This is a genomic window from Allorhizobium paknamense (assembly GCF_030815125.1).
GTDB lineage: Bacteria > Pseudomonadota > Alphaproteobacteria > Rhizobiales > Rhizobiaceae > Allorhizobium > Allorhizobium paknamense.
On sequence record NZ_JAUSWH010000006.1, the window covers coordinates 57672 to 115342 of the forward strand.

51 protein-coding genes (2 of these 51 cut by a window edge) are annotated in these 57671 nt (G+C 60.0%); 22 read left to right on the forward strand and 29 right to left on the reverse strand.

Translation table 11 applies throughout. The features are described from left to right. The 4 genes from trpD to gltA all read right to left on the reverse strand — a co-directional run. A protein-coding gene (trpD, locus tag QO005_RS11255) for an anthranilate phosphoribosyltransferase (RefSeq protein WP_307158132.1) crosses the window boundary here: on the reverse strand, positions 1-514 show its 5' portion. It extends 509 nt beyond the left edge of the window; the window shows 514 of its 1023 coding nt (coding positions 1-514); its start codon is at positions 512-514; its stop codon lies beyond the left edge, outside the window. A 112-nt stretch (positions 515-626) separates the two neighbouring features. Then, positions 627-2519, reverse strand: a complete 1893-nt coding sequence (locus QO005_RS11260; RefSeq protein ID WP_307158133.1) for a peptidylprolyl isomerase — start codon at positions 2517-2519, stop codon at positions 627-629. A 167-nt stretch (positions 2520-2686) separates the two neighbouring features. Continuing rightward, entirely contained in the window at positions 2687-3055 is a 369-nt protein-coding gene (locus QO005_RS11265) for a cupin domain-containing protein (protein WP_307158134.1), read from the reverse strand. A gap of 304 nt (positions 3056-3359) precedes the next feature. After that, positions 3360-4649, reverse strand: a complete 1290-nt coding sequence (gene gltA / locus QO005_RS11270; protein ID WP_307158135.1) for a citrate synthase — start codon at positions 4647-4649, stop codon at positions 3360-3362. 260 nt (positions 4650-4909) lie between these two features. Between gltA and QO005_RS11275 the strand changes: the two genes are divergently transcribed. After that, entirely contained in the window at positions 4910-7381 is a 2472-nt protein-coding gene (locus QO005_RS11275; RefSeq protein WP_307158136.1) for a ComEC/Rec2 family competence protein, read from the forward strand. A 219-nt stretch (positions 7382-7600) separates the two neighbouring features. Beyond that, a complete protein-coding gene (locus QO005_RS11280) occupies positions 7601-9202 on the forward strand; it encodes a glycoside hydrolase family 43 protein (protein WP_307158137.1) in 1602 nt (533 codons plus the stop codon). A 106-nt stretch (positions 9203-9308) separates the two neighbouring features. Here the strand turns inward: QO005_RS11280 and QO005_RS11285 are convergent, their stop codons facing one another. From QO005_RS11285 to bcp, 5 genes are all read right to left on the reverse strand, one after another. Continuing rightward, entirely contained in the window at positions 9309-9725 is a 417-nt protein-coding gene (locus QO005_RS11285) for an NUDIX domain-containing protein (RefSeq protein WP_307158138.1), read from the reverse strand. 6 nt (positions 9726-9731) lie between these two features. After that, complete coding sequence (locus tag QO005_RS11290) at positions 9732-11231, reverse strand: DEAD/DEAH box helicase (protein ID WP_307158139.1); 1500 nt, start codon at positions 11229-11231, stop codon at positions 9732-9734. Positions 11232-11463: 232 nt separating this feature from the next. Then, entirely contained in the window at positions 11464-12693 is a 1230-nt protein-coding gene (locus QO005_RS11295) for a M23 family metallopeptidase (RefSeq protein ID WP_307158140.1), read from the reverse strand. 183 nt (positions 12694-12876) lie between these two features. After that, a complete protein-coding gene (locus QO005_RS11300) occupies positions 12877-13701 on the reverse strand; it encodes a ferritin-like domain-containing protein (protein ID WP_307158141.1) in 825 nt (274 codons plus the stop codon). Between the two features lie 272 nt (positions 13702-13973). After that, on the reverse strand, positions 13974-14444 hold the full coding sequence (gene bcp, locus QO005_RS11305; RefSeq protein WP_307158142.1) for a thioredoxin-dependent thiol peroxidase: 471 nt from the start codon (positions 14442-14444) through the stop codon (positions 13974-13976). A 255-nt stretch (positions 14445-14699) separates the two neighbouring features. Here bcp and QO005_RS11310 point away from each other — a divergent pair, with 255 nt between their 5' ends. Then, positions 14700-18107: a YhdP family protein gene (locus QO005_RS11310; protein WP_307158144.1), complete on the forward strand. Its 3408-nt coding sequence runs from the start codon at positions 14700-14702 to the stop codon at positions 18105-18107. A 41-nt stretch (positions 18108-18148) separates the two neighbouring features. Here the strand turns inward: QO005_RS11310 and QO005_RS11315 are convergent, their stop codons facing one another. From QO005_RS11315 to QO005_RS11330, 4 genes are all read right to left on the reverse strand, one after another. After that, a complete protein-coding gene (locus QO005_RS11315; protein WP_307158145.1) occupies positions 18149-19210 on the reverse strand; it encodes a DUF2865 domain-containing protein in 1062 nt (353 codons plus the stop codon). Between the two features lie 306 nt (positions 19211-19516). Next, positions 19517-20161, reverse strand: a complete 645-nt coding sequence (locus QO005_RS11320) for an acyl-homoserine-lactone synthase (protein WP_307158146.1) — start codon at positions 20159-20161, stop codon at positions 19517-19519. Between the two features lie 124 nt (positions 20162-20285). Continuing rightward, the gene (locus QO005_RS11325; RefSeq protein WP_307158147.1) at positions 20286-21026 is read right to left on the reverse strand and encodes a helix-turn-helix transcriptional regulator; all 741 of its coding nucleotides are present in this window, start codon (positions 21024-21026) and stop codon (positions 20286-20288) included. Between the two features lie 361 nt (positions 21027-21387). Further along, the gene (locus tag QO005_RS11330) at positions 21388-22374 is read right to left on the reverse strand and encodes an RgsD C-terminal domain-containing protein (protein ID WP_307158148.1); all 987 of its coding nucleotides are present in this window, start codon (positions 22372-22374) and stop codon (positions 21388-21390) included. A gap of 179 nt (positions 22375-22553) precedes the next feature. Between QO005_RS11330 and QO005_RS11335 the strand changes: the two genes are divergently transcribed. From QO005_RS11335 to QO005_RS11380, 10 genes are all read left to right on the forward strand, one after another. Continuing rightward, positions 22554-23138, forward strand: a complete 585-nt coding sequence (locus QO005_RS11335; RefSeq protein WP_307158149.1) for a nitroreductase family protein — start codon at positions 22554-22556, stop codon at positions 23136-23138. Then, positions 23138-23743, forward strand: coding sequence for a flavin reductase family protein (locus QO005_RS11340; protein ID WP_307158150.1), 606 nt, complete (start codon positions 23138-23140; stop codon positions 23741-23743). Before QO005_RS11335 ends, QO005_RS11340 begins: the two co-directional genes overlap by 1 nt. Positions 23744-23902: 159 nt before the next feature. Continuing rightward, a complete protein-coding gene (locus QO005_RS11345; RefSeq protein WP_307158151.1) occupies positions 23903-25042 on the forward strand; it encodes a DUF2336 domain-containing protein in 1140 nt (379 codons plus the stop codon). Between the two features lie 277 nt (positions 25043-25319). Further along, entirely contained in the window at positions 25320-26165 is an 846-nt protein-coding gene (cobA, locus tag QO005_RS11350) for a uroporphyrinogen-III C-methyltransferase (protein ID WP_307158152.1), read from the forward strand. After that, positions 26162-27472 carry a cobyrinic acid a,c-diamide synthase CobB gene (locus QO005_RS11355; RefSeq protein WP_307158153.1) on the forward strand — a complete coding sequence of 437 codons (1311 nt, stop codon included), beginning with the start codon at positions 26162-26164 and terminating at the stop codon, positions 27470-27472. The genes cobA and QO005_RS11355 overlap by 4 nt, the downstream gene beginning before the upstream one ends. Beyond that, positions 27469-28503, forward strand: a complete 1035-nt coding sequence (gene cobD, locus QO005_RS11360) for a threonine-phosphate decarboxylase CobD (RefSeq protein WP_307158154.1) — start codon at positions 27469-27471, stop codon at positions 28501-28503. Before QO005_RS11355 ends, cobD begins: the two co-directional genes overlap by 4 nt. Then, positions 28500-29471 carry an adenosylcobinamide-phosphate synthase CbiB gene (cbiB, locus tag QO005_RS11365; protein ID WP_307158155.1) on the forward strand — a complete coding sequence of 324 codons (972 nt, stop codon included), beginning with the start codon at positions 28500-28502 and terminating at the stop codon, positions 29469-29471. The genes cobD and cbiB overlap by 4 nt, the downstream gene beginning before the upstream one ends. Positions 29472-29732: 261 nt before the next feature. Beyond that, the gene (locus QO005_RS11370) at positions 29733-30290 is read left to right on the forward strand and encodes a flavodoxin family protein (RefSeq protein ID WP_307158156.1); all 558 of its coding nucleotides are present in this window, start codon (positions 29733-29735) and stop codon (positions 30288-30290) included. A gap of 291 nt (positions 30291-30581) precedes the next feature. Next, positions 30582-32003, forward strand: coding sequence for a magnesium transporter (mgtE, locus tag QO005_RS11375; RefSeq protein WP_307158157.1), 1422 nt, complete (start codon positions 30582-30584; stop codon positions 32001-32003). Positions 32004-32090: 87 nt separating this feature from the next. Beyond that, positions 32091-32477, forward strand: coding sequence for a MerR family transcriptional regulator (locus tag QO005_RS11380; RefSeq protein WP_307158158.1), 387 nt, complete (start codon positions 32091-32093; stop codon positions 32475-32477). 108 nt (positions 32478-32585) lie between these two features. Here QO005_RS11380 and QO005_RS11385 read toward each other — a convergent pair whose 3' ends face one another. The 3 genes from QO005_RS11385 to QO005_RS11395 all read right to left on the reverse strand — a co-directional run bounded on the left by QO005_RS11385 (position 32586) and on the right by QO005_RS11395 (position 34848). Next, entirely contained in the window at positions 32586-33062 is a 477-nt protein-coding gene (locus tag QO005_RS11385; protein WP_307158159.1) for a methyltransferase family protein, read from the reverse strand. 110 nt (positions 33063-33172) lie between these two features. Further along, positions 33173-34141: a heparan-alpha-glucosaminide N-acetyltransferase gene (locus QO005_RS11390; RefSeq protein ID WP_370878052.1), complete on the reverse strand. Its 969-nt coding sequence runs from the start codon at positions 34139-34141 to the stop codon at positions 33173-33175. Positions 34142-34149: 8 nt separating this feature from the next. Further along, positions 34150-34848 carry a DUF599 domain-containing protein gene (locus QO005_RS11395; protein ID WP_307158303.1) on the reverse strand — a complete coding sequence of 233 codons (699 nt, stop codon included), beginning with the start codon at positions 34846-34848 and terminating at the stop codon, positions 34150-34152. 434 nt (positions 34849-35282) lie between these two features. Between QO005_RS11395 and QO005_RS11400 the strand changes: the two genes are divergently transcribed. Together QO005_RS11400 and QO005_RS11405 are read left to right on the forward strand one after the other, a co-directional pair. After that, positions 35283-36683, forward strand: coding sequence for an L-serine ammonia-lyase (locus QO005_RS11400; protein ID WP_307158161.1), 1401 nt, complete (start codon positions 35283-35285; stop codon positions 36681-36683). Positions 36684-36751: 68 nt separating this feature from the next. Continuing rightward, positions 36752-37189, forward strand: coding sequence for a DUF1489 family protein (locus tag QO005_RS11405; RefSeq protein ID WP_307158162.1), 438 nt, complete (start codon positions 36752-36754; stop codon positions 37187-37189). A 21-nt stretch (positions 37190-37210) separates the two neighbouring features. Here the strand turns inward: QO005_RS11405 and QO005_RS11410 are convergent, their stop codons facing one another. From QO005_RS11410 to QO005_RS11420, 3 genes are read right to left on the reverse strand one after another with little or no spacing between them, the layout of a single operon-like run. Next, positions 37211-38296 (reverse strand): ABC transporter substrate-binding protein, encoded by a 1086-nt coding sequence (locus QO005_RS11410; protein ID WP_307158163.1) that lies wholly within the window; start codon positions 38294-38296, stop codon positions 37211-37213. Continuing rightward, positions 38293-39648, reverse strand: coding sequence for a sensor histidine kinase (locus tag QO005_RS11415; protein ID WP_307158164.1), 1356 nt, complete (start codon positions 39646-39648; stop codon positions 38293-38295). Before QO005_RS11415 ends, QO005_RS11410 begins: the two co-directional genes overlap by 4 nt. Before the next feature lie 22 nt (positions 39649-39670). Beyond that, positions 39671-40348: a response regulator transcription factor gene (locus tag QO005_RS11420; RefSeq protein WP_307158165.1), complete on the reverse strand. Its 678-nt coding sequence runs from the start codon at positions 40346-40348 to the stop codon at positions 39671-39673. A 269-nt stretch (positions 40349-40617) separates the two neighbouring features. On the opposite strand from QO005_RS11420, the gene QO005_RS11425 reads away from it, so the two are divergent. The 4 genes from QO005_RS11425 to QO005_RS11440 all read left to right on the forward strand — a co-directional run bounded on the left by QO005_RS11425 (position 40618) and on the right by QO005_RS11440 (position 45113). After that, a complete protein-coding gene (locus tag QO005_RS11425; RefSeq protein WP_307158166.1) occupies positions 40618-41589 on the forward strand; it encodes a Bug family tripartite tricarboxylate transporter substrate binding protein in 972 nt (323 codons plus the stop codon). Positions 41590-41655: 66 nt separating this feature from the next. Further along, a complete protein-coding gene (locus QO005_RS11430; protein ID WP_307158167.1) occupies positions 41656-42126 on the forward strand; it encodes a tripartite tricarboxylate transporter TctB family protein in 471 nt (156 codons plus the stop codon). Positions 42127-42215: 89 nt separating this feature from the next. Then, entirely contained in the window at positions 42216-43727 is a 1512-nt protein-coding gene (locus QO005_RS11435) for a tripartite tricarboxylate transporter permease (RefSeq protein ID WP_307158168.1), read from the forward strand. 285 nt (positions 43728-44012) lie between these two features. Next, positions 44013-45113 carry an acyltransferase family protein gene (locus QO005_RS11440; RefSeq protein ID WP_307158169.1) on the forward strand — a complete coding sequence of 367 codons (1101 nt, stop codon included), beginning with the start codon at positions 44013-44015 and terminating at the stop codon, positions 45111-45113. Positions 45114-45196: 83 nt separating this feature from the next. Here QO005_RS11440 and zigA read toward each other — a convergent pair whose 3' ends face one another. After that, on the reverse strand, positions 45197-46411 hold the full coding sequence (gene zigA / locus QO005_RS11445; protein WP_307158170.1) for a zinc metallochaperone GTPase ZigA: 1215 nt from the start codon (positions 46409-46411) through the stop codon (positions 45197-45199). 133 nt (positions 46412-46544) lie between these two features. After that, positions 46545-47546, reverse strand: coding sequence for a zinc ABC transporter substrate-binding protein ZnuA (znuA, locus tag QO005_RS11450; RefSeq protein WP_370878056.1), 1002 nt, complete (start codon positions 47544-47546; stop codon positions 46545-46547). 114 nt (positions 47547-47660) lie between these two features. Between znuA and QO005_RS11455 the strand changes: the two genes are divergently transcribed. The 3 genes from QO005_RS11455 to QO005_RS11465 are packed head-to-tail and all read left to right on the forward strand — an operon-like array spanning position 47661 to position 49781. Then, positions 47661-48581 (forward strand): ATP-binding cassette domain-containing protein, encoded by a 921-nt coding sequence (locus tag QO005_RS11455; protein WP_307158172.1) that lies wholly within the window; start codon positions 47661-47663, stop codon positions 48579-48581. Then, positions 48574-49377, forward strand: coding sequence for a zinc ABC transporter permease subunit ZnuB (znuB, locus tag QO005_RS11460; protein ID WP_307158304.1), 804 nt, complete (start codon positions 48574-48576; stop codon positions 49375-49377). The genes QO005_RS11455 and znuB overlap by 8 nt, the downstream gene beginning before the upstream one ends. 5 nt (positions 49378-49382) lie before the next feature. Next, positions 49383-49781: a Fur family transcriptional regulator gene (locus QO005_RS11465; RefSeq protein WP_307158173.1), complete on the forward strand. Its 399-nt coding sequence runs from the start codon at positions 49383-49385 to the stop codon at positions 49779-49781. A 6-nt stretch (positions 49782-49787) separates the two neighbouring features. Here QO005_RS11465 and QO005_RS11470 read toward each other — a convergent pair whose 3' ends face one another. The 8 genes from QO005_RS11470 to QO005_RS11505 all read right to left on the reverse strand — a co-directional run. After that, positions 49788-50315, reverse strand: a complete 528-nt coding sequence (locus QO005_RS11470) for a gamma carbonic anhydrase family protein (RefSeq protein ID WP_307158174.1) — start codon at positions 50313-50315, stop codon at positions 49788-49790. A 142-nt stretch (positions 50316-50457) separates the two neighbouring features. Next, positions 50458-50796, reverse strand: a complete 339-nt coding sequence (locus QO005_RS11475) for a hypothetical protein (protein ID WP_307158175.1) — start codon at positions 50794-50796, stop codon at positions 50458-50460. A 133-nt stretch (positions 50797-50929) separates the two neighbouring features. Then, entirely contained in the window at positions 50930-51199 is a 270-nt protein-coding gene (locus QO005_RS11480) for a hypothetical protein (RefSeq protein ID WP_307158176.1), read from the reverse strand. Between the two features lie 70 nt (positions 51200-51269). Continuing rightward, the gene (locus tag QO005_RS11485; RefSeq protein WP_307158305.1) at positions 51270-52697 is read right to left on the reverse strand and encodes a D-alanyl-D-alanine carboxypeptidase; all 1428 of its coding nucleotides are present in this window, start codon (positions 52695-52697) and stop codon (positions 51270-51272) included. Positions 52698-52877: 180 nt separating this feature from the next. Further along, positions 52878-53609 (reverse strand): hypothetical protein, encoded by a 732-nt coding sequence (locus QO005_RS11490; RefSeq protein ID WP_307158177.1) that lies wholly within the window; start codon positions 53607-53609, stop codon positions 52878-52880. 282 nt (positions 53610-53891) lie between these two features. Continuing rightward, entirely contained in the window at positions 53892-54512 is a 621-nt protein-coding gene (locus QO005_RS11495; protein WP_307158178.1) for a transglutaminase-like cysteine peptidase, read from the reverse strand. A gap of 570 nt (positions 54513-55082) precedes the next feature. Further along, positions 55083-55694, reverse strand: a complete 612-nt coding sequence (locus QO005_RS11500; protein WP_307158179.1) for a PilZ domain-containing protein — start codon at positions 55692-55694, stop codon at positions 55083-55085. Between the two features lie 147 nt (positions 55695-55841). Beyond that, positions 55842-57671, reverse strand: partial view of an acid phosphatase gene (locus QO005_RS11505; RefSeq protein WP_307158180.1) — the 3' portion only. It continues 108 nt past the right edge of the window; 1830 of the gene's 1938 nt are visible here — the last part of the coding sequence; its start codon lies beyond the right edge, outside the window — the gene reads right to left on this strand; the stop codon is at positions 55842-55844.

A 57671-nucleotide genomic window follows, 5' to 3' on the forward strand; every position in this document is an offset into this window, starting at 1 on the left:
TGCCAAGCTCAACCCGGGCCGGGCCGACATGGCGCATGGCCGAATGGTGCAGTTGCGCGAACATGAAGCCGACGCCTGCCTCGCGAATACAGCGGGCAATGGTGGCCGGGTCGATATCGAGCTTGACGCCAAGCGCCGTCAGGCTGTCTGCCGCGCCGGATTTCGAGCTGAGCGCCTTGTTGCCATGCTTGGCGACGGGCACACCTGCGCCTGCGACGATCAGCGCGGCAAGCGTCGAGATATTATAGGTTCCGGTACCGTCGCCGCCGGTGCCCACGATGTCGATCGCATCCGAGGGCGCATCCACCGGCAGCATTTTCGCACGCATGACGCTGACAGCGCCCGCGATTTCCGGAACGATTTCACCGCGCATGCGCAGCGCCATCAGGAAACCGCCGATCTGCGCGGGCGTTGCTTCGCCCGACATCAGAATTTCAAAGGCGGCGCTTGCCTCTTCGCGGCTCAACGCCTCGCGATTGGCAACCTTGGCGATGAAGGGTTTCAAGCCATTCATGTCTCTTCCCCGAGTGAGCATATCTGCACGGGAAAGCGTGAGAATGCCCTGTCTGTTTTTGTCGAGCATGTCCGCGCCGCCAGCCGTTGCGGCGGCGCGACGCCGGCACGTATCAGCGGACCATTGCCTGCTGCGCCATGGCCTGATTGATCGTTACGCCGTAATTGGACTGCAACTGGTTGACCATCTGGTCAAGAATGTCGTCGCCCGCTGCATTGGCAAGCGCGGTGACCTGCTGGTCGCTCTGGTCCAGCGCATCCGTGGAGGTCGGCTCCGTCTGTACATCCGTCACCTTCATCAGGATCTGCGTCAGAGGGTCCGCACCGGCCGCAGCCGCCAGCGTGCCGACGGGGCCACGGAAGGCGGCAACCACGGCGGCGGGGCCGAGAACCGGATCATCGGTATCGCGCTTCAGGCCGGACTTGGTTTCCACCGTAATGCCAAGCTGGGTGGCGATGTCCTGCAGGCTCTTGCCGTTTTCGGCATCCTTGCGCAGCGATTCGGCCTTGGCGCCCAGCGCCTGCTTCTGCTGTTCAGCGGTCCAGTCCTTAACCGCCTTGTCCTTGACTTCATCAAGGCTGCGATCGCGGGCAGGCTCGACATTGGTCACGTCCAGCCAGAGATAGCCGGTGGTGCCCAGATTGAGCGGCAGCGCTTCGCCGCCCACTTCCGTCTCGAACACGCTCTTCAGCAGTTCCGCCTTCTGCGGCAGCGACGAGAGGTCATTGCCTGCCTTGTCCGCGCCCTGACGATCCACGCCATCGACCTTCACCGCCTTGAGGTTCAGCTTGCTCGCGGCTTCCTCCAGGCTGGAGCCTGAGGCGCGCAGATCTTCGAACTGGTCATGAACGTTGTTGATGTCCTGCACGGCGGCGGAAGCGGCGAGATCCTGACGGATCTGGTCCTTGACCTCATCGAGGCTCTTCAGACGGCTCGGCTTGATATTGGTGACACGCAGGATAACGGGGCCGAAGGCGCCTTCCACCACGGGCGTGGTATCGCCATCCTTGGCGACGGCAAAGGCGGCGTCTGCGATCTTCTGATCCGGCAACTCATCTTTCTTGAACTCACCGAGCAGCACATCCGTGGCGCTCTTGCCCTGGTCGGCCACCAGCTGGTCGAAGGTCTTGCCATTCTTCAGGCTCGCGGCTGCGGCATCGGCCAGTTCGCGGGTCTGGAAGGTCAGCTGTTCCAGCGTCCGGGTGCCGGGCACCTCATAACGTGCCTTCTTCGCCTCGTATTCCTTGGCAATCTGGTCGTCGGTGATCGCTGCCGTATTGGCGATGTCGGCAGGCTCCAGCTTGACGTAGGAGAAGCTGCGATATTCCGGAGCGCGGTAGCGTGCCTTCACGCCGTCGAACCACTTTTGAAGCGTCGCATCGTCCGGTGCCTTGATGGGGTCGATGCTGGCAGCGGTCAGGATCAGGTAATCGACGCTGCGGCTTTCCTGACGGTAGAGCTTCAAGGCATCCACCAGAACCTTCGGGGCCTTGAAGCCTTCGGCGGTGGCGTCAACGATCTGGCTGCGCACGGCGACCTTGGAGCGTTCGGTAATGTAATCCTGCTCGCGAATGCCGGAATTGCGCAGGCGCGAGGAGAAAAGCTGCCGGTCGAACTGGCCATTGGTGTTCTTGAAGGCCGGATCGTCCGCGATCAATTGTGCCAGCCGGTCCTGCGAGAGACCGAGATTCATGTCGGAGGCAAGCTGGTCGAGGGCGGCACCAGCCACGAGCTGTGCATAGACCTGACTTTCAATGCCCAGCGAGCGCGCCTGTTCGGTGGACAGCTGCGTTCCGAATCGGCGGCTCAGATCGGAAATCTGGCGGCGATAGGCTAGCCGGAATTCATTGCTGTTGATGCTCTGGCTGCCGACCTTGATGACCGTGTCCGACGTGTCCTGCAGGACTGTATGGGAAATGCCCCATATGCCGAAGGACGCGACAAGGAGAAGAAGAAGCCCTTTGACGATCCAGGTATGGGCAGCTTTTCTCATGTGAACAAGCATCGGAGCGAAAACCTCTAGCAACAGGCATGACATGGCCTCACAAGCGGGCGCTTGCGAAGCGGATGCCGTTCCTTAAAGCAAAGTCTTGCGGAAATGAAGGCTCATGCACAGCAAAAGCCATCAGCTTTTTTGCCGATATCCCGCAAATTCAGGTAGTAAGGACTTACTCACTCTATGGGCGGGCCAAGAAGCTCGATACCATGACGGGCACAGGATGCGTTGAGAGCCTCCAGATCAATCGGGATCAAGGCATCCTCCGGGGGCAGGCCCGGCGCTTGCGCCTGGACCGAAAACTCCATCACCATGTCTTCGAAACTGCCATTGGTTACCGTCAGCAGGCGGGCAAAGGGCGAAAGGACGCGAAAGCCATGCGGCGTTCCGATCGGTACATGGACCGATTCTCCTTCCACGGCCTCCATGACGAGATCGCCGATCTTCCAGCGAATTCTGCCTTCCAGCACATAATGGGTTTCGTCTTCGTGTGTGTGGATATGCAGCGGCGGCGCAAAACCTTCCCGCATCTGATGTTCGATCATCGAAATGCCGGCGATGGTTTTCTTTTTTGACAGAAGGATTCTCAGATAAGCGTTCAAGAACCAACGATCATTTTCTGTCATGAGGCCCCCGCGCCCGATCTCCACTGAAAGCATGCCGTGCAGAAGTTACAGCGGCTTTGCGACCATGGCATGCATAAAATAGACATTTAAAGCGTCAAACGCGAATCCGGAAGGTCGCGGTACACCTCACATCGGCTTAAAACAATCCGAGCTTACCGCTGCCTGACCATATAAAAAACCGGCGAAATCACTTTCGCCGGTTTGTGCAATGGAATTGCGGCAATCAGCGCTTGCTGACCGGCAGATAGTCGCGCTTCGGTGCGCCGGTGTAAAGCTGGCGCGGGCGGCCGATGCGCTGCTGCGGATCTTCGATCATCTCGTTCCACTGGGCGATCCAGCCGACGGTGCGGGCAAGCGCGAACAGAACGGTGAACATTTCCGTCGGGAAGCCCAGCGCACGCAGGGTGATGCCGGAATAGAAGTCCACGTTCGGGTAGAGCTTCTTTTCAATGAAATATTCGTCGCTGAGGGCGATCTTTTCCAGCTCCAGCGCGACCTGCATCAGCGGATTGTCGCCATTGCCGGTGGCTTCCAGCACTTCATACATGGTCTTCTGCATGATCTTGGCGCGCGGGTCGTAGTTCTTGTAGACCCGGTGACCGAAGCCCATCAGGCGGAAGGGATCGTTCTTGTCCTTGGCCTTGGCGATATATTCCGGAATCCGGTCAACCGTGCCGATTTCCTGCAGCATGTTGAGTGCGGCTTCGTTGGCGCCGCCATGAGCCGGGCCCCAGAGGCAGGCAATGCCAGCGGCGATGCAGGCAAAGGGATTGGCGCCGGAGGAGCCTGCCAGACGCACCGTGGAGGTGGAGGCGTTCTGCTCGTGATCGGCATGCAGGATGAAGATACGGTCCATGGCGCGCGACAGCACCGGATCCACCTTGTACTCCTCGCAAGGCACGGCAAAGCACATGCGCAGGAAGTTCGAAGCGTAATCGAGATCGTTCTTCGGATACACGAAGGGCTGGCCGATGTGGTACTTGTAGGCCATGGCGGCAATCGTCGGCATCTTGGCGATCATGCGCAGGCTGGCCACCATGCGCTGATGCGGATCGGTGATGTCGGTCGAGTCGTGATAGAAGGCCGAGAGCGCACCGACCGTGCCGACCATGACGGCCATGGGGTGGGCGTCGCGGCGGTAGCCGGAGAAGAACTTCGTCATCTGCTCGTGCACCATGGTGTGATGCGTCACGCGATAGTCAAAATCCTTCTTCTGCGCAGCCGTCGGCAGTTCGCCGTAAAGAAGCAGGTAGCAGACTTCCAGGAAATCGCCCTTTTCGGCCAGCTGCTCGATCGGGTAGCCGCGATGCAGCAGCACGCCTTCGTCACCGTCGATATAGGTGATCTTCGATTCGCAGGACGCCGTGGACGTGAAACCCGGGTCATAGGTAAACTTGCCGGTGTTCTTGTAGAGCGCGGCGATGTCGATGACGTCCGGACCGATGGTACCGGAACGGACCGGCAGGTCCGCCGCCTTCTCTCCAATCTTCAGGTTTGCGCTTTGGTCCGTCATGCTGATCCTCCGGTATTGTGCGGGAAGGTGCAGTTTGCGCCGCACCTCAGGTTTCGCGTCTGGAATTAGCTATATGATGCGGAGGTTAATGCCAAGCTATTCCGGGGGCAAAGTGTGCATTGCAATAAAGCGCTCTTGCACATCTGCTATGCAATAAAGTTTTGGATCGCCCAAATCGACACTTGCGGGTTCTGCATCCTTGGATTGTTATCGGGGGTAGCGACGGGGTTCTGTCTCACTGTCGCACCTCTTGAGGAATCATGCCGGAAAACGGGGAATGGGCATTGCTGGAGCCGGATGAGGCGCCGCAGAAGCGGCGGCGTCTTCGTGCCATGGCTTTTCGCGTTCCGGTGGCGACAGAGGAGGATGGCGAATGGCAGGCCGAGGATCTGGCGGCGGCCCGCGCCGAGGCCCTTGGAGAAAAGTCGTATATCCGCCGCGTGCACCGCAATGTGGGCGATCTGCTTCGCGAAGAGCGCGACCACGGACGCGCCTTTCTGGCGGCTCCGGTCCTGATCGGCACGGGCGCGGCGCTCTGGTTTTCGCTGCACGACGATCCATCCTTTTGGGGGCTTTTCGCCGCATTTTCAGGCGCTTTCGCGCTCTGGCTCGCCTTGCGGCACCGGGCAGAACTCCTCTCGGCGCTTGCGGCGGCCGGTGCCTTGATTCTGGCGGGCATGATACTCGCCGAGGCTGAAACGGCCAGACAGGCCACGGTGTTGCTCGATACGCCCGTGACCACGATGATCCGGGGCAGGGTGGTCTCGGTGGAGCCCAACAAGGATGGCCATCAAAGATATGTGATTGCCCTTCAGGACACGCGCGAACCACGCCTTACCCGCATGCCGCAGCAGGTGGCGCTTTTGGCGCGCAGCCGTCACGAGCCGTTCCGGCCCGGAGATGGGCTGGAGGGCAGGGCGCGGTTGAGTCCCCCCTCCGGCCCCGCACTTCCCGGGCTCAACGATTTTGCCTTTGCCTCCTATTACGCCGGAACCGGGGCCATCGGCTATTTCTATTCGGCCCCGCGTCCGGTCGATCTGGCACCGGGGGAAGCGGGCTGGATGGAGCGGCTTTCCCTGGCCATGGATCTCTTCACGGAAGATCTGCGCGATACCATTTCCAACCGCATCCGCTCGCTGATTGCCGGTGATGCAGGCGCGTTTGCGGTGGCAATCGTGACCGGTGAGCGGCGCGGATTATCCGATGCGGCAAGCGATGCGCTTCGGGTCTCCGGCCTTGCCCATATCATTTCCATTTCCGGCCTGCACATGGCGCTGGCGGGGGGGCTGTGCTTCGTGGGCTTGCGCCGCGGCTTCAGCCTTGTTCCGGGGTTGGCGGAAAGCCTGCCGATCAAGAAGATTGCTGCCGGGGGGGCGCTGCTCACCACCACGGCCTATTTTCTGATCTCCGGCTATGATGTTGCCGCGCAGCGGTCCTATCTGATGATGGTGATCCTGCTTTCGGCAGCGTTGTTCGACAGGCCCGTCCTCAGCCTGCGCAATACGGCGCTTGCGGCCCTGATTGTCATCACACTCTCGCCCTCGCAGGTGCTGGGGCCCAGCCTGCAAATGTCCTTTGCCGCCACCTTCGCGCTGATTGCCGGTTTCGATCTCTGGCGGCGGCGTCCGCACATGCCGGAATGGCTGGAGGGATTGCCACTTTTTTCGCTGGTGAAGCCGTTGGCCAAGGCGGTGGCCGCCAGTTTGATGACCTCGGCCCTTGGCGGGTTCTCAACGGCCATTTTCTCCGCCGCGCATTTTCATCGATTCGGGCTGCACGGGCTGGAAGCCAATCTTCTCGCCGCACCGATCATCTCCATGCTGGTCATGCCGGCAGGGCTGATTGGTATGTTGCTCATGCCTTTCGGGCTTGATGTCTGGCCGATTCGGCTGATGGGCTTCGGCCTGGATCTGGTTCTGTCCGTGGCGCATCTGGTTTCGGGCTGGGGCAAGGGCTTGAGTTTCGGCCTGTTCGACTGGTGGTTTCTGCCGGTTTCAACGGCAGGGCTATTGCTGCTCATGCTTTTGAAGACACGGTTGCGCCTCTGGGGGCTGGTGCTGATTGCGGCTGCGATCTCCCACGAAGCTTTCCGGCCGCAACAGCCAGTACCGGACCTGCTGGTGGCGGAAGATGGCCGTCTGGTCGCCTGGCTGGATCCGCAGGTCACGGGGGAATTGCTGGCCGTTTCCAATCGGCGCACGCCGCCGAGTTTCGTTTTCAATCAATGGAGCACGGCTTTCGATATTTCCCATGTGGGCAGGCCGGTCATGGTGGGAAAGGCGCCGAAGCCCGATGACAAGACCGCTCTTGCGCCCGAGGAGACGCGCCGTGCCATGCAGGAGGTGGTGGACGCAGCCCGCGCCAATCCGGTGGTGTTTTATTGCCGTCCTTCCGCCTTCTGCGCGCTGGCTGCCAAGGGGTGGACCGTCGTTACGGTGGAGCGGCGCGATTATCTGGAGAGCGCCTGTCAAGCCGCCGATCTGGTGATTGCCAGTGTTTCAAAACGCCGGACAGGGTGTGAGGCAGGAAAGCCAGCCATCGACCTCGACGGGTTGCGTGCGGCAGGCGCCATGGAAATCACGCTCGGCGATGCCGCCGCCCAGACCTACACGGCGCGCACCGCCTTTTCCGGCGAAAACCGCCCCTGGACCCGCCATCGCTATTATGACTGGCGCAGTCGCAGCTTCAATCTTCCCGTCGATGATGATGAGGAGGGGGATGAGCAGCCTTGAAGTCTTGACCCTGTGTGAATCCTTATTTGCGAAAACTGCATCGTTGCAGTACATCGTAGGGCGGCGAGGGAGACGCCTTTATACGAAGAGTCATTGAAAATGACTCTTCGTATTCCCTTTTCGAATATCTCAAGCCCCTGACGCAATTGAGATATTCGAAATCCTTGCAAGGCGAGGATGCTTTAGCATCTTCGAGCCTTTGTATTATTGGGAGGAGACATGATCCGAAATCCGATTTTGCCGGGCTTCAACCCGGACCCATCCATTTGCCGGGTAGGCGAGGATTATTATATCGCGACCTCCACCTTCGAGTGGTATCCCGGCGTTCAAATTCATCATTCCCGCGATCTGGTAAACTGGCGGCTGATTCGCAGGCCGCTGGAGCGGAAAAGCCAGCTGGACATGCGAGGAGACCCCGATAGCTGCGGCATCTGGGCGCCGTGCCTGTCTTATGCCGATGGCCGCTTCTGGCTCGTCTATACGGATGTCAAACGCTATGACGGCAGCTTCAAGGATGCGCCGAACTACATCGTCACCGCTGATAGCATTGAAGGCGAGTGGTCCGATCCCGTCTATGTGAATTCCTCTGGCTTTGATCCCTCGCTGTTTCATGATGAGGACGGGCGCAAGTGGTTTGTTAACATGCAGTGGAATCATCGTCCCGAAGCGTTCAGCACCATCGGCGGCCATCCGGCCTTTGACGGCATTCTGCTGCAGGAATGGGATGCCGGTGCTGAGAAGCTGATCGGTCTGATCCATAACATCTATGCCGGAACGGAACTGGGCCTCGTCGAAGGGCCGCATCTCTTCAAGCGCAATGGCTGGTATTATCTGACGGTGGCCGAGGGCGGCACCGGCTATGATCACGCCGTGACCATGGCGCGCTCCCGTTCGATCACCGGCCCTTATGAGACCCATCCGGATAAGTATCTGATCACCTCCAAGGATCATCCGGAGGCGGTGCTGCAACGGGCAGGCCATGGCCAATATGTGGAAACGCCAGACGGGCAGGCCTATCATACACATCTATGTGGACGCCCGCTTCAACCCGAACGACGCTGTACGCTGGGCCGTGAAACCGCCATCCAGAAATGCATCTGGCGGGACGATTGGCTTTACCTTGCAACAGGCGGCCCGGTCCCGTCCGTCGAGGTTGAGCCGCCGCGGCCAGCGGCGCGTCAGGCAGAAGATAAACGCATCACCTATGCCTTCGACGGACCGGAACTGCCGCTCGATTTCCAATGGCTGCGAACGCCTGAGCCGCACCGCATTTTCAGCCTCACCGCCAAGCCCGGCGTGTTGCGGCTTTATGGCCGCCAAAGCATCGGCTCCTGGTTCGAGCAGGCCTTGGTCGCACGGCGGCAGCAGCATCATCGTTTCCGGGCGGAAACGCGCATCGAGTTTCAGCCGGATACCTATCAACAGGTGGCTGGGCTCACGCACTACTATAACCGCTTCAAGCTGCACGCGCTGGCCGTGACCTGGCATGAAAAGCTGGGCCGCTGCCTGACCATTCTGTCCTGCCCCGGCGATTATCCGGATGGCAAGCTGACCTTTCCTGCCGGTGCAGGGGTCTCTGTTGCCGAAGGGCCGGTGGACCTTGCCGTCGAAGTCATCGACAACGATCTGCAATTTTTCTGGCGGCAGCAGGGAGACTGGGTGGCCTTCGGGCCAAAGCTGGATGGCGGGGTGATTTCCGACGAGGGAGGGCGCGGCGAGCATGGCTCGTTCACGGGCGCCTTTGTCGGTGCTTTTGCCTTCGATCTGAGCGGCAGAGCACAGCCTGCGGATTTCGAGCACTTTGTTTACGAGGTGCTTTGACGCTTTTCTCATGCCAAGGCGAGGAGGCAAACGAATCCTCGCCTTTAAGATTATGCTTCAAAAAGAAAATGTTAGAGCTCCGATCTGATTCAATCAGATCCGCGCTTTAAAGGTAAGGTAGAAGAAAGCGTGTAAAGGAGGAAAGCGGCTCCGGCAGGTCATCCAGGGCAAACCAGCCGAAATCCGAAAGCTTGTCCGGTTCGGTCAGGTGCGGTTCGCCGGAAAAGTCTTCCGTTTTGTAAAGCAGTGAAACCCAATGCTGGCGATCGGCTGCAATGATTTGTTCGCAGAGGGTCACGAAGGTAAGCTGGCCGATGGTGAGGCCGGTTTCTTCCTCGACCTCGCGGCGGGCAGCCTGCTCGGCAGGCTCCAGCACGTCCACCTTGCCGCCGACAATGTTCCAGTAACCCGCTTCCGGGGCTTTGCGGCGCTTGTAGAGCAAAAGCTTGCCGTCGCGCAGGATGGCAAGGCCGACGCCAACGCCGGGAAAATCAATTCCCGGCTGGCCGGTAACGCCTGTCATGAGGTTTTACGCCTTGGCGTTGGCAACGATCAGCATGAAGGCCGGGATGTCGTCGCCGAAGCCCAGCGGAGTGGGGCCGTCATCGTGATCGCGATAATGGCGGCGGCGTTCGCGGTTATCGTCATTCGCCGCCTGACCGGAACGCTGGTCGCGATTGTTCTGGTTCTGGCGTCTGTTGTCGCTGCGGCGATCCTGTTTCACGCTGTCCACCTTGCTTGCGGCGTTTTCGGAAGCAGCTTCCACGGCGACTTCCACTGGCTTCGTCTCTTCCCGCTCGGCCTTGCCCCGGCCACGGTCGCGTCCGCGCTCACGGCCACGGTCCTTGCCTCGGCCACGGCGCTCTTCCTTGTCGTCTTCCGACGGTTCCGGCAGCGCGGAAAGGTCACCGTTCAGCCATTCGATCTTCTGATCGATCAGCTTTTCAATGGCATCCAGGAATTTGGTGTCGCGCCGTGTGACCAGCGTGAACGCTGCGCCGGAACGGCCAGCCCGACCGGTACGGCCGATGCGGTGTACGTAGTCTTCGGCGTGGATCGGAATGTCGAAGTTGAAGACGTGGCTGACATCGGGAATATCGAGGCCGCGTGCGGCTACATCGGATGCCACCAGCAGCGTGATATTATTGTCCTTGAAGTTCGCCAGCATGGTCGTGCGCGAGCGCTGGTCCATGTCCCCATGCAGAGCGCCAACGGAGAAGCCGTGGCGGTCGAGCGAACGGAACAGGTCTGCCACATCTTTCTTGCGGTTGCAGAAGATAATGGCGTTCTTCAAATCGTCCTGGGCGCGGATCAGATCGCGCAACACAGCGCGTTTTTCCCAATCCTTCGACTGCGAGGCCACCAGCCGTTGCGTTACGGTCTTGGCGGTGGAGGAGGGTGGCGCCACCTCGATCCGTTCCGGATTTTGCAGGAAGCGGTCTGCCAGCTTCTGGATTTCCGGCGGCATGGTGGCCGAGAAGAACAGGGTCTGGCGGGTGAAGGGAATGAGCTTGGCGATGCGCTCGATATCCGGAATGAAGCCCATGTCCAACATGCGGTCGGCTTCATCGATGACGAGAATTTCCACGCCGGTCATCAGCAATTTGCCCCGCTCGCAATGATCGAGCAGGCGGCCCGGCGTGCAGATCAGCACGTCCGCGCCGCGCTCCAGCTTGCGATCCTGCTCGTCGAAGGAGACGCCGCCGATCAGAAGGGCGATATTGAGCTTGTGGTTCTTGCCGTATTTCTCGAAATTCTCCGCCACCTGGGCGGCAAGCTCGCGCGTCGGCTCAAGGATCAGCGTGCGCGGCATGCGGGCGCGGGCGCGGCCTTTTTCTAGCAGTGTGAGCATGGGCAGCACGAAGGATGCCGTTTTCCCGGTTCCCGTCTGCGCGATGCCGCAGATGTCACGCCGCTGCAAGGCCGGCGGAATGGCGCCTGCCTGGATCGGGGTGGGCGTGGTGTAGCCGGCGTCCGTGACGGCGGAAAGGACTTTTTGGCTCAGGCCAAGATCAGCAAAGGTCGTCAAAGGGAAATATTTTCCGTTCCGTTCTTGCGAACACGAGGTGGCAAACCCGTTTATCGGGTGATTGTGCAAGCGCGGAATAGTCCGAAACCCGGCCAAAGTCAAGGAAAGAGACATTGTTGTGGCAGTAAAGCTTAACGGGGACGGGCTTTTGCGATTTTCTTGGCCTAAACCCTGTCATCTCCAAGTCACAGAGCGGGTCGACTCGCTTTATTTGCCCTGAAAAGCCGCCGTTTCACTCGATCAACGTGCCGAGTTTCAGCCCCGCCGTCAGATAGCGCATCGGGTCCACCGGGACCCCGTTGCGCCGCACCTCGTAATGGAGATGAGAGCCGGTGGAGCGGCCCGTGGAACCGGCAAGCCCGACCACGTCGCCCCCTTGCAGCTTTTGTCCCACCCGGACCAGGATTTTCGACATGTGGCCGTAGCGGGTGGTGACGCCCTGGCCGTGGTCGATCTCCACCATATTGCCATAGCCGCCGGTATATCCCGCCGAAATCACGGTTCCGGCTCCGGCTGCCTTGATCTCGTTGCCGCTCGGGGCGCGTAAATCCACGCCTGTGTGCATGGCAAGCCTCCCCAGCAGAGGATCTGTCCGGTTGCCGAAGGGGCTCGTGATTTCCCGGGTGGGCGCCGGGTTGGCGAAGGGCATGTCCCGGGCGGTTTCGCGGGCGGCCTCCAGCCGGGTCAGGGCACCGTCCAGCCCGTCCAGCGAGGTGTCGAAACCGAGTTTCGGATCGGCCTCCACCAGCGGTCCGCCCATGGCGTCCGCACCCTCGCGCGGCGTATCCACCTTGATGTCTGTTCGCTTCAGCACGTCCTCGATGCGCTCGGCCATGCCATCGGCATTGGCCGTCAACTCATGGATCTTGTCCATCTGCTGCTGTTCGATGGTCTTGAGCGACAGCGTCACATTTTGAAAGGTCCGGTCGGCACGCTCGGCCATGCTTTCCTGGCCGCTTGCCGGTATCGAAGGCTCAGGCGCTTCGGCCTTCTGCTGAAGGGCCGGATTTTGCTTGAGGTTGCGGCCAGGATTGCCGGTGATGATCGGGTCGATGCCGTTTTCCTCGGCCCGGTCGAGCAGCGTTCCCAGCTTGCCGCTGCGCGAGGAAAGCGCCATCTGCTGCTCCAGCAGTTTCTCGATCTTGTCTTCCACCACCTGCTGATCGAGCAATTGCCGTGAGGTGACGCGATCCACCTGGGCGCGCAGCGCCGAAATGCGGTCTTCATACTCATATTGTAATTGCGCCTGCCGGGCCATGGAAGCGCCGATCAGATTATCGCGCATCACCAGATAGGCTGTGGCGCCAAGATAGGCCGTTGCGCCGCCGATGGCGCAGGCAAGCGCAAGACCCGCCATCCACGGGCGGATGGTGATGTGACGGATCGTTTCGCCGGAGGCCAGAATGAGCACATGTGGCTCCCTGGCCTTTCTGCCGAAACGGTTCTGTCTGGCCTTGCCCATCGCATCCCCCGGTCAGCGGCAGCGGATGACGAGACATCCGCGAGAAAACGAACCTGTGGCGGCGTCCTCGTCGGGTGGACCCGACGATCCGAGAGGTGGAGCGAGCCCCAGGATTCGTGATGGGTTTATTACACTTCGTTAGGGTTAACGATTTCTTACTTTTCGCGCGATCATGCGGGAATTTCAGGCGTGACTGATGGAAGAGAGGGTGCGGTAGAAGGATGGCGTCAACCCCGCTTCCGCCCTTGCCACGTCGTTGAACGGCGCTTTGAGGGCGCCGCGAAAATTGGCGCGGACAAGCTCCTGAAAGGTGCGGGCAGCGTCGCGTTTTTCCCGCGCGCAGAGAAAGCGAAACCATTTGGCGCCCACGGCCACATGGCCTTTTTCATCGTCATAGATGATTTTCAGCACCTCGGCGCTTTCCAGATCGCCGGTCTCTCGCATTTTTTCCTGGAGAGAGGGCGTTACATCCAGTCCGCGCGCTTCCAGAATGAGGGGCACGACGGCAAGCCGCGCCGTCAGGTCCGTGCGCGTGGCGTGCGCCGCCTGCCAAAGACCGTCATGGGCGGGCATGTCGCCATAATCGGCGCCGAGCGCCCTCAACCGGTCACGCACGAGCCCGAAATGTTTGGCTTCCTCGAAGGCCACCTGCATCCAGCCATCGAAAAAGGAGTTCGGCACCGGCTCGGTAGCGAAGCGGGCGACGATATCCAAAGCCAGATCCACGGCATTCAACTCGATATGCGCCAGCGCATGCAGCATGGCGATGCGCCCGGGCAGCGTGTGCAGCGAGCGTTTTCCCACCGCCTTGGGCGGCACCAGAACCGGTTTTTCCGGCCTTCCAGGCCTATCCGGCAGCGGCGGATCGAGCGGCGAGCGCAAGGAGAGCCGCCGCGCATGCCAGCGGCGGGCCGTTTCCTGGGCAAGGCCGGTTTTCACATCGAGATCGGTCGCGGCAATGGCAAGTGTCGCCCCGGCACGCAGGGTGGGAATATCGAATTCGGTCATGGGGTGGGTTTAAAGCATTTGCAGCAAAAGTGCGAAGCGGTTTTGCGTCCGCAAATGCGTAAAAAGGAACTATTTGCAGCAAAAGTGCGAAGCGGTTTTGCGTCCGCAAATGCGTGAAAGGAGCTATTTGCAGCAAAAGTGCGAAGCGGTTTTGCGTTCGCAAATGCGTGAAAGGAACTATTTGCAGCAAAAGTGCCTGGCGGTTTTGAAGGGAACTTGTGTTGGCAATGCCTTCTCCCGCAGGGGAGAAGGCGCTCTTGTCACTGATGCGCTCAGGCCAGTTCCTGCACCGCCTTCAGCACGGCTTCGGCATGGCCGGGCACTTTCACCTTCGGCCAGATCGCGGCAATCTTGCCGTTGGCGTCGATCAGATAGGTGGTGCGCTCCACGCCCATGTAGGTCTTGCCGTACATGCTCTTTTCCTTCCAGACGCCATAGGCTTCCAGCGTCTTCTTTTCCTCGTCGGAGCCGAGGATGATGGAGAGGCCGTGCTTCGCCACGAATTTGTCATGGCTCTTTACCGAATCCGGCGAGACGCCGATGACAGCAGCGCTAGCCTTGGCAAAGTCTGCGGCAAGGCCGGTAAAGGAGGTTGCTTCCGTGGTGCAGCCGCTGGTGTCGTCTTTGGGATAGAAATAAAGAACGACGGGCTTTCCTTTGAAATCACTGAGAGAAATGGTTTTTCCGCCATCGCGGGGTAGGGTGAAATCGGGTGCCGTGTCGCCAATCTGCAATTCAGCCATTGCATGACCTTTCTTTTGCCGGTTTTGTGGCCCTATAAGGCCGACGGCTATATAGCGTTCGCCTGGCAGACTCCAAGTCCGTTTCCGGAATGGAATGAGCTTCACGGCGGCGGCTGCCGCATTCAAAAATAATCCTGAGCATTTGCGCGGTGTGGGCCGGGGATTGTATTGTGCGGCTTAAGACGAATCGCGCTGATGGCTTCACGTGCCGCATGGGCAAGAAACACATCCACGACCAGGAGAGATGGCCGGGACATGGGAGAAATCCGGGGCGAGAAAGTCCGTTTTCGCAAGAAAGATCTGATCGCCCTTGAAAGCCTGCCGAGTGCGCAGGTGGATGATCCGATGATCGTGCACTGTCCGCCGCGTCGTGGCATGCTGACCCGGCTGTGGCGCGGGCTTGCGTTTTTATGCGGGCTGGCTGCCGTCCTGCTGGCCGTGTTCGTGGCGGCGGTGGAAACGGGGACGCTGGACAGGCTTCTTTCGACCGGGGCCCAGGCGGCTTTCCAGTCGGCTGTCGGACCCGGATTGAAAGCGGAAATCGGCGGCACGTCCATTCGCTTTTCCAAGCATTACCGGCTGGCTGTTGCCGCTGAGAACGTGACGATCACCGATGGCGAGACCGGCAAGCAGGTCTCGCGGACGGATACGGTGAAACTGGTGATCGATCCGCTTGCCCTGCTGACAGGGCGTGTGGCGGTCAATGAGATCGAGGCGGAGGGCACGACCTTCGACAGCAGCCTCTTTCCCGCGGGCGGCCAGACGGATTTCTCCAAGGTCAGGGTCGATGCCGTGCCGTCCTTCCTGGAAAAGCTGTTCATCAATCTCGATCAGGTGCGCGGCTTCATCGCGCGCGGCAGTCTGGACCGGCTGCGGCTTGGCGGCATCACCTTCAATGCGCAGGACAATCTGGGGCATCCGGTAGCGATTTCCGTGGATGATCTGGCGCTGATCCGCCGCAAGGATGGGGCGCTTGCCATTCACGGGCAGATCGGCGTCAATGGCAAGGATAGCATCCTGTCCGCTGAAGCCACGGTCGAGGGGGATCGCACCACCTCGCTTGCGGCGACGATGACGGATCTGGAACCGGGCGCGCTGCTTTTGAAGCGCCTGCCGGATGGCACGCTGCGCGAGGGAGCCGATGCCCGCTTCAATCTGGATTTCGTTGCCCGCCGAGGCACGATAGACCGCGCGCCGGTGCTGTCGGCCCGGGTGCGGGCTGACAAGGGGACGATCTATCTGGACGGTGATGCCCAGGAACTGACCCGCGCCGATCTCAACCTGTTTTATGATTTTGACAAGCTGACGGTAGAGCTGAAGCCCTCGGTGCTGGACTTTGGCCGCATGCATGTACCTTTCAGCGGCGGCGTGATCGATCTCGACCGCCTGCCGCAGGGCCAGGGGCAGCCCGCCGGCTACGGCCTGGATCTCGTGGTGCAGAATGGCACGGCCTTCGTGGAATCGGCGGGGGAGGAAGCTTTCCCCTTCTCTATCAAAGCCTTCGGGACATTTATTCATCAAACGAAAGAGCTGAATGTCAGCGAATTTTCGGTACTGACGCCTTACGGTAATATGAGTTCGCAGGTGCGGGTGTTGTTCGGTGATCAATCGCCGGAAATTCATTTCCATGGTGAGATTGGCACTATGCGCACGCTGGCGGTAAAGCAGCTCTGGCCTTTCTGGATGGCCTCCAAGCCACGCGCCTGGGTACTGGCCAATCTGTTCGGCGGTACGATCAGCAATGCATCGATCGATGTCTTCATTCCGGCGGGGCGGATGAAATTCATTCCCACCCCGCTCAATCTCGGCCCGGATGAATTGCAGATCCGCTTCGACATTGCCGACTCACGGATGAATGTGACCGGAGAGATACCGCCAATCCGGGATATGACCGGCCACTTCGACTTGAAGGGGCCGCATATGGAGGTGAAGGTCAAGGAGGGCACCAGCTACTTTGCGTCTGGACGCAAGGTTCAGATCGATGACGGCCTTTTCACGATCGCCAATACCTATCAGAAGCCGCTGATGGGCAATATTGCCCTTTCGCTGAGCGGTTCGGCGGATGCGATGGCCGAACTGGCGACCTTCAAGCCAATGGCGGCTCTTCAGAAGACGGAGTTCGTGCCGGAAGATTTCGCCGGTGATGTGAAAGCGGATGTGACGCTGACCACCGGTCTGATCAATGACCAGAACCCGCCGCCGCCGGAATGGAAGGCTGATCTGGAATTGTCCAACGTGGATTTGAAGCGTCCCTTCATGGATCGCAAGATTGCCGATTTCGATGGCACGCTGTCTCTCGATCAAAAGGCTGCCTTGCTGGCGGGCAAGGCGAAGATCGATGACGTGCCGATGGAGATTTCCCTTCGCGAGCCGGTGGACAAGAAATATGGTGTGACGCCGGACTGGAAGGTGAAGGGCCGGTTAAGCGATGACGATCGCAACAAGCTGACGCCGGGGCTTGGCGCGCTGGTCAGCGGGCCGGTGGATATCGAGATTTCCCGTCTGGATGACAAGCGGCAACTGGTCAAATCCGACCTGACGGCAGCGACGCTGTCGGTTCCGTGGGTGGGCTGGAGCAAGGGCAGTGGTATCGCGGCCAAAGCCAGCGTAGAACTGACACCGCAGGGCCAGTTGCAATCGCTCGACAAATTCGAGCTGGATGGTGAAGGCTTTGGCGCCAGCGGCAAACTGGTCGTTTCCAAAAACGGCCTGGTCTCGGCGGATCTGGACAAGGTTCGTCTTGCGAGTGCCGATGATTTTGGCGTGTCCGTGCAGATGAACAAGGGCGTCACCTCCATCAAAGTGGTGGGCAAGGCCATGGACGGCAGGCCGCTGTTCAAGAAGCTGAAATCCAGCGGCACCAATGGCGCGCCCGGCTCCGGCAAATCGGACGACGTCGACGTGCGCGTCGATCTGGACAAGATCCTCGGCTTCAATGACGAGGTTCTGACCGGCGTCAAGCTGAACTACGCGACGCGCGGCGGCAACATGACCGCGCTCAAACTGTCCGGTGTCACCGATAGCGGGCAGGCTGTTGTGGCGCAGAGCGATCTTTCCAAGGGTGAGCCGCTGATCTCCGTGATTGCCGGTGATGCGGGCGATGTGGCACGGCTTGCCGATGTCTACAGCCACATGCGCGGCGGTTTGCTGGATCTGAAGATCAGGGGGGCATTGGGCGAAAACTGGTCCGGCAATCTCGATATCCGCAATTTCCGGGTCGAGAATGAGGATCGGCTCCAGAAGATCGTCTCTACCCCGGCTGATGATGAGGGCCGGAGTCTCAACAGCGCCGTCAAGAAGGACATCGATGTGCGCTCGGAAAAATTCCAGCGGGCCTTTTCGCGCATCATCTATCGTGACGGTGTTTTGCGCACGGAAAACGGCATTGTGCGGGGCGAGCAGGTGGGCGCCACCTTCCAGGGCGTGCTGAAAGATGCGGCTGGCCGCATGGATATGACCGGAACCTTCATGCCTGCCTATGGGCTGAACCGGCTGTTTGCGGAAGTGCCGGTGATCGGCTTCATCCTCGGCAATGGCCGGGATCGCGGCTTGCTGGGGATTACCTTCAAGCTGACCGGGCCGATCGAATCGCCACGCCTCACCGTCAATCCGCTGTCATTGATCGCGCCCGGCGTGTTCCGGCAGATTTTCGAGTTTCAATAGGGTGTGTGGACGTTCGGTGAACTTCCGAACGCTGTGCCCCGTCACGGCTGCACGGGTTGCGGTCCCGGCAGGGCAGGATGTTGCAAGTCCAGCGCGCCTTCTTCGGCAGGCAGGAATTTCGGCCCGACCTGACGCACTTTGTCGGTGGTGGGATCATAGGGGCGTTCCGGCGCATCCTTCGCGGGCTTTTCTTCCGCCGGCACTGCGGGTGCGGCAGCCTCTACCGGTTTTTCGATCTTCGGCGCAGTCTTGATCTCCAGAACGGAAGGGCTTTGCGGCGTGCTGATGCCATTTGCCGCCGTGCAACTGCAGCGGTTTTCGCTGCCGGGCTGACGGTTTCGATAGGCAAAGGCAAAGGGCATGTCACGGTAGGACCGGCCGGTGGAGGTAGATACCATCTCTTCCGCTTCCTGGGTCAGCAGCGAGTGATAGTAAAGCTCGGTTTCCGCCCCTGGGCATTGGCGCTGGCACTGGGCGGCATCGGCTGCGAAATTGGCAGGCGTTGAAAAGGCGGAAATCGGGAAGAAGGACCCATCGCAGGTGCGTACACACATGGTGCGGAACCCCTGGCCGGGCGTGATGGCGCCCTGATGCCCGGGCGGCATTTCGTGCACAGCCTGATCCTCGGGATAGGTCGGGGTCGCGTAGGGGCGAGGCGCGTCTTCGGTGGTGGGTTTCGTCTGATCGGCGCTGTCGCAGCGGTTTTGCTCGAGGGCGGCCATCAACTGCTGCCGGCGGGGGTTGAGGCCTCCGGCAGCGCCAGCCTGCTGGCGCTTGTCCATCAGATCCCGCTTGTTCGCTTCCATCCCCGCAAGCGCGGTCTCCATCTGGGCGCAGACATCCTTGCCGGATTGATCGATCACGCTGATGCTTTGCGAGCAGCCGAGCCGCAGCATGTTCTGCCGGGTCTTGCGGATTTCGAAATCCTGCCGGGTGATGGCCGAGGCGTAGAGCCGGGTTTCCGACGGATTGCCGATCACGATGGGCGTGCGTTGCAGTTCCGCCCGGATTGCCTCGCAGACCTCACTGGCAATGGCGGAGTGGCCATAGGCCTGGCCACCCAGAAGAGCCGAGGCCAGAACCAGCTTTTTCACGATGTGCATGCAGGACCATCAAGATCGAGAGATCGGATTTCGGCCCCGGCATGGATCGCTTGGGGCCGCGATTCACGATACACTACTGCATAATTCCTTAAATCGGAATCGATTTAAGGATAAAATTATGCAGCAGATTTAAAGCGTTACAGCGTCCTTTGTGCGTTTGATAAAAACGCACGGCGCTGTAAAACGCGCGCCGCTCGCTGTGAAGCGTTTTCCACGCATTGAGGCGAGCCTCTTGTCGCAAACAGATTGCAGCCATCTCCCCCGGATCGGGGGAGAGTGAATACGGATTTCAAACCTATCACGACATCAGGCGGCGCGGGCCTGTTCCAGCGACATGGCGGCGGGAAGCAGGCGGCCGGGAATTTCCGCGATCTTCTTCATGTTTTCCAGCAGGTCCTCACTGACTTCCCAGGCGATGGCGACCGCATAGACGGAGCCGATCTTCTGCGGGTCGGCAATGCGCTCACCCGGGCAGCCCATGCGCCGGAACATGCGTTCCAGGAAAACATCCGTCACCGTGACGATATGGCTGAGACCGGAGGCGATGCCCAATTCGCCTACGCCGCACATCATCTCGGCAGCCGCAATGCTCACCTGATTGGAGGAGCGGTCGGATGAGATTTCCGGATCGATGCAGAAGCGGCTGGATTCCCACACGGCCGCGCTTCGGATTTCCGGCTGATCGCCGAGAAGGACAGGAAAAGTGTCGTCGAGCATGTTGGGACCAAGCGTCGGCAGAAGCCGCAATGCCCCGCGAAGCTTCTCCGTGCCCGGCGTATAGGAGAGCACATAGATCGGATTGGCATCGTCATAATGATCGACTTCGAAATCACCATCGACCTGAACGTCCCACTTCAGGAGATCATGAAACACTTTCTTTCTGAGGCGAAACATGTCTTCGAGTTCCGCCTTGTGGTTGTGCTTATTCAGTCCGTTGAGAATCTTGATCATTTCGGTCTTCCTTTTTTTTGGACAAACCGAGGATCGCGAAATTTGATCCAAATTTAAACTGTCGGTAGAGACAGTATAAATTAGCGCAATTATAAAGTAATACTATGGGTTCAAGGAACCCCCATTATTGAGGAGCTGGAGGAATGAGTCCCTGAGACATGGCTTTTGCCACAGCTTGCGTATTTGATACAGCATCGAGCTTATTTCGCGCATTTGCCATGAAGTAGCGCACGGTACGCTCGGATATGCCGAGAATGATCGATGTTTCCCAATAGCTCTTGCCTGCAGCGGTCCAGAGCAGGGCCTCTTTTTCGCGCTGGGTCAGGCTTGCCTGTTCGTCATGAAGAGGTTCCGTATGCTGTCTGTCGATCTGGCGCGCGTGGAATTTTCCGGCCAGACGGTAGATGTCGCGGTCATAGCACCGGCGCGCCAGTCGCCATTCCTCGGTGTCGCAACTTCGGGCGATGACGAAGAAGGCATTGCGGGAATCACGCGACAGAAGCGGATAACAGACCGCGCGCAGGCGATTGTTGACCTGATAGATGCGCTGCTTGAACTCGATCGTATGCCGGTTCTGCCGCGAGAGTTCCTGAAGGTCGATGGGTTCCAGGGCGCGGCTGCAGCGAGAGAAGATGTGGCTGAGGCCCGGGCCGCCCATTTCGGACACGGCCCGGTAGACGTCTTGGTCGAAGCTGTGATGCAATTGATGGATTACCGCACCGGAAATGCTGACGGCGGCATCTACGTAGAGGCAGCCTGCGAGATCGTATGAATTTTGCAAACGGCGCAGGAATTCCGCGGGCCGGATTTCCCCCGCGCCGTCCAGCCAATCGAGCAGTTCGAAATAAATTTTTGCGTCAAACATGAAAGCCCCGCTGGAATTCAGGGGCTATTTTCTAAGGCTTGCAGAAAAAGTCCATCAGATTAGCGGGGCTTGTCGCCACCATGTGTTGTTGCGGTGCAAAATTACCTCAAATACCCCTAAAATTTTTTGGGTTTTTTGCTGTTTTTCTCAAAGGTTTTCCACGTTTTCCTTTGTTACAATAACGTAAAATAAAGCTTATTAGGCTTACCCGATGAACATCGGTGGTTGCGAGGTTCCCGTTTTCCTGCGCAAGACGATCTTAAACAGGGTGAACACTCTGTTGGAGCCGTCTGAAAATGCGTTCTATAAAAGTGCAATTTCAGCGGTACATCTGGGGAAAACCCACACCTTGATGGGGAGATCAATTGGCGTCGATGCCGGCATTCTGCTGCACGGCCTGCTGCCTGTCCTTGAGCAGCACTTCCACATCGGTGTTGACGCCCGCCTTCACCGAGAATTCCTTTTGGTAGATATTGTCCTTGTTGCGCGCCACGGCCATGTAGCGGCCTTCGGAAAGCACCATGACCGGATAGGCACTGACACTTTCCGCCACTGCGTCTCCTGAGGCCGTCAGGATGGACCAGGCGGTATCGGCAATCGCTTCGCCGCCTTGGTCAGCAACAAGCTTGAAGGTGATCTGGGCTGCGCGATGCTGAAGGGTGGCTTCCGTCAGCTTTCCCGCCTCCACCTTGATATCGGCGCGCACCACGGCATTCACGTCGCCATATTCAGATACGACGTGATAGGTGCCGGTATTGAGGCTGACAATCGTGTTCGGCTCGATATTTTCCATCACCAGGCCGCGATTGCTGTCTTCCTGGGCATCGCCTGCATAGATCTTGAATTTGAGGGTGGATGGCTTGATGCGGGTATCGGTTCCGGAAACGGCGTTCAACACCAGGCCACCCGCATCCAGCACCATCACCTGACGCGGCACATCGCCTTGCTCCGGCACTTCCAGCTTCTTGGTTACCCCCGCCCGGCCAAGCGAGACATTGACGAAATAGCTGCCGGGAGAAAGTTGCAGTTCAGCCGAACCGCCCTCGCTGCTGGCCACCAGCGGCAGCTTGCCCTCGGCATCGGCCACGGGGCTGAAGACGCGCCAGCGCAGGCCGCGCTTCAGGGGTGCGCCATCCGGAGTCAGTTTTGCTTCCAGCGCCACCATGCGGGCATTGGCGTTGTGGACCGAACCCAGCCGCGGTGAAAAGGAATTCAGCTTCGGCATTTTCGGCGGGCTTTGCAGTTGCTTGAAAGACTGGAACGCATCTTCCGCCCGCACCGGCAGGGCCGGCATGGTCAGCGCCACGGCCATGAAGACCTGCGCAAGGCGGGGGAGAAGAGATGTCATGCGTCCGCAAAACCGATTCATATCGCAATGTTGCCGAAGTAGAACCGGAATGCCATGGCAATTTCAAGGCCCTGCCTTTGCCAGACTGTGAAAGACCGGGGCGCTTCTTGTTTAAACGCAGGTCTTGCGTCAAAAGAGAGCGACATTTTTCAGCCAGTACCGCAAGGACATCTTTTCCAATGTACGAAAACATCACGCTTCTCGATTATCTGGCGACGCGTCGTTCTGTTCCTGCTTTTCAGATGTGCGAGCCCGGGCCTTCGGGAGAGCAGTTGCAATCCATTCTGTCGCTTGCCGTGCGGGTGCCGGACCATGGCAAGCTCGCGCCCTGGCGGTTCATCGTCTATCGTGGCCAGAAGCGGGTGGACATTGGCGAGGCCTTGCTGGAGATGGCGCTCAGCAAAAATCCCGAGCTGAGCGAGGAGATGATCAAGGTGGAGCGTACGCGTTTCACGCGCGCGCCCGTCGTGATCGGCGTGATCAGCCGGGCGGGACCGCATGTGAAGATCCCGGAATGGGAACAGGTCATGTCGGCGGGGGCGGTGTGCCTCAACCTGCTGATGGCGGCCAATGCCCACGGCTTTGTGGCAAACTGGCTATCGGAATGGTTTGCCTTCGATGAGGCGGCGCATCCGCTGCTCGGCATCGAGCCGGGTGAAAAGGTGGCCGGCTTCATTCATATGGGCTCGACCACCTTCCCGATTGTCGAGCGTCCACGCCCGGCGCTTGAGGACGTTGTTACCTGGATGGGAGAGGAAGGCTGATGTTCTACGAAACCGCCACCAATCAGCATGGCTTGCCGCATGATCCCTTCAAGGCGATCGTTTCGCCCCGGCCCATCGGCTGGATTGGCACGAAGGCCGCAGACGGCAGCCTCAACCTCGCGCCCTATTCCTTCTTCAATGCCATTTCCGACCGCCCGAAGCTGGTAATGTTTTCGTCGAGCGGCCGCAAGGATTCCGTTCGAAACATCGAGGAAACCGGTTGTTTCACGGCCAATTTCGTCAGCCACGATCTGTTGCAGCAGATGAATACCTCGTCTGCTCCCTTCGATCACGGCGTCAGCGAGTTTGAAAGGGCAGGGCTGACGCCTGTCACGGGCCGCCTTGTTGCTGCGCCCTATGTGGCGGAAGCCATGGCGGTGCTGGAATGCCAGGTCACCGAAATCATGGTGCCGAAGGATATTTCCGGTGGTGAGTCGGAGAATATTGCCGTCTTCGGTCAGGTGCTCGGCATCCATATCGCCGAACGGGCGCTCCGGGACGGGCGCTTCGATGTCACGCTCGCACAGCCCGTCTCGCGTCTGGGATATATGGATTATGCGACGGTGACCGAGGTTTTCGAACTGCGCAGACCCCAAGCAAAGTAATGCTGCCAAGATGCCTGCATTGCCTTGGTTAAGAGATATGGTGAACCAATCTTAAACCATTTTCCCGTAAGCCTTGATTGTGCCGGGTAGGGCGCGGTTTTCTTCAGGGTCGGGATGCGAAAGCACTTGCCTGTCCTGATGTAGCGGCTGGGGTTTCGAGTGCTGGTAAAGGCTTTTTTTCGCTGGGCGGAAACGGCAAGGGCAGGGGATCGCGCCAAGGCCGCCAATGCCTTCGGGCGTGCTTATCTGACCTCGGCCATGACGGAAGACGAACGTCAGGCCGCCTTGATGGCCATGACCTATCTTCTGGACGATCCCTCGCCGCTGGTTCGTCAGGGTCTTGCCGAAGCGCTTGGACATTCGGCGGATGCGCCGCGCAGTCTCATTCTGGCGCTTGCGGAAGATCAGCCGGAGATCGCATCCCGCGTCATTCTGTTTTCCCCGGTGCTGAGCGAGGCCGATCTTGTTGAGCTTTGCGGGCGCGGTGGCAGCTATACCCGCGCATTTGTTGCTGCGCGTCCGCATCTTGCGGCAACGGTTGCGGCGGCCTTGGCCGAAATCGGCGATGGTTGCGATGTGCTGGTGCTGCTGGATAACGCAACCGCCCAGCTTTCCGCCTTCAGCCTGATCCGCATTGCCGAGCGTTTCGGCGATCGCGAGGCGGTGCGCGGCGCCTTGCTCGCCCGTAACGATCTGCCTGCACAGGCGCGCAATCTTCTGGTTCGGCAGGTGGCGGAGGCTTTTTCGGAGGCGGCTTTGCTGCGTCTGTCGTTGGGAGAGGTGAAAAGCCGGGCTCTCTGCCGGAATGTTCAGGCCTCTGCCGCAGCGGCCATCGCGGGAGAGGTCGATCCGGCTGAAATGCCCGATCTTGTTGAGGATATGCGCAGGGCTGGTCAATTGACGCCCGCTTTCCTCATGCAGGTGTTGTGCCAGGGGCATGCTGATTTCTTTGCCGTGGCGATCGAAATGCTGAGCGGTCTCGATGAACGCCGCGTTCGCTCGATCCTGGCGGGCGGGCGGCTTCATGCCGTCAAGGCGCTGGTTCAGGCGGCGGGGCTCGATCACACCATCGCGCCACTCTTTGCCGAAGCCGTGCTGCTATGGCGCGAGACGATTCGCACAAGCACCGAAGCTCAGCGCGCCATGATCTGCGAAGGCTTGCTGAAGCGCGGCAAAGCGCTGACGCAGGGGCCGGAAGCTGCCGCACTGCTCACTCTCGTGCACCAGCTCTGGCGCGAAGAAGAGCGCCGCATGACCCGGCAGCAGGCAAGGCTTTTTGCCCTCGAGGCTGCGGCCTAGGGTGTGTGGACATTCGGCTTTGGGCGTGGCGAAAACGGTGATTTTCGAGAACCGGAGCGGAGTGTACTTGAGTACATGAGCACCGGAAGCGCAGGAAATTGCCGTTTGCAGCCCGCTCAGGGGCGAATGTCCACACACCCTAAACCGCTCGGTAAACCTCCCTTCAATACAGGCGGCCAATCGCTGTTGCTCCAGAGTTTCGTCGCCCCTGTCAAACCACTGACGATGCTGTTCAAACCAGTTCCGGTTTTGAACGGAATGCAGTAGAGGTGAGGCCATGACAGGCGATCTCTTGCAGCATCTTCCCCCTCTGGAACCGGGCCATGTCTGGCTGGCCGGTGCCGGGCCGGGTGATCCCGGCTTGCTCACGCTGCTTGCGCTGCGCGGGCTGACCCAGGCGGATGTGATCGTGCATGACGCGCTGGTGGATGATGCCTGCCTTGCCTTTGCCCGCAAGGATGCGGTGCTGGAATATGCGGGAAAGCGCGGCGGCAAGCCCTCGGCAAAGCAGCGGGATATTTCACTGCGGCTCGTGGAACTGGCCAGATCCGGCAAGCGGGTGTTGCGGCTGAAGGGTGGCGATCCCTTCGTGTTCGGGCGGGGCGGCGAAGAGGCGTTGACGCTGGTGGATCATGGCGTGCCGTTCCGCATCGTGCCCGGCGTCACTGCTGGCATTGGCGGTATGGCCTATGCAGGCATTCCCGCCACCCACCGCGAGGTAAACCATGCCGTCACCTTTCTCACCGGGCATGATTCCTCCGGCACTGTGCCGGACAGGATCGATTGGCAGGCCATTGCCCGCGGCTCCCCCGTCATCGTCATGTATATGGCCATGAAACATATCGGTCATATTCGTGCGCAATTGCTGGCGGCGGGGCGGCGGGCGGATGAGCCGCTGGCCTTTCTGTGTGACGCCGCAACTTCCCGCCAGCGCGTGCTGGAAACCACGCTGGGCGAGGCGGAAACGGCCATGCTGGCCGCCGGGCTGGAGCCGCCTGCCATCATCGTGCTGGGTGAGGTGGTGCGGCTGCGCCCCTCGCTGGACTGGCTGGGCGCGCTTGCCGGACGCAGGCTGGAAACCGATCCCTTTGCTCCCAAAACCGGACGCGAGGACGCGCCATGAGCGGGCTGTTGATCGCGGCCCCGCATTCTGGCGCGGGCAAGACCACCATAACCCTTGGCCTGCTCAGGGCGCTGAAGCGGGCGGGGGTGGCGCTGGCACCGGGCAAGGCGGGGCCGGATTATATCGATCCTGCCTTTCATGCCGCCGCCAGCGGTGAGCCTTGCCTGAATTTCGATGCCTGGGCCATGCGGCCGGAGTTGATTTCGGCCAATGCCGCCCTGCATCGACAGGGCGGAAGACTGCTGCTGATCGAAGCGATGATGGGGCTTTTCGATGGTGCTGCGGATGGCACCGGTTCCGCCGCCGATCTGGCCGCCCTGCTCGGGCTTTCGGTGGTGCTGGTGGTGGATTGCGCCGCCACATCCCATTCCGTCGCGGCACTGGTGAAGGGCTTTGCTGATTTCCGTCCCGGCGTGCTGGTGGTGGGCGTCATCCTCAACCGTGTCGGCAGCCCGCGTCATGAGGCCATGCTGCGGCAGGCGCTGGAGGCCATCCGCATGCCGGTGCTGGGCGTGATCGGCACCGAGGCGGGGCTTGCTTTGCCAAGGCGGCATCTCGGTCTGGTTCAGGCCGCAGAACATGGCGATCTGGACGGCTTTATCGATCAGGCCGCCAGTCTGGTGGAGCGGGGCTGCGATCTCGCCGCTTTGCAGAAGGCTGCCAAACGCATGCCGGATAAAGTATCCGAAGCCAATATTGCCCGCCTGCCGCCGCTCGGGCAGCGGATTGCCGTGGCGCGGGATGAAGCCTTTGCGTTTTGCTACGAGCACATGCTGATGGGCTGGAAACGGCGCGGCGCGGAGATCCGCTTCTTCTCGCCGCTTGAAAATGAGGCCCCCGCTCAGGATGCCGACGCCATCTATCTGCCCGGCGGCTATCCCGAGCTTCATGCCGCAAGGCTGGTTGAGGCGCTCAGCTTCAAGGCCGCGCTTCACGCCGCAGCGCGATCTGCCACGAAAATTTTCGGCGAGTGCGGCGGTTATATGGTGCTGGGCGACGCGCTGGTGGATGCCGAGGGCCGGTCTCACGCCATGACGGGCCTGCTGCCTTTGACCACCAGTTTCGCCGATCGCAAGCGGTATCTCGGCTATCGGCGGCTGACGCCGCTGCAAAAGGACTTTTTTGCCGGAGCGATGACCGCGCATGAATTTCATTACTCCACCGTGCAGCAGGAGGGCGAGGCGGATCGGCTGTTCAGAGCGGAAGACGCGCTGGGCGAGGATCTGGGTCCTGTCGGCCTGCGGCGGGGTTCGGTGGCAGGTTCCTACATGCATCTGATCGATCTTGCCGGAGATCTGCCGCAATGACGGGGCCGATCCAGCATGGCGGCGGGCTTGCTGCCGCCGCCCGTCTTTATGGCGGACGCATCGAGGGCTGGCTGGACCTTTCCACCGGCATCAATCCCTGTCCGCCCTGCTTGCCCACCATCGACCCACGCGCCTGGCACCGGCTGCCGGATCGCGAACGGGAGGAGGAGGCGCGGCTCGCGGCACGGGATTTTTACGGCAGTGGTACGCGTCTGCCGCTGCCGGTACCGGGAACGCAGGCTGCCATCCAGCTCTTGCCGAAGCTGATCGATCCATCCGCTCAAGGTCGAATGTCCACCCGCCCTCGAGCCGCAATTCTCTCACCTACCTATGGCGAATATGCCCGCAGTCTTGCAGCTTCAGGTATCGCGGTGGATGCGGTGGGTTCGCTGGACAAGATCGATGAGCGGTACAGCCTTGCCGTGATCGTCAATCCCAATAACCCCACGGGCCGGGTGTTCGAGGCGGAAGAATTGCTGGCGCTTGCCCGGCGGATGGCGGCGCATGGCGGATTGCTGGTGGTGGACGAGGCCTTTGCCGATGCCGAGGCGGCGCAATCGCTGGCGGGTGCGGTGGAGCATGAGGAAAACCTCGTCGTCTTCCGTTCCTTTGGCAAGTTTTTCGGCATGGCAGGTCTGCGTCTTGGCTTTGTGATCGCCAATCCGGCCATCGAGGCAAAACTTGTGGAAGGATTGGGGCCTTGGGCGGTCTCCGGTCCGGCCTTGGCGGTGGCGACAGGTCTTTTCCGCGCCAACCGGAGTGCCATCGTCGCCAGCATCCTTGAACGGCGGGCGGCTCTTCAAGCCATTCTGGATCAGCACGATCTCAAGGTCATTGGCGGCACTGCGTTGTTTGCGCTGGTGGAGCATGAGAAGGCAGCGGCGCTGCATGCACATCTCTGCCGGGCGCATATTCTCACCCGTATTTTCGATTATGCGCCGGGCTGGATGCGTTTTGGCCTTGCGCCCGATGCCGAGGCGGATGAAAGGCTGCGGGCAGCACTCTCCAGCTTTACGGGGGCAGGGGCATGACGGTGCAATTCCTGTCCCTGATCGCAGCCCTTTTTCTCGACCGCTGGGTTGGCGATCCACCATGGCTCTGGGCGCGGCTGCCGCATCCGGTGGTGATCTTCGGCAAGGCCATCAGCTTTCTGGATAGCTTGCTCAACCGCCGCAGCCTCGCCCCCTCCCTCCGGCGTCTGGCGGGGGTGGCGGCGATCGTGATTCTGCTTCTTGCAAGCCTGGTCGGGGGATATGCGCTGCACCGCCTTTTCATGCTGCTTGGGCCGCTCGGTTTTCTGCTGGAAATTGCGGTTGCGGCGGTGTTTCTGGCGCAGAAGAGCCTGCTCGATCACGTCAAGGCCGTGGCAGATGCCTTGAAGGCCGAGGGCCTTGCTGCGGGCCGCCGCGCCGTTTCCATGATTGTCGGGCGCGATACCACCGTGCTGGACGAGGCGGGCGTCACGCGAGCGGCGCTCGAAAGCCTTTCTGAAAACTTTGCCGATGGGGTCGTGGCACCCGCATTCTGGTACGGGCTCTTCGGTCTGCCGGGACTTCTTGCCTACAAGATGCTGAACACCGCCGATTCGATGATCGGCCACAAGAGCGAGACCTATCTGCATTTCGGCTGGGCCTCGGCGCGGCTGGATGATCTTGCCAATTGGCCCGCCGCACGGCTGGCTGGCTGGCTGATCGTTGCGGCGGCCTGGGCGGGCGAGGGCAGGATTGCCGCCCACCGCGCGTTCAGTGTGATGATGGCCGATCACGGCCTGCATCGTTCGCCCAATTCCGGCTGGCCGGAAGCGGCTTGTGCGGGGGCGCTGGATGTGGCGCTGGCAGGCCCGAGACTTTATGCCGGAGCGCGGGTAAGCGAACCGATGATGAATGCCGCCGGGCGCCGCAATGTGTCTGCGAAGGATATCCTGTCCGGGCTCGGCCTCATCGACAGGGCATGGGCCGGTCTGGTGCTGGTTTCAGTCATCTGCATGCTGCTGACATAGGCACAAAAACCTGCCTATAGGCATGAAAAATACCTTCTTTCGAATTTGCAACCGTGTGGATATGCATGCATCGGCCTTTAGAGCATTTCCAGGAAAAGTGGAAAACGGTGTTCCGTCCGGAAATGCGTAAAAACAAGGAGTTATGGCGCTTCATTGTTTCCGTGAAACAATGAAGCGTTCTAGGGGCCGCTGTATAATTCTTTGGGTCAGGGATCATCCAGCCGGATGAGTCCCAGGGGTTTTCAAGAAAAAGGGTGTGTCATGACCAAAGTTGCCGTCGTATTTCATTCGGGCTACGGCCACACGAAGCGTGTGGCGGAATATGTTGCCAAGGGGGCAGGCGCTGATCTGCTCGAAATCGACGCCGAGGGCAATCTGCCGGAATCGGCCTGGGAAACGCTCGGTGCTGCCGATGCGATCATTTTCGGTTCGCCGACTTATATGGGCAATGTCAGCTGGCAGTTCAAAAAATTCGCGGACGCCTCCTCGAAGGTGTGGTTCGCGCGCGGCTGGCAGGACAAGGTTTTTGGCGGTTTCGTCAACAGCGCCAGCCTGAACGGTGACAAGCAGGTGGCCTTGATTTCGCTCCAGACGCTGGCTTCGCAGCATGGCGGCATCTGGGTCAGCCTCGGTCTGATGCCGAGCAACACCAAGGCAGCCCAGCGGACCGATATCAACAATCTCGGTGGTTCTGTGGGCGCGCTGGTTCAGTCGCCTTCGGATGTCGGCGCGGATGAAATTCCGCAAGGCGATCTCGATACCGCCGAAGCCTATGGCAAGCGTGTTGCGGTCATCGCAGCCCGCCTCAAGACGGCTTGAATTTCGAGGAAGGTGGCGCAAGAACGCGCCGCCTTCCTTACCATTGCAGGTGCGCATCCTGTTCCCGCCATGGAACATTTGCAGCTTTCCGCTCATTGTCGAAACGTCTTTGAACGTCTGTCGAGACAAGGCTCTTTCCGTTCTGGACGAGGGCTTGCTTAACCGTTTATGCGGTAGGTGTGTGATCTCGCCGATTCCCTTTCCATTCCGGTGGAACTGAAGACGGAAGAGGGCGCAGCCTTCCTGCTTTTGCCGAAAAAAGCAGGTGCAAGAGAGACCGGGAGCGCAAGAATGAGCGATTTGGAAGAAGACCTGCGCCCACTGGACCACCGCCCGGAGGAGGATCACGAAGACATCTATGATGAAGATGGCTCGATCCGCGGGGATTTCCTGGCGCTCGTCTGCGCCGCCATCGCGGACCGTGATGTGCTTTATCTGCGCCAGCACGTCGCCAAGCTTCATGAATCCGAACTCGGCCACCTGATCGAGGCGATCCAGCCTGACCAGCGCGTGGCGCTGGTGCGCCTGCTGGGCGATGATTTCGACATGACGGCGCTGACGGAGGTGGATGAAGGCATCCGTCTGCAAATCGTCGAGCAGATGCCGAATGCGCAGATTGCCGCCGCCATTGGCGAACTGGATTCAGACGACGCCGTCTACATTCTCGAAGACCTAGACCAGGAAGACCGCGAGGAAATCCTGGCGCAACTGCCCTTTACCGAGCGGGTACGCTTGCGCCGGGCGCTGGATTATCCTGAAAGCTCCGCTGGCCGCCGTATGCAGACGGAATTCGTGGCCGTGCCGCCGTTCTGGACCGTGGGCCAGACCATCGATTACATGCGCGATGAGGAAGAGCTGCCCGAAAGCTTCACGCAGATCTTCGTCATCGACCCGACCTTCAAGCTGCTCGGCGCGGTCGATCTCGACCGCATTCTGCGCACCAAGCGGCAGACGAAGATCGAAGCGGTGATGCGGGAAACCAACCATCCCATTCCCGCGCATATGGACCAGGAAGAGGCCGCCCAGCTTTTCGAGCAATATGACCTTCTTTCCGCCGCCGTGGTCGATGAGGGCGGCAGGCTCGTGGGCGTGCTCACCATTGATGACGTGGTGGACGTTATCCAGGAAGAGGCCGAGGAAGACCTGATGCGCCTCGGCGGCGTGGGTGACGAAGAGCTGTCGGACACCATTCCCGAAACCTCGCGCTCCCGTGTGCCGTGGCTGCTGGTCAACCTGCTGACGGCCTTTCTCGCAGCCTCGGTCATTTCCCTTTTCGAGGCCACCATCGAGCAGATCGTGGCGCTAGCCGTGCTGATGCCGATCGTGGCGGGCATGGGCGGCAATGCCGGGTCGCAAACCATGACGGTGACGGTGCGGGCGCTTGCCACCCGCAATCTCGATATTCACAACGCCTTCCGCGTCGTGCGGCGAGAGGTGGGGGTCGGGCTGGTCAATGGCATGATTTTTGGCGTGTTGATCGGTGTCGTCGCAGGCCTCTGGTTTCAGGACCCCAATATCGGCGGCATCATCGCAACCGCCATGCTCATCAACATGCTGGCGGCGGCGCTGGCGGGAATTATGATTCCCTTGCTGCTGGATCGGGTGGGCATCGATCCCGCCGTCGCTTCGGCGGTTTTTGTGACCACCGTTACCGATATTACCGGCTTCTTTTCGTTCCTTGGGCTCGCGACATGGTGGTTTTCCATATCCTGATGCTTTCATAGGTTTAGCTGAATTCGCTAAAATTGACTTTTACGTCAAAGTCAATAAAATGCTGCGAAAAACAGAGGCTGAGCGGCATTGAAGAAGTTTTACAGCATTACCGAGCTCACGCGCGAATTCGGTGTCTCCACCCGTACCCTTCGCTTCTATGAGGACGAGGGGCTGCTCAATCCCGAGCGGCGCGGACGCACCAGACTTTACCGCGCAGCGGATCGCCGCCTGCTGCAGGAAATTCTGCGTGGCCGGCGCATTGGCTTCACCATAGCCGAAATTCGCGAAATCGTCCATGTTTACAAGGAGCCGCCAGGCGAGATTGGCCAGCTCAAGCTGATGATGAAACGCATCGACGAAAAGCGCGATGAATTGCGTCAGAAGCGCAAGGATATCGAGGAAACGCTGAGCGAACTGGATCAGGCGGAAGAAGCCTGTCTCACCCGCCTCGTGGAAATCGGCGTTGGGACGTGAGCTATAATCTTTGAACTCATTACGCTTATGGCAAGGCCGTTTCCGGCCTTGCTTTTGTTGTAGAGCAACTGGTCTCCAGAGTCTGTCCGAAGGTGTATGGGCAGGCCCTCAGATCCACCTGCGGGTCTGGCGGCAGTAGCGTTCGAAGTCGACGCCAAAGCGCACGAGAAGGTGCATTTCCTCATTGCGGATGGCAATCAGCGTGGTAACCAGCGCCGTGATGGGGGCTGCCATCAGCATCCAGCTGTTTTGCAGGATCAGCCCGCCGCCGATCATCAGCAGCGTGTAGCTGAGATAGATCGGGTTGCGGGTGTAGCGAAACGGCCCTTCGGTCACCAGCCGCTGTGCGCAGCGGTCAAGGCGGACGGGGGTCTGACTGGTCATCATGGTATTGACGGCCCAAAGATCCAGAGCCACCGCAGCTGTTGCGATCAGGCAGCCCGCCAGCACGGGCATCATGCCTTGCAGCGCCGGAATGGCGCTGGGCGAAATATAAAACTCGAGAAACAGGGCAAGGACGCAGGCACCGCCATAGAGAAGCGGCAGCCAAGGGTATTTCAGCGGCTTCATTCGATAGGCGTTCATGTTCAGGTTCCTTCGAACGCATCCGAAGGAAAGATGACAAGGCATTTTCCCGGAAGCGTCTGTTCGGTTACCGCGCCTGCGAAAACCGGACAGGCCGATCCGGCAGGCGCTTAAGGACTGGCGATTGTGCATTCCCGCGCCAGTTTCAGGACACGATCATCCTGCTCGGGAATGATTGCGCCAGACTGGAGAGGCGCAAGTAGCTGTTGTTGCTGAAGTTTTTCCAGCGTGCAGCTGCAGAATCGGTTGCAGAACCGGGCCTCGTTGCCGCCTGCAACGCAGGAACGCTGGCAGCTTTTGCTATAGCTGAGCGCCGGGTCTGGCGCTGGCGGCGGGGCAACGAGGCTGGCAAGATAGACCAGCGAGATCAGAACCGGCTGATGAACGAGATAGAAGATAAGGCTGTGTCGCCCCGCCCATTGCAGCAGGCGCGGCCCGCCCGGCAGGCCGGCAAGCCTTTCCGTCCAGCCAAAGCGCAGGGCAAGCCTGGCGGCGGCAATGCCAAACAGCACGGCAGCAAACCAGGGAAAGACCGGCACGTAATCATTGGAGCGGGGCAGGGTTTCCGACAGGCCCAGCCACCAGAGGGCCGGAGTGTCGAACAGCGGTGAGTGCCCGTAAGCCCCAAGCCACAAACAGCCAAGGGCAGCGGCAAGCGTCACCACCTCCGGCAGTTTCACAAACAGCAGTCCCGCCAGACTCGTCACCGCAATGGCGTGCAGGATGCCGAAGAAGATCCAGCCAGCCCCCATGGTGAAATAGGTGGCGACGGAGATCAGAACCGCCGCCGCCGCGATCTGCCCGAGACGCTTTCCAAAGGACTGCCAGCGAATGCCGCGACCATGGGCAAGCACGAGACTGACACCCACAAGGAAGAGGAAGGTCGAGGCAATGCCGCGCGCATAATATTTCCACGGGCCGGAGACCGCCGTTCCCTCTTCCACATAACCGAAGAATTCCAGATCCCAGGTGAAGTGATAGGAAGCCATGGCGATGAGCGCCAGTCCGCGCAGCCCGTCCAGCAGGGTAATGCGCCGGGAAGCGCTGGAAGTGGGTGTTGAAACGGTCAAGGCTGTCATCCTGTCGGTCAAAAAGCGCCGGGGCCGGGGTTTCCGGCGGCATCCCGCGCACGGGAAAAGAACTGACGCCGCAACAGGACAAAGAAAATGAAACCCGTCATCAGCATGAACATGGTGGCATTGAGAAACCAGCCGAGATAGCCGATGGACATGAAAATGGCCCTGAGCCCGGCATTGAAATGCTTGCCCGCCAGAATGTTCATGTCGATCACCCGTTCCGCCGCGGTTTCCGCCGCCTGAGGATCGTTGTGCACCTCCTGCGCCATCGGCAGGCCTCCAAAGAGAATGGTGCAGTAGTTGAACAGCCGGTAAGACCAGCCGAACTTGAAAAACGCATAGCCGAAAATCGCAATCAGCCCGCACACTTTCATTTCGAAGGCGGTGCGGCCAGCCGCACCGAACAGTGGCAGGTCGCGCAAGACGGCGTCCACCTTTTCCGTGGAGCCGAGCATGGCAAAACAGCCGCCTATGGCGATGATCGAAGTCGAGGCGAAGAAGGCCGTGCCATTTTGCAGCCCGGCCATGATCTGCGTATCGATCATGCGCAGATCGCGCTTCATGGCGTTGTGAATCCAGATGCGCCGGTGATGCTGCATAACGCGGCTGAGACTGGTGCGGGAACGAAACACATGGCCGCCGCTCATCAGCCCGAAGCCGAACCAGCTGAAGCCGAAGAAGGCAAGCGCGATATAATCCAGCAGCGTCAGGGGCAAGGGGTTCACGGGTAAGGTCGTCCAGTGCGTTTCGAAGTTTCAGGGTCGATTCCCGGCGCGATGATAGAGCATTTCGGGGAAATGGGTAGAGTGTGGCTTCTGGGGAAGCCTTTTGAAACAAAGGCTTGTGTTGCGAGGACGACGTCTTGGCCGGCTTGGGGCGTGTGATCCTGTCACCAGCCGCTTGAGCAGGTAACAGGAATGATTTAAGACAAATCACGTGCCTATCGGGGGATAGGGCACGACCCGTTGAATTTCCGGCGGGGGACGAGGCAGCGTGATCCGAACAGATCACGCTGCCTTTCTGTTATATAGATGTGCAGGCAGGATGTCGCTGCCGCTCAAGAGAATGCCGGTGGCTCATGGGGCAGAGCCTGCTGTTTTCTTGGATAAATGGTTTTGGCGGCGGCGAGCAGGGCAGGTATTGAATGTTTCTTTCGGTATTTGACGTTTTCAAAATTGGCATCGGACCGTCGAGTTCGCATACCATGGGGCCGATGACGGCAGCCTGCCGGTTTCTGGAGCTTATTCTTTCCAATGAATGGCCAAGGCCCGCAGGCGCGCAGGTGGCGGCGCTGAAGGTCAGCCTGCATGGTTCGCTAGCCTTTACCGGTGTGGGCCATGGCACGGACCGCGCTGTCATCATCGGGCTGACGGGCGAAGTGCCTGACAGTGTCGATCCCGACCGGATGGAAGAGATCGTGCAGTCCGTCATGGCAAGCGGCAAGGTCTGTCCTCCCGGCCACCCGGCCTATCTGTTCCAGCCTGCCAGCGATCTGGTGCTGGACAAGAAAACCCCGTTGCCGGGTCACGCCAACGGCATGCGCTTTTCCGCACTGGACAAGGACGGACGCCTGCTCCTGTCGCGCATCTATTACTCGATCGGCGGCGGTTTCGTGGTGACCGATACCGAACTTGCCGCCATGCAGATGGCCAAAAAGGCCGAGCAGGCCGTAAAGGTGCCCTATCCCTTTTCCACGGCGCGGCAGATGCTGGCCATGGCGCAATCCTCCGGACTAACCATCGCCCAGATGAAGCGCGCCAATGAAGAGGCGGTGATGAGCCGTCAGGCGCTGGATGCCGGGCTGGACCGGCTCTGGGAGGCCATGAGCGGCTGCATTGACCGGGGTCTGAGGGTCGAGGGGGAATTGCCGGGCGGGCTCAAGGTCAAGCGCCGCGCCAAGACCATTCACGATAAACTGCAGGAGGAATGGCGCAGCAACCGCTTCAACCCGGTTCTCGCCAATGATTGGCTCTCGGTCTATGCCATGGCGGTGAACGAGGAAAATGCCGCCGGTGGCCGTGTCGTGACCGCGCCCACCAACGGGGCTGCTGGCGTCGTGCCTGCCACCATCCGCTATTATCTGCATTTTCATCCAGATGCCGACCAGCAGGGCGTGCGCGATTATCTTCTGACCGCAGCCGCCATTGGCGGCATCATCAAGCACAATGCTTCGATTTCCGGGGCGGAAGTGGGCTGTCAGGGAGAGGTGGGGTCGGCTGCGGCCATGGCGGCTGCAGGGCTTGCCGCCGTGATGGGCGGCACGCCGGAGCAGGTGGAAAATGCCGCCGAAATCGCCCTCGAACATCATCTCGGCATGACCTGTGACCCCATTGCCGGACTGGTGCAGGTGCCCTGCATCGAGCGCAATGCGGTGGGTGCGGTCAAGGCCGTCACGGCGGCATCGCTTGCCATCAAGGGCGATGGCAGCCATTTCGTGCCGCTGGACGCTTGCGTGGAAACCATGCGCCAGACCGGTAATGACATGAGCGAGAAATACAAGGAAACCTCGCTGGGCGGTCTGGCCGTCAATGTCGTGGAATGTTGATGACCACCCCACAGACATCCCGTTGAAACATCTTGACGGCGGCGGCGAAAGGTCTATCTCGTCGCATCATGGCTCTTCATCTGATCAAACTCTGCGTCGGGGCAGACAGTCTCGACGATCTGCGCCAATGGGTGGCGGAACGCTCCATGGTGGCCATGGCCGCCGGTTTGCAGCCGCATAGCTCGCATGTGACCCGCATGGTGCCGAAGCGGGTGGAGGAGTTGCTGGATGGCGGCTCGCTCTACTGGATCATCAAGGGTCAGGTCATGGCGCGGCAAAAGCTGCTGGACATTGTCAGCTTTACCGGTGGCGATGGCATTACCCGCTGCGAACTGCTGCTGGGGCCGGAAGTGGTGGAAACGACGCCCGCGCCGCGCAGGCCCTTCCAGGGCTGGCGCTATCTCGAAGACAAGGATGCGCCGCGCGACCTCTCCGCTTCGGGCGCCAATCTGGAAGACATGCCGGATGACCTGAAGCGTGAGCTGGCGGAACTCGGACTGCTATAACTAAATTGTTTTGTAAGAAAGCTAACGCCCCACAAGCTCCTGCCAACTGCCTATAAAGCGGCGGCGCTGATTTTCGTCCTGGGCGGCAAGAAGCGCTGGCCCAATGCGGATGGGGCGGCCGATGCCACTTTCCATGAGGGATGCGGGACCGGAAACCCCTGCGGGCAGTGGAAAGCCTTCGGCAAAGAAAAACGACTTTTCCCGCGCCACACGCCGCCCCCGCACAGACAGCAGATAATCGAGAAAGCGGCGGGCAAGCGCCGCATGACTGGCCGAGCCCGGGATCAGCGCGCCGCGAGACAGGATCAGCGTGTAATCCTGCGGAATGACGACCTTGAGATCCGGATTTCGTTTTGCTGCGGCATAGGCGTAGGACCCCAGCACGTTATAAGCGATGGACACGTTGCCCGCGGCAAGTTCGCCCAGCACTTCGTTGTTACAGCAGCGGGTCACGGTACGGATTCGGCTCAGGCTTTCCAGCAGTCTGCCATAAACGGTCGGCGCCTGGCGGGAATCGTAATAGGCCAGCAGATAGCCGATGCCCGAGGCACTGATGTCATAGGTGCCGATCCGGTTGCGATAATCTTCCGGCTTGATGCGAAGCAGATCCGCCAGTGCCTCGTGGCTCGTCGGAACATCCGTCGGGGGCACCAGCTTGCTATTGTAGACGAAGACCGCTGGCTCGAAGGTGAAGCCAAAAACCTCGTCGCGCCAATTGGCCCATTCGGGCACCCTGCTGGCTTCATTGGAGTGGTGCGGCTGGGCGCAGCCGTCATTGGCGAGCTTGACCAGTTGATCGACCGCCGAAGACAGAAGAATGTCCGCCGTTTTCTGGCCGTTGCGGCAGGCGCGGGCGGCATCGCGGAAAAGATCGGTCGTGACGTAGTCGACCAGCTCCACCGTGACATCCGGTGCGGTTTCCTGAAAGTCCAGGATGAGCGGGCGCATGGCATCGAGATCGGTGGCGGCATGCACCACCAGCCGCTGCTGCTCCTGCCCGGGTGCAGGAAACAGCGCCGTTTCGCCCTCCGCGGCCAATGCCGGGCCGGATAAAAGGGTAAAAAGCAGGAAAACCGCTCTGCACTTTTGCTGGAAAGGCACCCTCATGCTTTTATTCCCTGCGCAAGCGGCAGCGCGATGAACACGATGAAGCCGTGGTTTTTGCCCGCTTCGCGAAAGCCCAGTTCGCCGCCAAGAGCGGTGGCCACTTCTGCCGCGATGGCAAAGCCGAGGCCGGAGCTTTCGCCATCGGTGCGGGAGGAAACGAAGCGCTGCGTGACATGCGGCCATTGCTCCGGCGCAATTCCCGGTCCGTCATCTTCCACCTCGATCACCGCCTGCGCGCCAAGTTGCAGCACGCGCACATCGAGCCGCGCCTTCACCCCATGCCGGATGGCATTGTCGATGATGTTGACGATCGCTTCCCGCAGGCTGAGGGCGTCGCCCTGGATGACCAGTTCCTCATCATCCGCCGCATAGGAGACGACGATATCCGGGTCGATGGTGATCGGCACCGCCACGCGGAAGGCCTGGCGCGCCACATCCTGCACGATGACGGGCGTCAGCTGGGTCGAATCGAAGCGGTGAATGACCATGGCGTGGTTGAGGAGTTGATTGGTAAAGCGAGCCAGTTCGGCGGCCCGGTCACGCATGCGCTCCAGATGGCGGCGGTCTTCCTGCGGCAGCCGCGTTTCATCGATCAGGCTGAGCTGGGCGGAAAGTGCTGTCAGCGGCGTGCGCAGCTGATGGGCGCTATCGGCCACATAGCGTTGCAGCAGCTTCACCCGCTGGTCCAGCCGCTGGATGAAATGGTTGATCGAGGTGACGAACGGCGAAAGCTCGCGCGGCACGCTGACGGAAAGCGGCGTCAGATCCTGTGGCTCCCGCCGCTTCAGTGCTTCGCCGACGGTGGCCACCGGTTTCAGGGCATAGCGCACGGCAATGGCGGCGCCCATCAGCGCCAGCCCGCTCATGATCGCGACCAGAAAAAGTGCCCGGGCGGTGAGTTCGGAGACGAGATCCTGCCGCGCTTCCGTGGTCTGGGCCAGCACGACATAGGCCCAGCCCGAACCCGCCGCATCGGTAATGGCGCGGGCCGTGGTGACGATCCGGATATCGACACCCTGATAGGTGCCATTGCTCAGTTGCGGCTCCAGATGGGTCGATTCCAGCGACACCTTGCCGTTCAGATCATTATAGCCGGTGAGGGTGGCGCCATTGGAATCGATCACGCGGTAGAAAATGCGATCGCGACCGGCAAGGCCGAGAAGTTCGAAAGCCGAGGCAGGAAGATCGAAATTCAGCACACCGTCATTCACCACCAGATTTTCTGTCATCTGGAGTGCTGCGCCAACGAGAATACGGTCATAGGCGTCGTCGGCGGCTTCGCGGGCATAGAACCAGGCGGCGGTCACCAGCAGGGCGGCGCCGCAGAGCACGATGGCCCCGAAGCGCAGCATCAGGCGTCCGAAAAGCGATGTCTCAGCCGTTGTCATCGGCCACCAGTTGATAGCCGAGGCCGCGCACGGTGACGATGCGGGCGGCTGCCCCCTCCAGCTTCTTGCGCAGTCGGCCCACATACAGTTCCACCGCGTTCGGCCCAGCCGATTGTTCAAAGCCGAAAAGCTGATCCAGCAGCTCTTCCTTGCTGAACACCTTGCCGGGCCGGGAGGCCAGAATTTCCAAAAGCGTGATCTCGCGGCGCTTCAACTGCACTTCCCGCTTGCCGACCTTGACGCTGCGATTGGCACGATCAAGGCTGACATCGCCGAAATTCAGGATATTGGTGGCGTGGCCGCTGTTTCTGCGGCGCATCAGCACGCGGGCGCGGGCTTCGAGTTCGCGGAAGTCGAAGGGTTTGACGAGATAATCATCAGCCCCAAGGTCAAGCGCGCCCACCCTGTCATCGATTTCGGAACGCGCCGTCAGCACCAGAACCGGCACATCCCGCTTGGCGCTGCGCAATCCCTTCAGCACCGAAAACCCGTCGAGGCCCGGCAGCATCACGTCGAGAATGACCAGATCGTATTCGGTGAATTCCAGGATTTCTGCGGCATGCGCGCCATTGGTCTGCCAATCGACCGTGTGGCCGGCAGACTGAAAGCGCCGACACACGGCCTCGCCGACATCGTGGGTATCTTCGACCAGCAATATGCGCATGACGGGTGAAACTCGAACGGATTGCAAGCATAAATGCTGACATGTCAGCCGCGTTCGATCAAGAGTCTCAGCAATTTTTAACGATGACAGGAGGGTGACAGCAATACGGCATAAGCTGGGCATCACTGCCGGTTCAGAGGAATACCGGCAGACCGGGGAGGGTATTCCGGAACGAGCATGGCTTGTGTTTGACGCGCTGACCGACGGTTTGCGCGGCGGATGCGTGTGGCTTTCGGACCCTCTTTGTCTGAGACAATTGGGAGGAACGCATGAACAGAATTTTCACGAGCCTTGCTGCCGGCGCGGCACTCATGGTCATCCAGGCGGGTGTGGCCATGGCGGAGCCCTCAAAGCCCGAATGCCTTGCTGGCGCAAAGCCAGGCGGCGGTTTCGATCTGACCTGCCGCCTGGCAGCCAATAGCCTGCTGGAAGCCAAGGAAATCTCCCGCCCCATGGTCGTCACCTATATGGAAGGTGGCGTCGGCGCGGTGGCCTATAACCATATGATCGGCAAACGCGGCAAGGATGGCAATGTTATCTCGGCTGCGTCTTCCGGCTCGGCGCTTTTGATCGCCCAGGGCAAGTTCGGCCAGTATGATGAGACGGCAGTGCGCTGGCTGGGCGCCCTTGGCGCGGATTACGGCGTTTTGGTCGTGTCGGCCAACTCTCCCTACAAGACCCTTGGCGAACTGGTTGAGGCTTATAAGGCCGATCCGACCGGCTTTGCCATTGCCGGTGGCGGAGCCGTCGGTTCGCAGGACTGGATGAAGGGTTCGCTTTTGGCAAAGGCGGCAGGTCAAGAGCCGAAGAAAATGCGCTATGTGGCGCTGGAGGGTGGCGGAGCCGTGCTGACGGCGCTGGAAGGCGGCCATGTGAAGGTGGGCTCCGGTGATGCTGCGGAAATGGTCAAGCACCATACGGCAGGCAAGGTACGCATTCTGGCCGTGATGGCGCCTGAGCGGCTGCCGGGAGAATTGTCGAGCGTGCCGACCGCCAAGGAACAGGGCTTCGACATCGACTGGCCGGTATGGCGCGGTTACTACGTCGGCAAGGATGTTTCCGATGCCGATTACCAATGGTGGACCCAGGCTTTCGAAAAGATCTCCAAGACGCCTGAATTTGCCAAGGAGCGTGAAGCGCGTGGCCTTTTTGAATTCACCTTGGTTGGCGATGCTTTCCAGGAGCGCGTGAAGCAGGACGTGGCTCGCTTCAAGATCCTCGCCAAGGAAGCGGGAATGTAAACCCTTCTGCTCCCGGCGCCTCTGGTCCGGGAGCTTTCCCATTTTCATCTTCAAAGGGTGACAGCCATGTCGGACCTTCCTACACCGTCCTCGGCTTCGAGGCGGCTTGTCGGCCGTATCTCGGCCATATGCCTGCTGGCGCTCGCCGCCGCTTACGGCATTGGCGGCAGCATGATCGAATATGCCTTTGCTTCCGACCCGCTAGGGCCTCGGGTGTTTCCCGTCGCGCTGGCCGTGGTGCTGGCGGGGCTCAGCCTGTTTTACCTCAAATCACCCGGCTGGGCGGAGGGCTTTCCCTCCGGTACCCTTCTGCTGCGCATTTTGAGCGTCCCCGCGCTTTTGGTCGTTTCCGTGCTGTTGTTCGAGCCAGCGGGCTTTGCAGTCTCCGTCTTTGTTCTGACCTTCGGCACCGGCATCATCTTCGGCGCGCCCTGGCTGAAATCACTGATCGGCGCGGCGGGTCACGCCGCACTCTGGTGGGTGGTGTTTTCGCTGCTGCTCGAAGTCTATCTGCCGGCCGGCAATTGGTTTGGCTGAGGCCCCTGCCTGTCTCCTTGTTTTGATGGATTTCCTGAAGGAGAGCCGCTCTGCGGCTTTCCCGGAAATGCTGTAGGAAGGAAAATCCTATGAGTTTTGATTATCTCTGGCAGGGTTTTGCCGTGGCCTTGACCTGGCAAAACCTGCTGATCGGCTTTATCGGCTGCTTCTTCGGCACCATGGTCGGTGCGCTGCCCGCCATCGGCCCGATCAACGGCATCGCGCTTTTGATGCCCATCGCCTATTCCATGGGGCTTCCGGCTGAAAGCACCATGATCCTGCTGGCCGCCGTCTATTGCGGGGCGGAATATGGCGGGCGCATCTCGTCCATCCTGCTCAACGTGCCCGGCGATGCCGGGGCGGTGATGACCGCCATGGATGGCTATCCCATGGCAAAGCAGGGCAGGGCGGGCGAGGCGCTGGCGCTGTCCGGCATCGCCTCCTTCGTTGGCGGTATTCTGGGGGTGATTGGGCTTGCCTTCTTCGCACCCATGCTGGCAGGACTCGCCATCGGCTTCGGCCCGGCGGAATATTTCGTGCTGATGATCTTCGCCTTCGCGACACTCGGCTCCATGGTGGGCAGCGATCCGGCCAAGACGCTGATCGGCTGCACGCTTGGCCTGATGCTGGCAACCGTGGGTCTCGATGCGACATCGGGAGCTTATCGCTTTACCTTCAACGAGCCGGAACTCGGCGACGGCATCGAATTCGTGACGCTGGTGATCGGACTGTTCTCGATCTCGGAAGCGCTGATCATTCTGGAACATCAAAACAGTGGCGTCACTGTCATTCGCGAACTTGGCCGTATGACGGCGCGGGCCAGCGATCTCGTCAAATCCATCGGGGCGACCCTGCGCGGTTCTGTGATTGGCTTCGTGGTCGGCGTGCTACCGGGTACGGGGGCCTCTGTGTCCAGTGCGGTGTCCTACACGACAGAAAAGCGCTTTTCCGATAGCGAAGGCACGTTCGGCAAGGGTGACGTGCGCGGGCTGGCCGCTCCCGAGGCGGCCAATAACGCCACCGCCTGCGGGGCCTTCGTGCCGATGCTGACGCTGGGCATTCCGGGTTCCGGCACTACGGCGGTCATGCTGGGGGCGCTGATGCTCTACAATATCCAGCCCGGTCCGATGCTTCTCAATGAACGGCCGGAAATCGTCGGCGGTCTGGTGGCTTCGCTGTTCATCGGCAACTTCATCCTGCTGGCGCTGAACCTGCCGCTGGTGCAGATCTTCGCCCGCGTGCTGACTGTGCCGAACTGGCTGCTGGTGCCCGGCATTCTGGTGCTCTCCATCGTTGGCGTCTATTCCACCCATGCCTCCGTCTTTGCCATTTTCCTGATGCTCGGCATCGGCATGCTGGGCTGGCTGCTGCGCAAGGCCGGTTTCGACATGGCGCCGATCATCCTCGGCTTCGTGCTGGGACGGGTGATGGAAGTGAACCTGCGCAATGCGCTGGCAATCAGCGGCGGCGATGTCTCGATCCTGTTCAGCAGCACCATCAGCATTGTGCTCTGGGTTCTGGCGGCAGCCGTTGCCATTCTGCCCTTCTGGCTGTCGCGCCGTGCACGCCGCCGTGCAACCGCCATTTCGGGCAATGCGTAAGCACTCTCGCCAGCAACTGGCAACGACGTCTGTGTGAGGAGATTAGGCCTTTCCGGTCTTAGAGCGTCGATCTGGTTGAAGCAGATCGGCGCTCTAAGGCTTTAAATCTGCTGCATAATTTTTGCCTTCAATCGCTTCCGATTTAAGGAATTAGGCAGTAGCCGGAAAGGCTGTGATAACCATATATTTTTACCCTGCCCGAACAATTCTGGGCCGATCAACGCGCAAAGATTGACCTGTTTGGAACCCTGATTATAGCTAACAAAGGGTAAACAGGGGAACGTTATGCGGTTTTACTTCCTGGATGGGGTCAGGGGCATCGCAGCACTTACGGTTGCGCTCTATCATTTCACGCAGCACAGCAATCTGGCGGTTGCGCCACTTGCCTATTTCGCCGTCGATCTGTTTTTCGTGCTCAGCGGTTTCGTTATCGCCTTCAGCTATGAGCAGAAGATATTGAACGGCCTGTCTTTTTCGTCGTTCATGACACAGAGGGCGATCCGGCTTTATCCGCTGTTTCTCATCGGGCTCATTCTCGGCACAGCCTTTCTGCTGGTGGAATGCAGCCTGGGGCTGACGACCGCGGATCAAGGCCAGATTCTTCTGGGTTCAGCCGTGAACCTGCTTTATGTGCCGTTTCTGAACAGCAACAGCGTCACCATGTTCGGTGACGTGGTGACGGGAGCGATTTTTCCCGCCAATGATCCGGCCTGGTCGCTGTTCTTCGAGTTGGCGGTCAACATCGCGTTCTTCTTTGCGTTGAAGATCGGGCGCTGGCCGCTTTACATCGCCACGGCTGCGGTGTTTGCCGTGTTTCTGCGGCTTTGCCTGCTGGACAAGGGCGGCTTGGGTTGGGGGGCGGATAATATTCTCTACGGCGTGCCCCGCGTGCTGGCGGGTTTCTTTGCCGGCGTTTGTGTCTGGCATTTTCTGCGCAGCGGGCGGCTTGCCTGGAGCTATGGCTGGATTGGCCGTTTTTCTCTTCCCGTCGCGTTGGCAATCATCGCCTTTTTCCTGACGGTCAGCTTCTGGCCCTATGACGGGCGGCGGGTGTTCACGCTTGCTGTCGCCGCAGCGCCCTTTCTGGTGCTGGCGGGCGCGAAAGTTTCGCTGCCGCGCCTTGATGGTTTTTTCAGCTGGCTCGGAGCCCTGTCCTATCCGGTTTACTGCCTGCATTTCCCGATGATGCATCTCACCAATGTGGTGCTGCATCAGACAGGCAGCACGCTGGCCTGGTGGCATGTGGCGCTGGGGCTTGCGGCCACCATTGCGCTCTCGCAACTGGCGCTGGTGTATTGGGATGCGCCGCTGCGGACCCAACTGCGCCGCCTGCTAGAGCATTTCCAGGAAAAGTGGCGTCACGGTTTTCCGTCTGGAAATGCTTAAAAACAAAGAATGAGACCGCTTCAGTCTTTCACGGAAACACTGAAGCGGTCCAACGCGGTATCGTTGACGGACTGCGTGAAGGTTCAGGCGCTTGCCAGACGCGGCGGCGCCCAGTCCGGGAAGGGGTCTTTCAGGTTGCGCCAGCGTTCTGGCGTGAAAGCCTCGGCGTCAACGAGGCAGGCATCCAACTGTTCGGTGATTTCGTCTTCGTCCATGGGTTCCATGCCGATGAAGACGATTTCCTGCCGCCGGTCGCCCCAGATCGGGTCCATATAGGGATCGATAGCCCGCAGAAATCCCTGATCCTGCGGCCATTGCTGGCGAGGTACGGAAGACCACCACAGCCCCATGCGGCCTGTGCGCACCAGCGGCCCGGCCTGACTGATTTCGCCGACATGATGAGGGCGGGTTGCCAGCCAGAAAAAGCCTTTGGCACGGATCACGCCCGGCCAGGACTGATCGATAAACGCCTGGAATCGTGCCGGATGAAAGGGTCGCCTGGCCTTGTAGACGAAGGAGCGGATGCCGTATTCCTCGGTTTCCGGCACATGGTCCTTGAAGCCGTGCAACTCCTTGAACCAGAGCGGGTGCGTTTCCGCCCGGCCCAGATCGAAGCTGCCGGTGCCAAGAATGGCGGCAGGCTCGATCATGCCGAAATCGGTCTCGATCAGCCGGGCATCGGCATTGAGCCCGTGAATGATTTTGCGCGCGGCATCCCGCTGTTCCGGCGTGGCTGTGCCCACCTTGTTCAGAACCACGACATCGGCAAATTCGATCTGTTCGACGAGAAGATCGACCAGCGTGCGGTTATCGTCATCCCCGGCGGTTTCGCCGCGATCCGCCAGGAAGTCGGTGGAGCTATAGTCTCGCAACAGATTGGCCGCATCCACCACCGTGACCATGGTATCCAGCGCGGCAATATCGGAAAGGCTGTGGCCGTCCTCATCCCGGAATTCGAAAGTCGTGGCAATCGGCAGCGGTTCGGCAATGCCGGTTGCCTCGATCAGCAGATAATCGAACCGGCCGGAGGCGGCAATCGCCCGCACTTCTGTGAGCAGATCCTCGCGCAGCGTGCAGCAGATGCAGCCATTGCTCATTTCCACCAATTGCTCATGGGTGCGCGACAGATTGGCTCCTCCGTCCCGAACCAGCGCCGCATCGATATTCACCTCGCTCATATCGTTGACGATCACCGCCACCTTCAGTCCGGCGCGATTGTGCAGCACATGGTTCAGCAGCGTGGTCTTTCCGGCTCCGAGAAAGCCGGAGAGCACGGTCACGGGCAGTTTCTTCACCATTGTCATCTCCTTGGGTGCAGGGCGGGTCGGAGAGGTCTCACTCCAATCCACCTTAATGTAATAACATAACATATTCGGGTCTGAAAAAAGCAGGCTTCGCCTTACCGCCTGCTTCTTCCGGTTCTTCAGTTCTTCAGTTTTTCAGGCACTTGACCAGATTGTCAGCCAGTTGCCGCATCAAGGTGGGGTAAAGGTCCGGCCCATCCTTCAGGTCGGCGCCCAGCGGGTCCAGCACGCCGGTCTTTGCATCTGTCCCCTCAGCCACCACCTTGATCAGCTTCGGCGGAAATTGCGGCTCGGCAAAAATGCAGGTGGCCTTCAGCGACTTCACCTTGGCATGGATCTCTGCCACCCGCTCGGCACCGGGCGCCGTTTCGGGGCTGACGGTGATGGAGCCTGCAACGCTGACCGGGTAGTGATGCTCGAAATACTGATAGGCATCGTGGAAGACGATGAAGGGCTTGTCCTTCACCGGTTGCAGCTTGGTCTTCAATTCCGCATCCAGGCCATCCAGCGTCTTTTCGAAGGAGGCGAGGTTCTGGCGATACTGGTCGGCATGGGCGGGGTCCTTGCTGGCCAGCGTGTCCGCCACTGTCTTTGCAATGATGCGGGCATTGTCCGGGTCCAGCCAGACATGCATGTCCATGCCCTCATGACCATGATCGTCATGACCATGATCGGCGTGGGCATCATGCGCATGCTCCTTATGCGCCCCATGATCATGGCCGGCCTCTTCATGCTCATCATCATGGGCATCGAAGGCTCCGCCTTCACGATAGGGCAACAGGGTCAGGCCCGGGGCTTCGGCCAGGGACACAACGGTGGCCTTGGAGGCCAGGGCATCGAGCGGCTTGTCGAGAAAGCTTTCCAGTCCGGGACCGATCCAGAAAATCACATCCGCCTTTTCCAGCGCGCGGGCTTTGGAGGGCTTGAGGCTATAGCTGTGGGGAGAGCCAGCGCCTTCCACCAGGAGATCAGGCTTGCCGACACCCTGCATCACCGCGGCGACGATAGAATGCAGCGGCTTGACCGAGGCCACTACCTCAGCTTGCGCCAAGGCAAGACCCGGAAAGGCAAGGCTTGGTAGGGCAAAGCTGAAAACACCGGCCAGAACAGCATATCGGAAGGAAAACATACGGGTCAGCACCTCAGGTCTTGTACAGGAATGTTACTTTATTACATTGGTTGCGTAACGCTATAACGTGTGTCATAGGCTGATGCAAGTTTCTTTCCCGGAGGCCTTCCACCCTTGTCCGCAAGCTTCGGCAAACCGCTGGTAACGCTCACCAATGCCGGCCTTCAACGGGAGGGCCGCTGGCTGGTGCGCGGCGTGGACCTGACGGTGCATGCGGGCGAGATCATTACGTTGATCGGCCCGAATGGCTCGGGAAAATCCACCACGGCAAAGCTTTCCATAGGCATTCTCAAACCCGACGAGGGCAGGGCGGAACGCAGCGCGGGTGTAAAAATCGGCTATGTGCCGCAAAAGCTTGCGGTAGATCGAACCATGCCGCTGACCGTGCGGCGCATGATGACGCTGACGGCAAAGCTCTCTGCCACCGAGATCGGGGCGGCGCTTGAGGCTGTCGGTGTACCGCATCTGGCGGAGGCCGAAGTGCACCGGCTTTCCGGTGGTGAGTTTCAGCGCGCGCTTCTGGCGAGGGCCATTGCCCTGACGCCGGATCTGCTGGTGCTGGACGAGCCGGTTCAAGGGGTGGATTTCGCCGGTGAAATTGCGCTCTATGACCTTATTTCCCGCATTCGCCGCGAAAGCGGCTGCGGCGTGCTGCTGATTTCCCACGACCTGCATCTGGTCATGGCCGAAACCGATACGGTGATCTGCCTGAACGGTCATGTCTGCTGCCGGGGCACGCCGCAAAGCGTCAGCCGCAGCGAGGAATATCAGCGGCTGTTCGGTGCGGCGGCGGCACGCACGCTGGCGGTTTACAATCATCAGCACGACCATACCCATCTGCCGGATGGCCGGGTGCTGCATCAGGACGGGTCGATCACCGATCACTGCCACCCGGGCGACGGTCATCATCATGACCATCCTGGTAATGCTCATCATCATGACCATCCTGGTAATGCTCATCATCATGACCATCCCCATCCCCATCATCATGATGGCCATGGGCACGATCACGGACCGGAGCATCGCCATGGATGACTTTTTCCTGCGCGCCCTGCTGGCCGGAACGGGGCTGGCGCTGACAGTCGGTCCGCTCGGCTGCTTCGTCATCTGGCGGCGCATGGCCTATTTCGGCGATACCATGGCGCATTCCTCGCTGTTGGGCGTGGCGCTGGCGCTGATGTTTTCGCTCAATCTCACTTTGAGCGTTTTTGTGGTCGCTGCCGCCGTCTCGCTCCTGCTGCTCGTTCTGCAAAAGCGCGGTGGGCTTTCGGCGGACTCGCTGCTCGGCATTCTCAGTCATTCGACGTTGGCCATCGGCCTGGTGCTGGTGGCCTTCATGAGCTGGGTGCGGATTGATCTGATGTCCTACCTGTTCGGGGATATTCTGGCCGTGGAGCCAGTGGATATCGCAACAGTCTGGCTGGGCGGCGCCTTTGTCCTTGCCGTTCTGGCGCTGATCTGGCGGCCCTTGCTGGCCTCCACCGTCAGCGAGGATGTGGCCGAGGCGGAGGGGCTCAACCCGGCGCGGGCACGGCTGGTATTCATGCTGCTGATGGCGTTGGTGATTGCCATTGCCATGAAGATCGTCGGTATTCTGCTCATCACCGCGCTCCTGATCATTCCGGCCGCAACGGCCCGACGCTTTGCCGCCACGCCTGAACGCATGGCGATCCTGGCATCGTTGATCGGCGCGGTCGCGGTGATTGGCGGCCTTTACGGCTCTCTCAGCTACGATACGCCGTCCGGACCCTCAATCGTCGTTGCGGCGCTGGTGCTTTTCGTGATCAGCCTTTTGCCCGTCGTCAGACGCGGCAACGTGTTGAAAGGATGACTATCATGCCGACACAGCCACTCACCCGAAATCAATCGCTGGTTTTTCAGGCTCTGGAAAAGGCGGAAGGTCCGCTTTCGGCCTATTCCATTCTGGACAAGTTGCGCGACGATGGCTTTCGCGCGCCGCTGCAGGTCTACCGGGCGCTCGACAAGCTGCTGGAATTTGGCCTTGTGCACCGGCTGGAAAGCCTGAACGCCTTTGTGATCTGCTCCCATCCACAGCATGATTGCTGCAGCCACGGAACTGTGGCCTTCGCCATCTGCGAGCGCTGCGGCAATGTGCGGGAATTTCACGATCACACCATCGACCATCGGCTTGAAGACTGGTCGAAGGGGCAGGGCTTCAAAGCCGAGAAGACGACTATTGAAATTCGCGGCGTCTGCGCGGAGTGCTTGGCGTAAATCACGTCAGAGCGGCTTCAACTCCCGGGCGAAGCGTTGCCAGTTGGCGATATAGTTTTGGGCAGACCGCTTCAGGCCTTCCACGGCCTTGTCATCCAGGGTTCGCAGCACGCGCGCCGGTGATCCGACGATCAGGGAATTGTCGGGAAATTCCTTGCCTTCCGTCACAAGGGCATTGGCTCCAATCAGGCAGTTATTGCCGATCCTGGCGCCGTTCAGCACCGTGGCTCCCATGCCCACCAGCGTATTGTTGCCGAGAAGGCAGCCGTGGATGATGGCATTGTGACCAATCGTGCAGCCTTGCCCGATGGTGGCCGGAAAACCCATATCGGTATGAATGGTCACGTTTTCCTGCACATTGGAGCCAGCGCCGATGGTGATCGGCTCGTTATCGCCTCGGAGCACCGCGCCAAACCAGATGCCGACATCCTCACCGAGAATAACATTGCCGATAACCTGCGCACCGGGTGCAATCCAGTAGCGGTCAGCGGCAGGCAGATGCGGTTTCAAATCTCCCAGGGCATAAAGCGGCATGACGGCAGGTCCTTTTCATGATCTGCCGCCGATTTTTCGGGATAGGGTTTAGAAAAGCAAGGGCTTTCCAGCCTGTATCAGTCGGGATTTCTGCCGTGATTTCGGGCCGGGCTCCTCGCCCGGCCCCGCCTGTCCGGATGAGTCAGCGGACATACAGCACGAAGCTGCCATCAGAGGCTTCGTCCGCGTAAATCACGTTTTTGAGTTCAACATTCTGCGACATCAATTCCTTGCGCAGAACCTTGTTTTCACGAATGGCCGCCTGCACCTCGCGCGCTTCCGGACTGGTCGATGTCAGGGAGCCTAGATAATCCTGAAAGGAATCATGCTTTTCGATTTCATCCGGCGTGCTGATGATGAAGCGGGGATTGTGATCTTTCGCCAATGCCTGATCGGCTGCTGACATGGCGGCCTGGCTGATACCGGTCATGGCGGCGGTTGCAAGAACGGCGACAAGAGAGACTTTGATCATGCTGGACATGGCTCGCTCCTCCTCGAACGAAACCGGCCTATAAATCGTTAGCCGGTGAAGAAGATCGTCGTGCTTTGTCCGTTCAAATCCAACTCACCTCACGGTGAAATCGGATTAATTCTTTGTCATGTTCCGGCAATGTTTACCGCAGCCGCAGCTTCACAGGCAGCCGTCTGGAATGAGGTGCCACATGCAGGTGAATGCTGGCTTCCGGCTGTGAATAGCGGAAGGCGCGTGCGCCATGGCAGAGCAGCAGCGTCATGAGTTCCTTGGTTTTGGAGCGCGGCTTGTTGATGCCGAAATCCGCCAGGCGTATGGCCGCTTCGTGCAGCGGCGACAGGCCGCTACGCGGATTATACCGGCCTCCCTCGGTTTCCGCTCCGAACTCCCGGAAATTCTCGTTGTTCGACATCTTTACTACCTCGTACGCATGACTTTCGAGGGACCCATCAGGCAAAGACAACACACCCGAACTGGATCATTTACTGCATGGCCGCCCAGCATTTGACGCCGGACTTTTTCAGCGCGTTGCAGGCATTCACGGCATCTTTCTGGTCCTGGAAGCCGCCAAAGCGTGCGCGGTAGACCTGAGAACTGCCTTCACCAAAGGCAACTGCCAGCGGCTTTGCACCACGCAGCGATTTACCGGCCTTGCCTTGCGCGGATTTCAGCAGGTCCATCGCGCCGTCACGGCTGTCGGATGTGCCGATCTGCACGGTCCAGCCACTGGAGGCAGCGGTCGAGTTGGTCACTGTGTGATCGACGCTGGCCGGCGGGGTGGTCTTGGCGGCGGCACCATGCTTGCGTTTTTGCGGCATGGGCGCCTGAGCCGCCAGCGCTGCGACCGCCGCACTGGTATCGCTGGGCTTGGCATAGGCCTGAGCATCTGGCGCATCGCTTTCATCGGAGGCGACTTCGGCCATTTCCTGATAGCGGGCACCGGGAACCGGAACATCAGCCTTGGGCAGGCGCGGGGCTTCCGCAACGCGGGTCTGCACCGGTTCAACCGGTTCCGGCACGCGGTTTGCCCGGGCAATGGCAGCGCCCGAACCGCGGCTTGAAGCTTCCGGCAGGGCTGCCAGCACCAGTTGACGCATGCGGCTGTCACGCGAGGCGCCCGAAGCACCGCCCAGTACGACGCCAACCAGTGAACGGCCTTCGAGTTGCAGCGAGGTTACGAGATTGAAGCCCGAGGCATTGGTGAAGCCGGTCTTGATCCCGTCCACGCCCTTGACGTTGCCAAGCAGCCGGTTGTGGTTGCCGATCACCTGCTTGCCGAAGGCAAAGCTGCGGGTAGAGAAATACGGATAATATTGCGGAAAATGCTGACGCAGCGCGATGCCGAGCCGCGCCTGATCGCGCGCCGTCGTCATCTGCGAAGGGTTGGGCAGTCCGTTGGCATTGCGATAGGTAGTTCGCGACATGCCGAGTGCCCGGGCCTTGGAGGTCATCATCTGGGCAAAGCGAGGTTCGGAACCGCCGATATATTCGCCAAGTGCTGTGGCGGCGTCATTGGCGGAGCGAGTGACAAGGCCAAGAATAGCCTGCTCAACGGTGATGCTGCTGCCCGGCTTCAGGCCAAGCTTGGAAGGCGGTTCGGAGGCGGCGTGCGCAGAGACCGGCACGCGGCTGTCCAGACGGATACGCCCCTTTTCCAGCGCTTCGAAGGTGAGATAGAGCGTCATCATCTTGGTAAGCGACGCCGGGTAGCGCAGGCCGTCCGGATCGGTGGCGTGCAGCACCTTGCCATTATTGGCATCGATGACGATGTCGGCATAGCGTGGCCCTGCAGCTTCGGCAGGCGTTTGCGCAACAAGCGCCGACCCCACCACCAGCAGGGCAAGCGAAAAACGGGATACGCGCCGGATTGTGACGCTCCGGCCAAGGAGGCTAGCAATAGACCTGTTCACCACGTCAACTCTTTTCCTGAATGCTTTTCTTGGCCGCCCCCCAGCGACTACGGGAGAGAGTTTAGGCGCTCAGCGTTACCAAGTGGTTTATGATGAATTTCCGCTTTACGATTTTGCGCAATTTTGAGCGGATTGCGGAAAGTGGCCCGTTACGGGTCAGTTCAGCGGCTCGGGGTCGTTTCAGGGCTTCAAACGCGCCGTGACATAGCGCTGGACGGCCTCATCGATGGCCCGCCACTCCTGAAGATGGCGGCTGGAAAAGCGGTAAAGCACCGTCAGATCGCGCCCCAGATGCAGATCCCGCTGGCAGTCCGCCGTGATCTGGAAAGCGCCGTTGGCTGCATCTATGCAGCGCACGGCGTAATCCGGCTGGCCGGGGCGGGGGGCGGAATACATGATCTCGCCGTCATAGCCCGCGCCCTTGCGGAAGCGGTGGATGGTCAGGCCAAAAGGACCGGCTTCTTCGGCACCTTCGAACAATTGCGCATAGATCGGCCCCATCCGGCCCGACATGTCGCGCGACATGACGCTTTGCGTCAGTTGCAGGAAGAGAAGGCCCGGTGCTTGGGCGGGATCGGTGAAACGCAAACGCGTTTCGGCGCTGAAGCCGGTCATCTCCGGCCAACTGACAACCAGATCGAGCCGCGAAGCCGCGCCATCCTGCCGTTGCCGCGCAAAGCGGAAGGCATTTTCCTCAACGGCAAGCCTGTCGAGGCCGATCGTCACCCAATGTGGACTGGTGGTTTCACTGTAAGTGGCAGTGTCGAGCAGGGCGGAGAGACGCCCGCCGAACAGTGTAAGGCTAAGCGAAACAAGGGCAAGGGCGGCCACGGCCAGCACGCTGCGAAAGAACCAGCGCGAGGAAAGCCAGTCTTCGCTGTGGTGCATGTCCTCTGCTGAAAAATCCGCCACGCTCGCCCCCAGTCCTGACCTTTGCGGACAAGGCGGACGATCAGAATCGCGCCCTTGCCGTAAGGTATTGTTTTTCTGTCATCTCCTGCCGCGACACCGGTTTCGCTGGCGGATGCAGAACAGGGTTGGGTCTTTATGGTTAACGAAGGCTTAAGGATGAGTCATTTCGTCAAAAAGTGAGCCGGCCCCATGGCAGTGGAGCCGGCTCATGGCCGCGGTCGGGGACGGGTGTGCGGGGATGACCGGGCCAAGCTCCTCCCTGTGTTGAATTCCTTCCCGTGGTCAGTTGCCGGAAACGCTGGCAACCGTTGCTGCGTTGCTGGAGCGGCCATCCTGGATTTTCATCCAGCGGCCGGGATCATCGGCGGCCTGCCGTTTCAGGTAGGTATATTCTGTATCCGACCACAGCAGCACCTTGTTGCGCATGTTATCGAGAATGAAATCGCCGCGATCCGTGCGGACGGTGAGCACGGCATGGCCTTCGCCGCTCGGCTGGAGCACAACGGTGATCAGCAGATCGGAGGCGGGAACGCCCTTCTGCATCAACATCCGGCGCTTCAGCAGCGCGAAATCCTCGCAATCGCCCGCCGTGGTCGGGTAGGCCCAATATTCCTCCTGGCCATACACTTCCATGTCCGTTGCGGGCTTTATGGTGGTGTTGACGGTGTAATTGACGTCCAGAACAGCCTGCCAAAGCTCTGGCGAGAGCGGCAAGGGGCCGGCGTCGCCGCCCAGCGGCTTGCATTCCGAAGGGCTGCGCTTGCAAAACTCATAATGACCAATCGGCTGGCTGGCGCGGCCCATGATCTTCATGGCCGGCGATGCGGCAAGCGTATCCGATGCCCCCGCAATCAGCAGGAAGGCGGCGCTTATGGCGAAAGCTTTTCTGTTTTTCTTGGCCATTGCGGTTCTCCTTGTCATGAGACCACAATGGCACTCGAGTTTTGAGCTCCGGCAAATCCAGGCGCTCAAAAACGATGTAAGTTTATCTAAAATCCAAGCAATTCCGGAGAGGATTTGGAGATATACTTATGAAGAATTTATCTAAAATTTTATCTGTTTCAGTTGCGCAGAGTTCCGAATAAAGACCGATATTTCAATGGATTAATCGGGAAGACATGGCCAAAATACCGCCTTGCGCGTCATGAGGGTGGGTGCGGGGTGTTAGGAATGTACCTGAATGAAACGCCTCATTTCGCTGCCGAAGCGGTATGAACAGGCATTCATATCTTTGAAAACCGTTTTTTGTGGTGACCCAAGGGTTAATACGAAGAGCCGTTGATGCATTTCAGATATTCGAAATCCCCTCAAGGCGAGGAGGCTCACGCATCTTCGAGCCTTGGCATAATTGCCGGGCGAGGGGAGTTGATGTGAGGCTGTGCCGGGACGAAGCGGCCAAAAGGCGGCTGGTTCCCGCATGAATAGGATGCGTGATCGGTGCGACTGGCTTTCGTCAGGGAGAAGACGTGGGCTTTACAGGAATTCCGTCAGTGCTTCACGGGATTGCAGCGTTGTGAATTCAATGGCCACACCTTCCAGGAAGTGGCGGACGACGCGCCCGCGCATGCTGCCAAGGCGGACGACGGACCCGAGAGCAGGGCGAATTTCGACATTGACCGCAGCGCCGGATAGCGAAAGGTCGATGATGCGGCAGGGATAGCTTCTGCCGTCCTCAAGGTCGAGCTTGGTCATCGTCTTGCGCGGCGTCAGGCGGTCGTGGCGACGATCTTCCGGCAGGCCAAGTTCATGCTTATTGGCGATCCAGGTCAACTGGGCGGCCAGTTTCTCGCGCTTGCGGTCCGTTGCGGTGATGGTGATGACGAAGCCATCTTCGGTCGTCTTGACGACAGAGCCTTCGATGCGGCCGATATGGTCGATATAGGCGATGATCCGCTCGCCCGGCAGGGGACGGGCCGCGCAGATGAAACGCACGTCGCCGGGAGACATATCAACCGTCACGCAGACATATTCATCCTGGCTTGGCAGCATCAGCCTGCCTTCCAGACTGACGGCAACCCGCTGGAAAGCGCGCTGTACATGCGGTCTGGCGGGGGCGTTGCCGTGAGCGGATTGAAACGAATACATGCGCGCGCTTCTACAATCGGATGAATCACCCTGATTATTAGCAGTCAGGCGTTAATAGAATATTGTAGAGGGCGGGCTGTTGGTGATCTCTGATTGTTGGGGCAGGGATGGACCTGCCCCATTCCGATGCATTTTCTGGCAAGGGGTCTATCTGATCGTCACGGTTACGCCGGTCTTGCCATAGGCCACATCCAGCTTGTGTCCATCCAGGCTGACATCGGAAAACGTCCCGCGCAGCGAACCGGCGCCGATCAGCTGGATTTTCTTGCCCTTGGCAGGCTTGTACCCTTCGGCGAGATGCAGCACCAGCTTGCCGCCGGCAAGAGTGGCCCGATCGGCGACTTTCAGCGTTCCGTGCCCCTTGTCGCCCACCGTCAGGTCGAGAGTGCCGGTTTTCAGCAGGGTCAATTTACCGCCGACGGTCAAGGGCTCGTTCGCAGCCACTTTCAGCACGCCGCTCTGGATATAGACATCACCGCTGCCCAGCGCCGTTTCGGAGAGGGCCTGAAGCGTGCCGCCATTGACGAGGGTGCCGCCGCTATAGGTGTTGGCACCGTTCAGCGAAAGCGAACCACTGCCCAGTTTCGTCAGCCTGCCGGGGCCGGAAATAGTGTTTTTCCAGCTGTCCTCCGCGTTATAGCCGCCCTTGGCCGCATCCATGGTGACGGTGACATCGCCGTCGAACGCGCCATAGCCATCGGCGGCGGCAAAGAGGTTTAACCGGCCCCAGCCCTCGGCGTCGTTGAGGATCGGGTAGCCGGAGGGCAGTTCCGTGGTTTTCAACACGACGCGGCGCTGTTGCGCCGTCAGATAGGGAAGGCGGGTTTCCAGCAATACTTCCGCGCCCTTCGGCACGCTGGGCTTCAGGTTGGGATCGGTGATCTGCGGATAGCCATAGGTCAGGCGTTCGGTGAAATAGGCCTTGTTGGCGGCATAATCGCCAAAGGTGTCCTGCGCCGTCTTGTCATGCGCCCGCGCCAGGAGCGCGCTGAGATTTGCTGCACCCGTGGCCTTGCCGAGCCAGGTCTGGGTCTGTTGATAGGCCTCGCCTTTCAGCGCAGCATAGTCCGGGCGGTTGAGATTATAGGCCACCACGGCGGTTGCCTGCACACGCCCGCCCAGCACGTCGAAGGTCTGATGCATGCCCGCGAGGATGCGGTTTTCACCCATCCTTGCGGCGCGGGTCAGCATTTCCTGATAACGCTGCGGCACCAGATAGGCCATGGTCAGCGCATCGCGCCAGCCTTCTGCGGTGTGACCGCTGGGAAAGCCGCCATCGGCAGCGGGCTTGGAGCTTTTGGCGGGCTCAAGTTGCGGCAGCACGATCACCTTGTCGCTGGCGCGGTAAGGGCGTGCATATTTGTAATAGCGCTTGGCGGGTTCTGTGGAGCCGTTTTCGCTGGTGGCGTTCATCAGGTCCACGGCCTTGCCGAGATCCTCGTTATCCTTCGAGCCGACGCCGCGATCATTGCCCTTGTCTTCATACTTTACCTTGACCGCATCGGCGGGCATGTCGGTGATGGTGGTGATCTGGCGGGTGCCCTTGCGCCAGGCATCCGTCAGCGGCCCCAAACCATCGGTGACGCTGTAAGCCTTGTTGCGACGATCATCGAGATAGGCGGCCAGCGCCTGTTCCGGCGTGCGGGCGCTGGTGACCTTGACCGAATAGGCAATATTCGCCTCATGCAATTCCGGATGCTTCTTCACACCGTCGGTGGCGCTGCCGGGAATACCATCCCAATCGGATTTTACCACCGGCGGGCAGCCATTGGCTTCCGGCGCATCCTGGTCTGCATCGACGAAGGGGCTGCGCGGTGTCCAGAGATCGAGGAAGCCGGAGAGGACGCGCACGCCCGCATTGGTTTCGATGGTTGCCATGCAGGCAATGCCGCGCTGGTTGGTGGCGCCGGTATCGACATAAGCGGCCACGCCCTGCGGAATGGGAGCGCTGTCTTCATGACCGACACCGGCAGGCGG

What these genes read in the sequence shown, in the direction of transcription:
- QO005_RS11285 (WP_307158138.1), bottom strand. Translation starts at nt 9,725, where the DNA reads ATGACAGGCGTTACCGGCCAGCCGGGAATTGATTTTCCCGGCGTTGGC.
- QO005_RS11435 (WP_307158168.1), top strand. Translation starts at nt 42,216, where the DNA reads ATGAGTTTTGATTATCTCTGGCAGGGTTTTGCCGTGGCCTTGACCTGG.
- QO005_RS11480 (WP_307158176.1), bottom strand. Translation starts at nt 51,199, where the DNA reads ATGTCGAACAACGAGAATTTCCGGGAGTTCGGAGCGGAAACCGAGGGA.
- QO005_RS11330 (WP_307158148.1), bottom strand. Translation starts at nt 22,374, where the DNA reads ATGACATCTCTTCTCCCCCGCCTTGCGCAGGTCTTCATGGCCGTGGCG.
- mgtE (WP_307158157.1), top strand. Translation starts at nt 30,582, where the DNA reads ATGAGCGATTTGGAAGAAGACCTGCGCCCACTGGACCACCGCCCGGAG.
- QO005_RS11440 (WP_307158169.1), top strand. Translation starts at nt 44,013, where the DNA reads ATGCGGTTTTACTTCCTGGATGGGGTCAGGGGCATCGCAGCACTTACG.
- QO005_RS11385 (WP_307158159.1), bottom strand. Translation starts at nt 33,062, where the DNA reads ATGAACGCCTATCGAATGAAGCCGCTGAAATACCCTTGGCTGCCGCTT.
- QO005_RS11425 (WP_307158166.1), top strand. Translation starts at nt 40,618, where the DNA reads ATGAACAGAATTTTCACGAGCCTTGCTGCCGGCGCGGCACTCATGGTC.
- QO005_RS11260 (WP_307158133.1), bottom strand. Translation starts at nt 2,519, where the DNA reads ATGCTTGTTCACATGAGAAAAGCTGCCCATACCTGGATCGTCAAAGGG.
- QO005_RS11420 (WP_307158165.1), bottom strand. Translation starts at nt 40,348, where the DNA reads ATGCGCATATTGCTGGTCGAAGATACCCACGATGTCGGCGAGGCCGTG.
- QO005_RS11275 (WP_307158136.1), top strand. Translation starts at nt 4,910, where the DNA reads ATGCCGGAAAACGGGGAATGGGCATTGCTGGAGCCGGATGAGGCGCCG.
- QO005_RS11475 (WP_307158175.1), bottom strand. Translation starts at nt 50,796, where the DNA reads ATGTCCAGCATGATCAAAGTCTCTCTTGTCGCCGTTCTTGCAACCGCC.
- QO005_RS11315 (WP_307158145.1), bottom strand. Translation starts at nt 19,210, where the DNA reads ATGCACATCGTGAAAAAGCTGGTTCTGGCCTCGGCTCTTCTGGGTGGC.
- QO005_RS11390 (WP_370878052.1), bottom strand. Translation starts at nt 34,141, where the DNA reads ATGACAGCCTTGACCGTTTCAACACCCACTTCCAGCGCTTCCCGGCGC.
- cobD (WP_307158154.1), top strand. Translation starts at nt 27,469, where the DNA reads ATGACGGGGCCGATCCAGCATGGCGGCGGGCTTGCTGCCGCCGCCCGT.
- QO005_RS11340 (WP_307158150.1), top strand. Translation starts at nt 23,138, where the DNA reads ATGTTCTACGAAACCGCCACCAATCAGCATGGCTTGCCGCATGATCCC.
- QO005_RS11320 (WP_307158146.1), bottom strand. Translation starts at nt 20,161, where the DNA reads ATGATCAAGATTCTCAACGGACTGAATAAGCACAACCACAAGGCGGAA.
- QO005_RS11300 (WP_307158141.1), bottom strand. Translation starts at nt 13,701, where the DNA reads ATGACCGAATTCGATATTCCCACCCTGCGTGCCGGGGCGACACTTGCC.
- znuB (WP_307158304.1), top strand. Translation starts at nt 48,574, where the DNA reads ATGGATGACTTTTTCCTGCGCGCCCTGCTGGCCGGAACGGGGCTGGCG.
- zigA (WP_307158170.1), bottom strand. Translation starts at nt 46,411, where the DNA reads ATGGTGAAGAAACTGCCCGTGACCGTGCTCTCCGGCTTTCTCGGAGCC.
- bcp (WP_307158142.1), bottom strand. Translation starts at nt 14,444, where the DNA reads ATGGCTGAATTGCAGATTGGCGACACGGCACCCGATTTCACCCTACCC.
- QO005_RS11430 (WP_307158167.1), top strand. Translation starts at nt 41,656, where the DNA reads ATGTCGGACCTTCCTACACCGTCCTCGGCTTCGAGGCGGCTTGTCGGC.
- QO005_RS11500 (WP_307158179.1), bottom strand. Translation starts at nt 55,694, where the DNA reads ATGTATTCGTTTCAATCCGCTCACGGCAACGCCCCCGCCAGACCGCAT.
- QO005_RS11370 (WP_307158156.1), top strand. Translation starts at nt 29,733, where the DNA reads ATGACCAAAGTTGCCGTCGTATTTCATTCGGGCTACGGCCACACGAAG.
- QO005_RS11355 (WP_307158153.1), top strand. Translation starts at nt 26,162, where the DNA reads ATGAGCGGGCTGTTGATCGCGGCCCCGCATTCTGGCGCGGGCAAGACC.
- QO005_RS11325 (WP_307158147.1), bottom strand. Translation starts at nt 21,026, where the DNA reads ATGTTTGACGCAAAAATTTATTTCGAACTGCTCGATTGGCTGGACGGC.
- QO005_RS11470 (WP_307158174.1), bottom strand. Translation starts at nt 50,315, where the DNA reads ATGCCGCTTTATGCCCTGGGAGATTTGAAACCGCATCTGCCTGCCGCT.
- QO005_RS11415 (WP_307158164.1), bottom strand. Translation starts at nt 39,648, where the DNA reads ATGCTGCGCTTCGGGGCCATCGTGCTCTGCGGCGCCGCCCTGCTGGTG.
- QO005_RS11265 (WP_307158134.1), bottom strand. Translation starts at nt 3,055, where the DNA reads ATGATCGAACATCAGATGCGGGAAGGTTTTGCGCCGCCGCTGCATATC.
- cobA (WP_307158152.1), top strand. Translation starts at nt 25,320, where the DNA reads ATGACAGGCGATCTCTTGCAGCATCTTCCCCCTCTGGAACCGGGCCAT.
- QO005_RS11295 (WP_307158140.1), bottom strand. Translation starts at nt 12,693, where the DNA reads ATGGGCAAGGCCAGACAGAACCGTTTCGGCAGAAAGGCCAGGGAGCCA.
- QO005_RS11410 (WP_307158163.1), bottom strand. Translation starts at nt 38,296, where the DNA reads ATGAGGGTGCCTTTCCAGCAAAAGTGCAGAGCGGTTTTCCTGCTTTTT.
- znuA (WP_370878056.1), bottom strand. Translation starts at nt 47,546, where the DNA reads ATGTTTTCCTTCCGATATGCTGTTCTGGCCGGTGTTTTCAGCTTTGCC.
- QO005_RS11310 (WP_307158144.1), top strand. Translation starts at nt 14,700, where the DNA reads ATGGGAGAAATCCGGGGCGAGAAAGTCCGTTTTCGCAAGAAAGATCTG.
- QO005_RS11400 (WP_307158161.1), top strand. Translation starts at nt 35,283, where the DNA reads ATGTTTCTTTCGGTATTTGACGTTTTCAAAATTGGCATCGGACCGTCG.
- gltA (WP_307158135.1), bottom strand. Translation starts at nt 4,649, where the DNA reads ATGACGGACCAAAGCGCAAACCTGAAGATTGGAGAGAAGGCGGCGGAC.
- QO005_RS11280 (WP_307158137.1), top strand. Translation starts at nt 7,601, where the DNA reads ATGATCCGAAATCCGATTTTGCCGGGCTTCAACCCGGACCCATCCATT.
- QO005_RS11405 (WP_307158162.1), top strand. Translation starts at nt 36,752, where the DNA reads ATGGCTCTTCATCTGATCAAACTCTGCGTCGGGGCAGACAGTCTCGAC.
- QO005_RS11495 (WP_307158178.1), bottom strand. Translation starts at nt 54,512, where the DNA reads ATGGCCAAGAAAAACAGAAAAGCTTTCGCCATAAGCGCCGCCTTCCTG.
- QO005_RS11335 (WP_307158149.1), top strand. Translation starts at nt 22,554, where the DNA reads ATGTACGAAAACATCACGCTTCTCGATTATCTGGCGACGCGTCGTTCT.
- cbiB (WP_307158155.1), top strand. Translation starts at nt 28,500, where the DNA reads ATGACGGTGCAATTCCTGTCCCTGATCGCAGCCCTTTTTCTCGACCGC.
- QO005_RS11465 (WP_307158173.1), top strand. Translation starts at nt 49,383, where the DNA reads ATGCCGACACAGCCACTCACCCGAAATCAATCGCTGGTTTTTCAGGCT.